This is a genomic window from Vibrio sonorensis, assembly GCF_001854765.1.
Lineage (GTDB): Bacteria > Pseudomonadota > Gammaproteobacteria > Enterobacterales > Vibrionaceae > Vibrio > Vibrio sonorensis.
The window spans coordinates 115,343-173,013 of the sequence record NZ_LJJE01000060.1 but is presented as its reverse complement, the minus strand read 5'-3'; the positions used below and the strand labels follow the sequence as shown (position 1 = coordinate 173,013).

The window sequence follows — 57,671 nt, the reverse complement described above, 5'->3', positions numbered from 1 at the left end:
AATACAAATAATAGAACGATTAGGCCTCTATGATGAAGAGTTTGAACAGGCTCCATTCAATAGCGCGAGTGAACTCTACCAACACCCTGACTGTTACTGCGGGAGAGAACGACTTTTACCGAACAGCGAAAAACAACGCTCATTATTAACGCGATGGCTTCCCAATCCCCAAGTCCCCATTTTCAGCTCCAGAGAAAGTGAAAACCACCTTATCTCACTCGCTGAGTTTATGGCTATGTATCTGCTTACATGGTCACCGGTGGTTTGGAGTTTGGTTGATGTCAAACGAATCCAGTCAAACCGCTTTGAGGTAAATGGACAGACGCTCTCAACAGAGTGGCAAAGTAAATGGGATGAAGACCTTCCGCACTTGCAAGGTTTTATTGATGGGCTTCCTTCGGTAGCCAGATTGTTAAGTCATATTCCAACTTATATGATTTTTGACGATCACGATATAACCGACGACTGGAACCTCACTATAGGTTGGGAGCAAGCCGCCTACTCGAATCTCTTCTCCAAACGGGTCATAGGCAATGGACTGATTGCGTATTGGCTGTTTCAGGGCTGGGGGAACGAACCCGACAACTTTAACAGTGAGTTCCTTGGCGTGGCAAATGCCTACTTTGATCAACCTTCACTCAAACATCAAAATCAGTTTATTGACTATTTGTACCGCTTCGAAAAGTGGCATTTCTGTATTCAAACCACTCCAAAAGTCGTCGTTTTGGACACTCGAACTCGACGATGGCGCTCAGAGTCTAGAATGAACAAACCTTCGGGTTTGATGGACTGGGAAGCACTTATCGAGTTTCAGCAAGAACTGATGCACCAAGACAAAGTTATTGTCGTTTCAGCGGCTCCTATGTTTGGTGTCAAGTTTATCGAGGCCCTGCAAAGAGGCATGACCAACTTGGGCTACCCTCTTCTGATTGACGCGGAAAACTGGATGGCGCATCCGGGAAGTGCGAACACCTTGCTGAGTATCTTTACTCATACTAAAACACCTAGCAGCTTTGTTATCCTTTCTGGTGATGTGCATTACTCGTTCGCTTACGACATAAAACTAAGGTATCGAAAATCGAGCCCAAACATTTATCAAATCACCTGTAGTGGCATTAAAAACGAGTTTCCAGAACCCCTACTGTCTGCTTGTGACTACATGGATCGCCTGCTCTACTCTCCGCGTTCTCCCTTAAACTGGCTAACCAAACGCAAAAGGCTCAAGATTTTTAAACGCAAACCAGACAACAACTCGGCGAAACTTCTCGTCAACTCAAGTGCCATTGGAGAGTTGCATCTCGATCCTCACGGAAAACCTGAAAGTATCACCATTCTTACTGGACGTGGTGACTCCGTTAGTTTTCCGTCAATTGACTCAAGGTGACTTGTTATTTAGGTGATCCAGTGCCATGTATAAAGAGATCTATAAGATAACAAGGTGACGCTAATGCTCAATTCAATCACTTCTCTGTTTAAACAGTTGCTGGAAGGAGAAGACCTCGCCCACCAAGGGGGAACGGATTCCAATCTAGCCATTGCTTGTCTGCTATGTGAAGTAGCAGGGGCAGATTACCAGATCGATGAAAAAGAAAGATTGGCAAAGTTGGATTTACTTCGTCGATTACTTGGCCTAGATGAACAAGAAGCCAAGGCGCTGTTAACACGGTCGGAAAGCCAAGTTAAAAAGTCGGCGTCTCTCTATGACTTTACTTCTCAGCTACGAGCACTGAGTCAAGAAACGCGAATCGAGCTCATTAAAGCCATGTGGGAAGTCGCCCATGCTGACGGTGAGATCGATCCACTGGAAGACGCGGTAATTAGAAAAACAGCCGAGCTTCTCTATGTGGATCACAGTGAATTCATTCGAGCAAAACTGACAGTAACTGGGGATAAAACCTAAAGCATGGTCAAAGCCAGCTTAGCCAAATTGTAAGCATCGACATAACCGGAGTGCTGGCGCCCTTCCCATTCAATATTCTGATTGTCTTGCGCTTCTCGGTGGCCAATGCGCTTATCCTTCAAGCGATGCTGAATGCGGTATAAGGTCGCCAAGTTAATAAACTCTTTAAATGGCATCTCTATACCTTTAGCCTCACACTCGCTTTTCAAAATAAGATCATCACGCCCCCACGAAGCGTATATTTTGTTTGCGCCGCCAAAGTTTTTGACCATAGATTGAAGAACAGACTCTAAAGGCCGGCCCTGTTTTTCAATTTTCCGTGGAGTGATGCCCGTTAGCTCAACACAAAAAGCAGAGATTTCATCGTTTTCCGGTTTTGCATAATATTGAGCGCGCTTAACGATTTCACCTTTGACTAGATCTATTTCAGCCAAGCCGATTTCAATAATTTCGCCTGTTGTACCTACACCATTTTCGTTCCAACAGCACATTTCCAAATCGAAACAGACAACGCGATTGTGATTCATAACTTGCCTTTGTTAGGTGTATTGCAAAAGTGGCAGATTCTACAACAGTGCCCGCTAAATCTCGACCTGTCCAACAACAAAAAATTGCGAAAAACCACCGAGTTCTATTCAAGCATGGACTTGCTGGTGAAATATCACCCTATACTAACGGTATTTCTACCGGCTTCTTTGCTGTAATAAAGCTGAGCATCAGCCGCTTGAAGTAATTGTTCAGCATCTTCATCCAAACGAACCACGGCTCCGACACTCATTGTAACCACCAAGGATTCACCGTGTAAATCGAGTGGTGATACCTCAACCTGATGGCGTATGTTTTCCAGATAGTGGTGCAATTCTATGGGATCGGTTACTGCGCTTAGGATACAGAACTCGTCTCCTCCCATGCGAACAAACACATCGTCTTGTTTGATATTTGCTGTTACCACGGTGGATATATGGCATAAGATGTTATCACCAACCACGTGTCCATAATTATCATTAACGGTTTTAAAGCGGTCGATATCAAAGCCCACTAAGGTGAAATGTTCATTACACCTGATACGGTCTCCCATAAATCGGTTAAACGCCCGCCGGTTGTATAAACCCGTTAGTGCATCGTGGTCGACCAAATACTCTAGCTCTGCTGTTCTTTCAGCTAACATAACGGCCAAATGCTCTCTTTCGCGGGTTTGCAAAAAAACAACATAGGTCAGCAGCAGAGCGATCATAGCGCCAGCTAAAGCGAGCCCTAGAAGCAATAGCTTGTCTTTGGTCGTCAGTACTTGTGGAAGTTTAAACTCTATACGCCAAGTACGGTTGGGAAGGAGGATAACTTTACTCATCTGTAATCCATCCGAGTCAGCCCAATGAGGGCTTTCAAATAGAATAGGAGCGTCTTCCGAGTCATAGCCTTGATCGACGACCCTCACCATTAAATGTTGCTCCGCCGCCGTTTTTACCAATAACTTCTCAAAGTAAGCCGTTGAACGGATAACACCAATTACAATGCCTGCCAATTCGTGATGAGAAGATCGCGTGTAAACGGGATGATAGACTAGCAAACCATCTTTTCGAATGTCCGAGCCCAACCCGTCCTGAATCAAGCGCACTTTATCGGATACGCTGGGCTTGTGTCGCATAGAAAGGTTATCCACTACCCTTTTGAAACGCGATTGAGTCGAATAAAAACCTAGTAGACGCCTGTTTTGCTCTGATAAGGGGTAAATATCAGAGGTCACAAATATGGGCTCTGACCTATCAGCTAGCTGTCCATACAACTTCTGCCCCTGAGAAGCGACGGTATACAAAGCAGCGTCTGGAAAGCGTTTTTTTAACGCCTCTTCGTGTTTTTCGATATCAGAGAGTTCAACTTTAGGTAGCCATTGCAGCGCAATCAAACTATCTGACGCTGCGACTAGCTGCGAGGCAAATATCTGAAAGCCTATCCAATCATCTGAGTCAGTGGAGTGAAAAAAATTGGCACCAGCACCAATATATTCAATATCGCTGTGTAAAAACTCCTGCAGTGTTAAGGCTTCTCTAGCCGCTAAGTTGTCGAACAGGACAAAGCGATACTGTTTCTGTCTATCGTGGACGACAAACAAGAGTAAACAGGTCAGAAGCACTGCTACCAAAAAGGTGACCAGCGGGTAGCGAACTTGATTTTGAGACAGACTCTTCATAGCTATTGATCGCTTTACCATAACCCCTTCATTTTAGCGGAAGTCTCAACGTTAAAAAGTGGACTACAACAAAATATTCTTCAAACAGATTAATTTGCTGTGCCACAATAGCTTCTCTGCATTGCAAAGTGTCTAAATTTAACTCACTTAAGCGCTTCAAAGCCCAATTCTCAATGGTTCAGCACTTGAATGTGATACCATTTGCCCCCAAATTTAAACTCATTGTCTTCAAGAGAAAGTCAGTGTTCTCTTGATTTATTGCAAGATTGATGCGGCCGGCGCACTGCGTTGAACGCTTAATAGTTGAAAAGAGTAAAACTATGACATTTGACCTACAACTGATTCCTCACACTTTCGATATGCTACATGCAGGTTTGACTGCATCTAGTCTGCTATTACTTATCGTAGCGGTCTCTCGAAAATCAAACGTCATTGAAAAAGTAGTAGAAAAACCGGTTGAAAAAATCGTCGAAGTCGAAAAGCCAGTAGAAAAGATCGTCGAAGTTGAAAAAGTAGTCGAAGTGGAAAAAGTGGTAGAGAAAGTTGTTGAAGTAGAATCAAAACTCGCTACTGCTGATACGGATTCTGCCCTACAACTGCTTTCACTTCTGCAACAAGAAGCACGCCTAATTGATTTCCTTAAAGAGGATGTCAGTGCCTTTTCTGATGAAGAAGTCGGCGCTGCAGCTCGTGTCATTCACGCAGGTGGTGAAAAAGTGTTGAATGAGTACTTTGTTCTTAGCGCCGTACGCAGCGAAGAAGAAGAAAGTCGCGTCACACTTGAAGAAGGCTTTAACGCTCAAGAAGTACGTCTAACTGGTCAAGTGACAGGCAGCGCCCCATTTACTGGCACATTAGTCCACAAAGGTTGGAAAGCGTCGGACGTAAAACTGCCGAAGCTGGCAAAAGACTACGATTCCAGTGTGATCGCACCAGCAGAGGTCGAGCTGTAATGGAAAACTCACCTCGCTACAGTGTTGGGATTGACTTAGGCACCACCCATTGTGTGTTGTCCTTTTTAGACACCCACAACGAAGACGCAAAAGTTGAAGTAATGCCTATCGCCCAGCTTACTGCTCCCGGTAAAGTAGAAGAGAAGGCACAACTGGTTCTTTCCTCTACCAACCACACGAACATGAAATGAACCCGACGTCACGTGTTTTACCTTGGTCGCAAGAGCCTAAAGCGCTCGTTGGTGCCATAGCTAGAAATCTAGGGGCAAAAACACCTATCCGTTTGGTGGCCAGTGCCAAATCATGGTTGTGTCACGGTGGCGTCAACCGCCATCAAGCTTTCCTTCCTACCGGAAGTCCGGAGGAAGTAGAAAAAGTTTCACCGGTTCGCGCCACCGAACTCTATCTTGAGCACCTAAGTGCCGCGTGGGACCATACCCACCCCGAAGCACCGCTTAAAGAACAAGAAGTCACCATCACTGTACCGGCTTCCTTTGATCCAGCAGCGAGAGAGCTGACCGCCGAAGCAGCAAAAGCAGTGGGCTTTGAACATCTGACACTACTAGAAGAGCCGCAAGCCGCTCTTTATAACTGGATTGACAACGCAGCGGACACTTGGCGAGAACAGGTCAGCGTTGGGGATATGGTACTCGTGGTCGATATCGGCGGCGGCACAACGGACCTTTCGTTGGTAGAAGTCAACGAAGATCAAGGAAACCTAAGCTTCAACCGTATTGCTGTTGGCGAGCATATTCTGCTGGGCGGTGACAATATGGATTTAGCACTCGCTTACCGACTGAAAGTAAAACTCGCCGAGCAAGGAAAAGAGCTTCAACCATGGCAGATCCAAGCAATGACTCACGCTTGTCGAGATGCAAAAGAAGCCCTTCTCAACAACAGTGAACTGGGCTCAGTTCCCATTGTTGTTCCAAGTAGAACCTCTAAATTATTGGGCGCGACCCTAAAAACCGAACTCACTCAGCAAGAAGTTCAGCAAACCCTTGTTGACGGATTTTTCCCTGCTGTCGGTATTGAAGAGCACCCAGTACAGCGCTCCCGCGGAGCATTGACCCAAATGGGCTTGCCATACGCGCAAGACGCGGGCATAACACGCCACATTGCCGCTTTCTTGACTAAGCAAGCCAATGCCCAGGGGGCGAACTCAGCGCCAAACTCCGCCTCTTTCGATCCGTTTGCCAATATGCCGGGCATGGGAAGAAGCTCTAACGAGTTTATCAAACCTACGGCTCTGCTTTTTAACGGTGGTGTACTCAAATCTTCTTTACTCGCTCAGCGATTGACTCAGACCATCAACCAATGGCTCACGCAGGCTGGTTCGACGGAAGCTAAGGTGCTATCAGGCGCAGATCTCGATCTTGCTGTCGCGAGTGGAGCCGCATATTACGGCAACGTTCGCAAAGGCAACGGGGTACGAATTCGCGGCGGTATTGCATCGAGTTATTACGTGGGTATCGAGAGTGCTATGCCCGCTATTCCCGGTATGCCCGCCCCAATGGAAGCCTTGTGTGTTGCTCCTTTCGGTATGGAAGAAGGCACCTCTTCAGAAGTACCAAGTCAGGAGTTTGGCTTGATTATTGGTCAGCCTGTCCATTTCCAGTTCTTTGGCTCTACCGTAAGGCGAGAAGACACTGCCGGAACGCATCTTGACCATTGGGCTCCAGAACAGTTAGAAGAGCTACCAGAGATTCAAGTGACACTGCCCGTTTCAGAAGGTCGACGAGAGGGGGAAGTCGTTCCAGTAACGTTGGCAACACGCGTCACCGAAGTCGGCACTCTTCAGCTTGAAGCGATAGCGAGTGATAACGGCCAGAAATGGCATGTAGAGTTCGATGTTCGAGAAGAAGCATAAGCGTTTCTTTGCACTTTAATGGGTCTGGCGGCATAAATTGATGCCGCCAGACCTTATCCATTCTGTTTAATCTCAAAGAGGAACATATGTCAGCACCTTGCTTTCTCGTCGGCATAGATTTAGGGACGACCAACACCGTAGTCGCCTTTTGTGAAATCAATGATGATCTTGAAAATTCTCCAGTGCAGCTTTTTGAGATTGACCAGTTAATTGGACCAGGTGAAGTAGTAAGGCGTCCTCTGCTTCCCTCGTTTCGCTATCATGCAGTTCAAGGACAATTTTCTCAAAGTGACCTTGAACTACCATGGGATCAGCACTCAGTTGGCGGTGATATTCCCAGTGTCATTATTGGCGAGTGGGCCAGAGAGCTCGGTGCCAAGGTAGAAGGCCGACAAGTTTCTAGCGCCAAAAGTTGGTTATCTCACCAAGGCGTTGACCGCAGAGCGGAAATCCTACCTTGGGCCAGTAAAGATTGTGAAAAAGTCTCCCCTCTTGTGGCCAGCGCGAGTTATTTAAACCATATACGCCAAGCGTGGAACCACCGACACCCTTCAAATCCTCTAGAGGACCAAGACGTTGTGGTGACAGTACCCGCATCGTTTGATGAAACTGCGCGAGCACTGACGATTGAAGCTGCCCATCTTGCGGGATTAAATCAGATCCTTCTACTAGAGGAGCCGCAAGCCGTTTGCTATGACTGGTACTCACGCCATAAAGACAGTGCTAAAGAAGTTTTGGCTAACCTACCTTTAGTTCTCGTTTGTGACGTGGGTGGGGGCACCACCGACTTAAGCTTAATTCAGGCTAAATATCACCAACAATCGTTGAGCTTAGACCGCATTGGTGTGGGCGAGCACCTTATGCTTGGTGGTGACAACTTAGATTTAGCTTTGGCGCACTTGGCTGAACAGAGATTTAGTCAAAGTAAAAAGCTCAATGCCACTGCACTGACTAAGCTCATTCAGCAAACGAGAAGTGCGAAAGAATCGCTCCTCTCTCCTAACGCTCCAGAATCAACAAAAATTACCATGTTGGGTAGTGGTTCTAAACTCTTGGGTGGAACAAAAAGCGTAACCTTAGCCAAAGACGAAGTTCATCAGATAGCGTTTGATGGCTTTTTTCCTCTCACTGAATTCCATCAATTACCTGACAAGAGGCGAAGTGCCGTTGTCGAGTTTGGATTGCCTTACGTTTCTGATCCAGCAGTCAGTAAACACCTAGCTGAATTCTTAAATCAGCATCAGCAAGTTTCTCGGGATGCGCTTCGCGATCATGAGGGGTACGACGCGAGTCAAGCGGCTATTCCCGTGGCTCTGTTGCTCAATGGCGGTGTGTTTAATAGCCCACTTGTTACTGCTCGCATAGAAAAATTGCTGTCCAACTGGTTGGGACGTTCAATTACCTTGTTAAATAACCCCTCCCCTGACACGTCCGTGGCATTGGGTGCAGTCGCTTTTAGCAAGGCGCGTCGCGGGGTTCAACTAAAAATAGGTGGCGGTAGTGCTCGTTCCTATTTTTTGCACTTGCAAGAGAAAAAACAGAAATCTAAAGCCCTATGCTTGTTGGCGAAAGGCACCGAAGAAGGACAAGAGATCCGTTTAACGGGAAGGCGTTTTTCATTGACCCTTGGCGAACCCGTTAAATTTAATCTGCTGACTTCCACACATGACCAGCTTAGCGAAGAGTCCAAAATCGTTAATGGGCTCATGCTAGACGTCAACCCTGATCTTTTCTCTCCACTTCCACCCTATATTTCTACTCTAGAAGGCAGCGACATCGAATTGTCTGCCAATCAAAAACAACGAGTCGAAGTTCAGCTAGCCTGTCAGTTAACCGAAGTAGGCACGCTAAAAATGGAATGCGTTAGTGTTGAGGACGATAGGCGTTGGTCGCTCGAATTTGAAGTTCGCCATCAGCAAGTTGAAGAAGAGATAGAAACAAGCTCACCTAAGCTATTGGAATGTCAGGACTTAATCGCTAAGGCCTACAGTGGAAACAAAAAGAGCGATGACGGGCTGATCATTAAGACTTTAAACAAGTCGTTAGAAAAACGTCTGGGCAAAAAAGAAGAGTGGGACTTCCATACTCTAAGAACACTCTTCGATAGTCTCAGTAAAGGCCGAAAACGTCGTCGCCGTTCTGAGCAACACGAAAAAAACTGGTTGCGACTGGCGGGTTTTTCTTTGCGACCGGGCTTTGGTGATGCCACAGACAGTTGGCGCATGGAGCAAATATGGGCGTTGTACCAGCAAGGTATTCAATTTAAAAACCACCAAGGCTGGACCGACTGGTGGGTATTTTGGCGACGAATTGCCGGTGGCCTTGACATCGAGCAGCAAGAAACCATATTGGCTGATATCGCGAAATACCTTCACCCTGGCGCGATGAAGAACCCTAAGTCAGCCAAAGCGGCACAGGATATGGGTTACGAAGCAATGGTCCGCCTTGCCGCATCATTAGAACATTTGGATATAGAAGACAAAACCCTCTTAGCTACTTGGTTTATGAGTAAAGCGCTACATCAATCTTCTTACCAATCCGCCCACTGGTGGGCCGTGGGTCGCCTTGCCTCACGCGTTAGCTTATACGGTAGTCAGCACAACATCATCCTCGGGAACAAGCTCAGCAATGGTTACCTTCGCTACTTGAACAAGATTGGCAAAAAGAGCCTATGGTAGCATTTGCCACGGTGATGATTTGTCGAAAAACTGGTGATCGACAAATTGATATAGATGAACAGTATAGAGATCAAGTGGTGGACAAGTTGGTGCATACCAAACAGCCACAATCATGGGTGAAGTTGGTAAGTGAAATTAGTGAGTTAGACCAAGCGGAAAGTAAACGTGCTTTTGGCGACGCTCTGCCAACTGGTCTGCGACTTCTTTAGCTAAAAACTCATGTGATTTCAATCTGGCTTGAGTTATCATGACAACAAAGGAACCAAACACTTAGGTTATGCTGGAACGTACCACTTCATATTTGACTGCACTTTTTACTTTACTGGCTTTTGTTGTCGCCAGTCAGGTTTCTGCATCTCAAATAAGTGACGATATTCTTCCAGCACACCCAGACACCATTCAACTTGTCCAAGTTGCCGAGTGCCCTTCCCACGTCACAACAACAGCAAGTAAAGTACCCCACGATGGCTGCTCTACGGTCTGTTTACTCAAAGTGCCCTGCGGTCAATCGGTAGATCTACTGGAAAACCCGCTCACATCACTGCTTCTTATTTCTGCAGAACCTGCATTTAAAGCAATTGTGCGTGCTCGTTCGTTGTTTCGCCCTCCTATCGCTTAATTCTTCTCTTAACACATTGTTTAGTAAAGCCTGATTACGGCTATTTAGAATTAACGTAGGAATATATTTAAATGCAAAAATTCATTGCTCTATTTGCGGGGCTTATGCTCGCGTTTACGGCTCATGCCGCTCAATTTAAAGAAGGCGAACACTACACGGTCGTCAACAATCCAAAATCATCGACATCGAAAGTTACCGAGTTCTTCTCTTTCTACTGCCCACACTGTTATAAGTTTGAGGCGATCGTTGAAAACTTAAAACCGGCGCTGCCGCAAGAGACGCGATTTGAGAAGGTCCACGTTGGATTTATGGGTGGAAACATGGCTCTACCAATGGCGAAGGCCTACGCAACTATGGTGGCGTTGGAAGTAGAACAGACTATGGTTCCTGTTATGTTTCGTCAAATCCACGATCTTGGGCAAGCGCCTCGCGACGAACAAGATCTGCGCCAAATCTTTATCGATCACGGTGTCGCAGCTGACCAGTATGACTCAGCCTACAACAGTTTTGTCGTCAACTCGATGCAGCGAAAATTTGATAAAGAGTTCAAAAAGAGCACCTTGACCGGAGTACCCGGCGTGCTGGTAAACAATAAATACCTAGTGACGGGCAAAGGGATAAAAACCTACGATGACTACAACCGATTGGTCAACTACCTTTTGACGCTATAGCCCAAACGCAAAAGCCAGCATTTTTTCTATGCTGGCTTTTTTCTTTTGTCAGGGTTATCCAGATACTCGTGCTCTTATTTCGTCAAGTGTCGTTCTTTGCAGGACTTTGCCATTTCGAAATACCGGTTGTAACTGGTTAGTCCTAGAGTCAAGTTCATCTAACCTCACCGTTTGCCACTGTTCACCTTTCACTACCGCTAAACGACCTTTTTTAGACGCTTTATTGGGATCGGTGACTGGGTTCTTGTATACGTCTTGCCACCGCCCTTCAATGCATACCGCGGATGCTTTCATGGCAAACTTCATCGTGTCTCTATTAACCTTCTGCAGCAGTTCCGCTCCCATGCCAAACGCCAGATTATCTGCACTGATTTCCTTCGCTTCTAAGTTAGAAAGTATGGCTTTAATACTATCTAGTGAAATACCATCGCCTTGAATAACGCGAACACACGAGGGCAAGACCTTGTAACCCTTGGTATTAATTTCATAGCCAAACTTGTCCATCAGTCGCTCTATGGTTGTGGAGACGATTTCAACAGGGTCGCCTGAATCCGGCCTGACAACCAAAGTGGCTCCGCTATCCATCACCTTCTGTTTGAGCTCCTCTCCCCACAGTTTATCGATAGCATGATACAAGTCGTAACTGTCACTCACTACGGCAACTAAGCTGCCCGGTTTTGCAAACTGAGTAAGCATGTTTTTATAGGCGTCGACTTCCCCGTCTTTACCCCATGCCGTAATCGTACTGTGCTCTGCGGCCGGTATTGAGAAACCCGCTATATCACAATGATAATAACGTTTACCATAAACCAGTGAAGCGACCGTATCTGTCCCTAGAAAATTAACTAAGTGCGCCAATCCACCAATTCCAGCAGCTTCGTTACTTGCCGCACCACGAGCGCCAAAATCGTGTAGCTTAAATGGTAGGCCTTCCAATGAGTCCGCGGTTTTTTCTAGGTACTGAGCTATCACTTGCTTACAGGCAAAGGATTTACTTGCCACTGTCATCGGGTACCAAATCGCTCTTAGCAGTGCGGTTTCTAAATAGCTGGTTAACCAAGCGCAATTCGGGTCAGTGTTTTTGATTTGAACCAATGCAGTATGAGCTGGCACAACCGTACCTTCAGGCAAGGCTTCAATTTCTACTGGCAGATACCCGTCGCACTTCTCCAAAATATAATCCCACCCTTGTTTGTTAAATGGGACACCATGAGCAGAATAGATTTGGGACGCCTCTTCAATATCTGCTGCGGTTATTGGGTGACAGAGGTAGGCATCTAAAAACATTTGCAAACCAAAAAACACACCATTTTCATAGGCGCCACCACGCGATTCAATGTAACTCGACACATACTCTGTTCCCTGCGGATATTGAAGATAGTGTGAGGTTTTGTATGAATCGGTATTCAAAATGATGTTCATGGATTTACTCCTTCGTCACCTATAGACTGCTTGCGGTTAACTCGTTTTCATTTACATCGCGGGAAGGGTTCAATAATCAAAACAAGATACTAAAAAGAGATACCTACGGCTATTAGACCTTGGTCATTACCCTTCCACAAATGAGATAAGTTCTCATTATGTAAGATCCTCACTCGTTTTGTCATCCGCTTTCAACACATTAGACTCTGAGCCTTGTATGTCTTATCCTCGTCCTGTTACCAACAATGAAAGATTTTAAGGTATTGAAATGGAAAAATTTGATCAGATATATCAACGTGCTTGCCAAAGAAAAGGTGGTATCGACCAGCTAGAGGCGAGATTGTCTGATTCTTTGTCCTATGAGGAGATCGCTTCAATCGATGAAGCCCAATGGCTTTCTGCATTTAGCATGAAAGTCTTTCAGTGTGGTATTTCTTGGTCACTGGTGCGAAAGAAGTGGCCGGATTTTGATGAGCTGTTTTTCAATTTCAACATCGAACCTCTGCTCATGCTCAGTGATGAACACTGGGATAACAAAGCCAGTAACCCTAAAATCATCCGTCACCACGCTAAAGTTATGACCATTAAGCACAATGCTGACATGATCTATCAAGCCCGCTTCGAACACGGTTCTTTTGGCGAGTTAGCTGCAAAACTGGCTTCACAAGACATCACCCAATTGTGGCGTTACCTCAAATCTCATGGCAAACGCTAGGGGGCAATACGGGGGCTTACGCGCTAAGAGAGTTAGGGGTTGATACTTTTATTCTCTCTAGTGATGTCGAAAACTACCTAAGAGCACACGACATTATTACTGGCGGGCGTGACTCGCTAAAATCTCATCAAGCTGCGCTTAAGGCGTTTCAGCACTGGCAAGCTGAATCGGGTCGCTCTTTCACTCACATCAGCCAAATCATCGCATTTAGTCAAGGGGAAAACAGGGTCTAACCTCTCTGTTGCCGTTTCTTTGCATTAATGTCGTGAGACGGCTTTCGTTACGGTGCTAACACATTACATTCGATGCTTTATTGACCATTGTTTTAGATGACATTGTTTACCTAACTATGTTATACCATTGTAAATATGAGGAATTTTGATGGAAAATCCACTATTCCTCTCCGTTTAGGCTCAATCTGGTCCACTGATAAATATTGGCTAGTCAAGTTTGCTCTCTTCCCTGCAAGCTTTAATGTTGAACCTTTACCACAATGACGCAACTTCTAGTAATCACCACAGAGCACACTCTTTGCTTGCTAACTTAGTGTCATTGCCTTGTACAATAAAACGTCATGGAAGGCTTTATGTTTGGTCAGGTAATCGGAATTCTGTTCCCAGTGTTTGCATTGGTGCTGGTAGGCTACAGTGTAGGGCGCTGGTTAAAGCCTGATTTTAAACCTATCAACCGCATTAATATGGAAACCTTCACACCTGCGCTAGTTTTTTCTAGCCTAGTTTCCATGCCTTTGGGCGAGCAACAGTTTCCCCTGCTGATCGCCGCTTTAGTCGCGGTACTGATTCCAGCGCTTGTTATGCTGCCTATTTGCCGTTTAATGAAGTTGAATTACAAGGCTTGGACGCCGCCACACATGTTTAGAAACAGTGGAAATTTGGCCATTCCCTTGTTCACCTACACGTTTGGTGAAACGGCTCTTGGGGCCGCTGTTCTGCTTTTTGTTGTTTCCGCTTGTACTCATATCAGTATCGGTTTGGTTATGTTGAGTAGCGGCAACCCAGTCAAGCAAATCGTAAAAATGCCCGTATTTATAGCGGCGGCATCTGCGCTAGCACTGAACCTTTTAAACGTAGAGGTGTGGAAGCCCTTGTATGACGCTACTGCCCTATTAGGACAAGCCGCTATACCAGTGATGCTATTGTCTCTTGGAGCGCAAATGTGCCATATCAAACTGAGTGGGCTACGCGTTGGCTTGCTTTGTACCCTTCAATCTTTGTTAACGGGCGCCATCGCTTTTTCAATTATCTATTGGTTTATTCCACTCTCAGTGATGCATCTGCAAATGATGGTTCTGTTTTCTATGCTACCACCAGCCGTGATGAACTATCTGTTCGCAGAGCGATTTAGTATAGAGCCCACTAAAGTCGCTTCTATGGTGTTGTTTGCCAACTTCTTTAGTGTCATCACACTGCCTATTTTACTAGGGCTGGCGTTAACTTTGGAGTGAGTGCCCTTACACAAAATCAATGAAGGGCTTGTTACATCTTTAACGTAAAAAGTTTAGATGAACTTCTGCTTATGCTGAGACTTCGCGTCTTTTTCATTGCCGCGCTTATAATTTCCTGTCATTCGAGCCATGACTTGCTGCTGCTCTTCAAAGTTAAGCTCTTGCATATCATTTGCAAATGTCAGAGCTTTAGTCCCCTTTAACACTGTTACCGTTTGACTGTCGCGCAGTATGACGCATCGACCATCTTGAATTCGATAGCTAAAACCTAAATCCGCTTGTTTATTTTTCATAATGACCTAACCCCTGATAATCACATTTGATTCATTACAACTAGTGATTTGTATTGATATCTCTACGAGTCAGGGCTGCACCCTTGCGACTCGTGTATACAGCCGACAACACTCTTATATCACGTTATTCACCAACTTGTAGTCATCGATAAGTGGGATTAACGGCAATTTGTGAACTAGGGGCGAATGCAATGCTATAAACGGGGCATATATATAAAAAGCAGCTGTAAAGCGTGTTTTGTCATTAACGCGCCCTTGGCCTATATCGAGCGCGTATCAAAGCAATCAGAGTTAGGCGCTTCGGGCGACCTTTCTCACCGGAGCCGCTGGTTGACGAACAATAAAACCGATTCCACACAAAAATAATCCACACGCAACCATTTGAACTTGGCTTAAGGTTTCATCGTAGAACCAATATCCACAGATAAGCGCAAATACGGGCACAAGCAAGGTAAGTGGCGCAACGGTGCTCATTGGGTATTCCAACACCAATCGGTTCCATATCCAGTAGCCAAACAGTGTTGTCGGGTAAGCTTGGAACAGAACCGCTACCGTGGTGTTCCAATCCCAATTGGCAACAGAGGATGAGATAACGTCTGTACCGTGAATGGCCATTGCCAGCACCACGAGAGGCAGAGGGGCAAATAACATTCCCCAAACGTTAAAAGCGAATGCTCTCTTTGCTTTGGCCGCTTTGACGATAATTCCCATCAATGTCCATGAGGACGCGGCAATACTGATAAGAAATAGTCCGGGAAACGTCACGTTGCCGTTGGTATACATCACCGAGACAACCAAACCTATCATCGCTAAACACACGCCGATAGTTTTAAACAAGTGAATTTTATCCTTGTATAAAACTAGCCCTGAGACCACGCCAAACAGCACGCTACTTTGCATTAACACAGACGACATGCCGGACGACAGACCCATAGTTATCGACCACGAAGCCATTCCCCAAATTCCAACGCCAAACACTACGCCGTAACTAACCAGATAGCGCCATGCGACCTGAGGTCGTGCAATAAAAAAGATAACGGGAAACACCGCCAATGAGAAACGCGCAGCAGTCATGATAAGAGGGTTAACTTCGGTTACCGCGAGTTTGATCATGGTGAAATTAAACCCCCAAATAAAGGTGACAATTAAAGCCAATAGTAGATCTTTTTTCTTCATTTTCACTTCCTGTATGTTTTTTTATAGTGTGTCTTGCGCGCAAAAAACAGTACAGATACAATTTAAAACAAAGAAACCAGTACAGATTAGTTATGCCTAGATACCAACAGCTCGCAGACATGGTCATCGAGAGTATTCAAGACGGCCGTATCCCAATAAGTGCAAAACTTCCGTCGCTAAGACAGTTTGCCAAACAGCACGATATTAGTGTCGCTACTGCGGTTTCGTGTTATCAAGAGTTGGAATCCCTTGGTTGGTAGAGTCCAAACCCAAAGCTGGTTTTTTTGTTCAAAGACGTCATAAAGCCATTGCCTCACCTACTTTGACGCAATTCAAAAGTCAAATTAGTACACCTAGCTATACCGGCATAGACAACAATGGCATACCGGATGGTCCTCTCGGCATTTCCTCTACACCTTTAGATAACCAAGCGCTTTCTGATATCGATCGCTGTTTTAAGCGTTGTAGCAAACGTATTGGCCAACGCTTAAATCAGTATCCGGATCGACAAGGGGAACTCATGCTGAGACAGGCCCTGTCCGATCACTTTTATCAACAAGGCTTTGGATTTACCCCACAAAATGTTGTTGTCACTCATGGAGGAATGTCTGCGGTAAAAACCGCTTTGGAAAGTTGTACTCAAGCGGGTGATACCGTCGCGATCAGTTCACCTTGTTTTAGTGGTTTGCTTGAAATCATCCATCAAATGAGACTTAGAGTAGTTGAAATACCGTCGACAAAAGAAGGCGTTGACTTAGAACAATTTGAATTTCACTTGCGCAATAACAACATACAAGCGGGATTGTTTTGCACTTCGCATATGAATCCGCAAGGGATTAATATGTCTGCCGATCAAAAGCGAAAACTGGCTTACTTGGCAGCGAAATACCAAACGCCAGTCATCGAAGATGATGTCTATGTAGAACTGTCGCATAACGACGAGTTTCCTCTGCCCGCAAAACACTATGATACTGAAGGCTATATTTTGTGGTGTGGCTCTGTCTCTAAAACGCTATCTCCGGCATATCGTCTTGGCTGGTGTCTGCCGGGGCGGTACTTGCAAAGCTACATCTCAGCGTTTTCCACCGCAAGCTACGGTGTCGCCTTGCCTATTCAAGTGGCCATCGCTGACTTTATAGACAGTGGCCTCTATGGCAAATACGTCAAGCGAAAGCGCACCCAGTTGCTACAACAAAAGCACCAGTACACTGACTTTTTGCGACAGCACTTACCATTAGGCAGTAAGATAAGCAGCCCAAAAGGTGGGCTGGTGCTGTGGGTACAAGTCCCCGGCTTAACGAGCGAAGCATTGTCGAACGCCAGTATCGCGAAGCAACTCGACATCAGAGCAGGAAAAGTCTTTACATCTCTTCCTCTTTACGGGGACTGCTTTCGCGTCAATATGGGTCACCCTTTTAGCCCTGATGTTAAGCAAGAGTTGGAAAAACTAATAACCGTCATTGAACAAGCTCAAACGCACATCATTGAACCTAGTAAGAGTTAGATTCACCTCAATTGTCACTCTCTGTGCCAAACAGGATCGATCTCATAGTGCTGCCTGTGATGCTCAAATCGCGCACCAACCACACCTTATCCCGTGCGCCTTGATGACCCTGAAAATGTAACAATATGTGGCTTTGAGCCCTTGTTGTAACACGCTTCAACCACACTTCTAATACTGTGAATCCAACCCACTTCAAAAAAACAAAAGTTATATTTGCGCTATTTATGTTTTTAACAATAATGCGTGCTGTTACAAATATGTAACGAACACAACATCATAAAAAACAATATTAATATAACTAATTTTCATATTAGACAGGACACAACATGGATAAAAAAACAATGCTGGCGCTAGCTGGTAGCACAGTTGCATTTAATGCATCGGCTTCCAGTTTAGACCAAGCGATTAACGAGGTCGTCGCACCGATCGTCAACCCATTTGTAGGAATGATCTTCTCGACTATTCCTTTCCCCTTTACTGACGTTCAAGTGCCATGGATCGTACTTTGGTTAGTCGTTGCTGCCGTTTTCTTTACGTTTTACTTAGGTTTTATCAACATTCGTGGCTTTAAACACGCCGTTGATTTGGTCTCGGGAAAATACAGTAATCCAAAAGAGAAAGCAGAAGGCGAGGTTTCACACTTCCAAGCACTAACCACTGCCCTATCAGGTACTGTTGGCCTTGGTAACATTGCGGGTGTTGCCGTGGCAATCTCAATCGGTGGTGCAGGTGCAACATTCTGGATGATCCTTGCTGGCGTACTGGGTATGTCCAGTAAGTTTGTCGAGTGTTCATTAGGCGTTAAATACCGAAACACCAACCCCGACGGCTCTTTTTCAGGTGGTCCAATGTACTACCTGAGCAAAGGCCTTGCTGCACGTGGCAAAGCGGCATTTGGTCGCACCCTAGCTGTACTTTTCTCTATCTGCGCGATAGGTGGCGCACTGGGTGGCGGTAACATGTTCCAAGCCAACCAAGCCTACAAGCAAGTTGTTGGAGTCACTGGCGGCGATGCATCCTTCTTAGCGGATAAAGGTTGGTTGTTTGGTTTAGTTCTCGCCATTATCGTAGGTATCGTCATTATCGGTGGTATTAAATCCATCGCGAAAGTGACTGAAAAAGTAGTTCCATTTATGGCGTTAATCTACGTCGGTGCTGCACTGGTGATTATCGGTATCAACTACGATCGCATCGACGATGCCTTCTACGCAATCTTCCACGGCGCATTTACCGGTGAAGGCATTGCTGGTGGTGTCATTGGCGTTTTGATCCAAGGTTTTAAACGAGCAGCATTCTCGAACGAAGCCGGTGTTGGTTCTGCGGCGATCGCTCACGCAGCGGTCAAGACCAAGGAGCCTATGTCTGAGGGCTTCGTTTCTTTGCTAGAGCCTTTTATCGACACTGTTGTCATTTGTACTATGACGGCACTAGTCATCATTATTACGGGTTACCTTGATACCGATACAGGTTTAGCTGGTGTAGAACTGACTTCTGCCGCCTTTGGTAGCGCTATTAGCTGGTTCCCATACATTTTAGCCATTGCCGTAGTACTGTTTGCATTCTCGACAATGATCTCATGGTCATATTACGGTCTAAAAGCTTGGACTTTCCTATTTGGTGAGAGTAAAACCGCTGAGCTGGTATTTAAAGTTAAATTCTGTACCTTCGTTGTCATTGGTGCAGCGATGAATCTTGGGCCTGTAATCGACTTCTCTGATGCCATGATCTTCTCTATGGCTCTGGTTAACATTGTCGGTCTTTATATCTTGGTTCCTGAAATCAAAAAAGATTTGGCAGACTACCTACAGCGTTTAGACGAAGGTAAACTTAAGAAGTACAAACAAGCAACTGCCGAGAGCTAAGGTCGTTGTTAAATCGATATACTATGATAAAGCCCCTAACGGGGCTTTTTTCATAGAGCAACATTCAGCATGCCTCTGGAAAATAGGGCTACAGCGAGTAGCGCAACTAGGCTAAGCGCCCCTGCTCCAAACCTCTCTCGGCCTTTAAACGGATTGACTCCCTGCTCTTTTTTGGCTTGTACGTAGAAGTACAGCCCCGGAACATAAAGCACCGCTGACATAAGTAGATAGTTCAGTCCAGATGCGTAAAGCAACCATACTCCGTACACTGTCGCCCCCAGCCCCACGATTAAAAAGTGGCGATGCTCTTTTTTTGTTATCGATAATTTAAGAACGTACGCACCAACTAGGAAGTAAGGGATCAGAATCATTTCCGAAGCGATAATGAGCAATGTGTCGTAAGTACTGCCAGCAAACATCACCGCAATCAAACTAACTTGAATCCAAACATTAGTGAGTAGCAAGGGACGAACTGGAGTTCCCGCTTGGTTCACCTCGGCATACTTTTTGGGGAACATGCCTTCTTTTGCACATAGGTATGGAGCTTCTGACGCCAGAACCGTCCAGCTCAAGAACGCACCGCACACCGAGATCAAAAGACCGATACTGATAATGTACTGACCAGCTGGGCCAATGATTTCCGTAAGAACCTGCGCCATAGAAGGATTTTGATACTGCGCTAGATCTGTCGCTTAACCACGCCCATAGAAAGCAATGAAACCAGCACGTAAATAGCCAGCGCGGTTAACAACCCTAGTATTGTTGCTCTGCCTATGTCTTTGCGATGACGGGCGTCCTGAAACCACCACCGCTCCTTCAATACCGATAAACACCCAAACCGTTACTAACATGGTGCTTTTCACTTGGGAGAGTAGGTCGTGCTCTAGACCAAAATGCACGCCAGTAAAATCGAGCGTAAATCGTTCCCAGTTAAAGGCGAACAGCGCACAAAGAACAAAAAGTATCAAAGGGAGTAACTTAGCTATGGTTGTCACCATATTAATAAGTGCTGCCGTTTTTACTCCTTTTAACACCAAGGCGTGTACCATCCACAATAATGCTGACGCACCTATCACAGACAAAATGGTGTTACCTTGACCAAACCACTGATTATCAGGTGTATCCGTCATCAAACCCAGTGTGCTAAACACAATGACCAAATAGGAAACATTGGCTAACATAGCGCTCAGCCAATAACCCCAAGCGGAGCAAAATCCGACAAAATCGCCGAAGCCAGCTTTTGCATAACCGAATACGCCACTATCAATATCAGGCCTGCTCATCGCCAGCTTTTGAAAAGATAAAGCTAAAAAAATCATACCGACGCCGGTTATCGACCAACCGATCAACACTGCCGCAGGGCTGGCGACAGAAGCCATATTTTGTGGCAAGCTGAACACTCCCGCTCCTATCATCGAACCTATAACGATAGCGGTAAGCGCACCAAGTCCTAATTTATTATCCATTGTATTTTTACCTTTACAGGCAGCAGCAAAAACCAAATTCTAAGACTTAATAACTAAAATCACAGCGACCTAGTAAGTAAAACGTAAATGGCAAATTCGCTTTCGGTGATTTCTTTGCGGAGGATCAAATGAGGCAAGGATAATTAAGATATAAAATCCAACATAACCAATTTAAACGGAATTTAATTCACTATAAATGCATTTATCTGGATTATACATCCAAATTACCATTTAAATAGCAGTTTAAAATAAATCGGACCTTTCGCGATTATTCTATAGTTTTCAACCGCTAACATTCTGCCCAATTGCCGTCATCAGCACGTCAGTTTCTATGTGCTACATTTAGTCATGTATCTGTAGCACTCCTGTTATGTGGTCGCCTGTTCGGCGGCCTTTTTTTTGCTTTTATTCTAGGTTCAACACGCCCGTTATAAACTCGTGTCCATGACATAAAAAAGCCTCTGATTAACCGAAGTAACATCAGAGGCAGCAGTGTAAGCAGTAACGTTTTAGCGTCACTTTAGTGTCGTGAGCCCGCCGGATTCGATCCAAACTCAACGTGATGATAGATGTCAGCAAGAGATTTAGGCTTGCGAGGCTTTTTACTTCGCTCCGGTCTATCCGGATTTGCACTGCCTTCTTTCAGTGCTTTTTCATGAGCCTGAGCTGATTGAATAAACTCAGGATTAGCCAGCGCTTTTTGGCGCAGTTGGTTAACTCTTTCAAGTGTTTCCCACAGCATAATTTTCTCCTTTGAGTCTAACTGTATATTTAAACAGTATTCAACTTTCCTAAATCTGTCAACAAATAACTGTTATTTTATACAGTATTTATTGTAGATAGGCGTTTAACATCCAAAGCAGTTTTTCTTGTTCGCGAATGTAATCGCCCATTTGAGAAGCGGTACCCTCATCGTCTACCTCTGCTGCTGCAGCAAGAACTGATCTTTGCTGAGTAACGAGTTTGCTAAAGCCGTCCACCAGTCCCTGAACGCATTCAACACCTTGAGTTGCATTCTGATGCTCTTTGATTTCGCTGTTCTTTAAATAGGACGAGAAGCTGTGCTCCGGTGTCGCTCCTAGGGTGAGAACTCGTTCTGCCAACTCATCAATCTTGGTTTGAAGATCCGTGTATATCTCTTCAAACTTAACGTGAAGCTCAAAGAAAGCTTGTCCCTTGATGTTCCAATGGTAGCCACGAGTGTTCATGTACAACACTTGATAATTGGCGAGTAAGGCGTTGAGTTGAACACTCAGTTGGTTAGCGTCTTGTTGGTTTAGCCCGATAAAGTTTGTGCGGTTAGTCATAGTCTCTCTCCAGTTGCTTTTGTTGCGCTATGGAGTCACTTTAAACCCAAACGTTTGATAGGTATATTAGATTAAAACTATAGTATTGATAGCAAATACCTTTTAATAAAAGCCATCTTTGGGGTCGAATTCTGGATATTTAATCAACAGAGCTTCAACATCACTTTGCGCTTCTCTAAGGGCATTGACACATTCCCTGTCCAACTTGCCTTGATTCACCATTTTTTCCATCTCTAACAATGCATGTGGGACATCACAAGCTTGTCGATAAGGCTTGTGCGTTGTCATGGCGTCAAATACGTTGGCGACCGCAACAATACGAGCAGCAATTGGAATCTCTTCACCGCGAAGGTGGTTAGGGTAACCGGAACCATCCATAAACTCGTGATGATGGGCCATGATCTCACTAAGTAGCTGAATACAAGGGTGCTGTGGATGCCCTAGCCTAGCTAACGCTTCATCAATAATATCTAAGCCGTGTCCAATGTGACTTTGCATTGCCACCACTTCTTGAGTCGTTAAGGGCGACTCTTTACAAAGCAAAGTGACTGGAAGACGCGTTTTACCCAAGTCGTGGAACTGCGCAAACATGCTTAAGTGCTCTATGGTTTCATCGTCAAAACCATGCAGATAAGCCACGTGATTAGCAATAATCCGGGTGTAAGCCGACACTCTTTCTTTATGTGCTTGAGACTCTTTGTGATAGCACGGTGCCAACTTTTGAACCTGCTCGGCATAGTGAGAAATAGACCAGACGATTTGACACTCCGAAATGACAGAAAACGCTACCATATCGATATAGGGCTTAAGGTCATGGATGATTTCGATGTCAAAGGCACTTTCTCGATAGGAGTTTAAAAAAACAAATCCGATAAAATCACTATCTCGAAAACACGGGATCGCAGCGCTAGAGCGAAAGCCGCTTTCAATAAGCATGCTGACATGTCGAGAAGGGGGAATGTGTGTAAGACTGGAAAGAATCCTAGGTTGCTTGCTTTCGACACACTTCTTTAGGGTTGGGAGTGAATCCAGCGGTGCTTCGTAATGTGCCTTTTCGAGACTGAGAAAGGTGCTATCAGCATAGGTTCTCAACATGTCTGCGTCGCTGTCGTAAAGCGCAAACGACACCCTGTCTAAGTCGGCGACATGAGCTTGCATTCTCCCTTGAATGGAGTGCATCTGCTCGTTTAGTGACTCCGCGTGATGATAAAAAGTTATCCCTTGCTGATATTGTGTAAATTCCATTTCCCTAACCCCAAAAACGAACAGCGCTTTTATCGCTGCGTATAAGTTTAGGCAACAAAACGAAACTGCACTAAGACAAGGCGCGAATTTTTACAACTTTATTGGCCTTACTTATTCATTGAAGATATCTAAATTCAGTGCAACGGGTTCGCCCAACCAATAGACGTGCTCAGTGTGATCCTTCAGGGCGTTCCCTGTACTGGCATGAATAAAAACCGTTAAACCATTTCGATGTTCATCAAGCCACTCAACGACATTTTCAAAGTGACCTTTATCGACGCTCACCTGAAAGCTCCACTTGGGGTGTGGGCCTACGTTGCGCTCGTGCAATCGGCCCAGCGGTAGCGCCCATTGTTCACCGATAGATTGATAAAGCGCCTTAGCGTGCAAAAGCGTCTCTTTGTCAAAATAGACATGCACGTGATAGTCATCGTAGTCATTGCGAAACATGATTAGTCCACCAAACCATTTTCTACTGCATAAGTCGCAAGTTGAGCGGTACTGTGAAGATCCAGCTTGTGCTTAATGTTCTGTCGGTGGGTTTCCACGGTTCGATAACTGATATCGAGCAAGGAAGCAATTTTTTTACTGCTATGACCTTGTGCCACCATTTTGAGCACCGACTCCTCCCGTCGACTTAACGGGTTTGACTTTGGTGCTGCTGGCGCAATTTCTTGGGTAAACAGAGTCTGAGTAACGGACTCACAAAAATAGGTCGAACCTTGATTCACCGTTTTAATCGCCTGTACCATTTTTTCAGCCGAGATATCTTTAAGCATGTAGCCAACCGCCCCCGCTTGCATCACTTTCATGATGTATTCTCGGTTATCGTGCATGGTTAGCATTAGTACTCGCACTTCGGGGTGCTCTTCTTTGATTAAAGCCGTTGCTTCAATACCGTTCATAATGGGCATACTGACATCCATCAAGACCACATCGGGCTTAAACTTGTTTACCACTTCAACAGCTTCTACACCGTTGCTGGCGGTACCAATCACCTCTATATCGCTTTCTAGCTCCAACCTAGCAATAAAACCGTCCAGCACAACTTGGTGGTCATCTACAATCACTACGCTAATCGGGCTACCATACACCAATCCATCCAATTTCAACAACACGGTTATTTCCGTTCCAAATCCTGGCTCACTCAACAACTCAAAATCACCGCCGATAAACTCGACGCGCTCTCTCATATTGCGCAGCCCTATTCCATTGCGTCTCAGCGCCTCAGATGGGTGAAACCCCACCCCATCATCACGAACCAGCAATTGAAGCATATTGCCCATTTGCTGCACTGATACGGTTACTTTACTTGCACTAGCGTGCTTCTCAATGTTTGTAATCGACTCCTGTACCACTCGATACAGTGTGGTAGCTACTTCTGATTTTAGTTTACCCGGTTGGGTACTGAGAAGAATTTCTAATTCGACGCCAGAATGAGAACGGTAGTCTTGCAACAAAGAGTTTAATGCCGCTTCAAGACCAATATCATCTAGGGCGCTTGGCCTTAACTTGTGTGAGATATGGCGCACTTCATTTATTGCCGTGGTCAACGAGTTGAGCGATTTATCTACGTGAACTTTTAACCCGTCTTCTTGGATTTTATGGCCAAGCAGATCGAGATGGCATTTACTGGAAACAAGAAGCTGGTTAATGCCATCGTGTAATTCTCTAGCGAGATACTTTTTCTCATCTTCTTGGAACATAACGGTTTTGTGGGCCAACTCTTTTAAACTTCTATCGGCAATTTTATGTTCGTGTAGATTTATCGCCAACGTAATCACCAAGATCACCGCTACGGTAACAATCAATATCACGATTAAACTAAAAAACGTTGTTTCAATATTGTCGTTAATGGCCGTTTGCATGGTCGCAATTTCAGTGTGCACATCTTCAATGTAAAGTCCCGTGCCAATCATCCAGCCCCATTTGTCCAACCAAGCGGCATAACTCAATTTTAATACCGTTTCACCACTGGATGGTTTTTGCCATAGATACTGGTGATAACCGCCTCCTGACTGGGCTGCATGGAGCAGTTCTTGAATGAGGTAGTCACCGTTGCTGTCTTGAAGCTCGTGCAAATTCTGCCCGACGAGTTCAGGCAAGATGGGGTGCACAAGGTTAAGTCCATTGGTGTCATACGCAAAGAAATAGCCATCTTTGCCATAACGCAATTTTGTTAATATTGATTTGACTTCCTGTTGGGCGGTTTCCGTATCGAGATCGGGGTCGTTGTATACGTGAGAGATAGCGTCAAATGCCAAGTCGACACTGTCTTTAAGCGCGGTCTCTTTAGATTTGATCAATGAGCTGTGAAAAATGGCTACCTCGCGATCCCCCAAAGTCTTGGCCTGATAAATCGCGATCCAGCTAATGCTAACGGTCACCAACAGCAACGGGACCAAACTCAGCAAAATAAGTTTTGCTTTAAGAGGCATTCCTTCTCCTCAAACGTAAAAAACTGCCCTTTGTTATTACAAAGAGCAGTTCACTTTATCACTAGTTGTCTCATTTATGTTGCAAAATGATCACATTCCGTAAAATTGAGGGAAGATCAACAACGACGCGAGTACCAATATTTGAATCGCGATAAAGGGCATCACACCCCGATAAATGTCACTTGTCTTCACACCAGCTGGAGCGACACCCTTGAGATAGAAAAGACTAAAGCCAAACGGTGGCGTCAAAAACGAGGTTTGTAAGTTCATTGCTACCAAAATGGCAAACCAAGTCATATTGATACCCATAAGCTCAGCAACGGGTGCAAGTATTGGCACTATGATGAAACAGATTTCTACGAAGTCGATAAAGAAACCCAGCACCAAAATAACCAACATAGTGATAATTAAGAAGCCCCACTTTTCACCCGGAATTTGCAGCATCCATTGTTCGACAAGGTGATCGCCACCTGTATAGGTAAAGGCCATAGAGAACGCGGTTGCGCCGAGAAGAATAGCGAAAACCATTGCTGTTACTTTTACGGTCTCTTTGGCTGAGTCGTAAACCATACCCCAACTAAACTGCTTGTAGAGAACTGCCAGTACAATGGCTCCCGCACCGCCTAATGCCGCAGATTCAGTCGGCGTCGCGACACCGGCAAAGATAGAACCGAGTACAACAACAATCAGTGCCAAAGGTGGCACGATAGCTTTCATCGCCGCAATGACTTCTTGTTTACGGCTAACCGATTCGTCTCTCTCAATCGGAGCAGCCGCTTCAGGGTTAAGCTTGGCATATATCAGTATGTAAACGACATAAGCGCCAACCAATACCAAACCTGGCCAAATAGCCGCTTGGAATAGGTCGCCGACAGGTACACCTAAAACATCACCGAGTAGAATCAGAACTATCGAAGGAGGAATAATCTGGCCCAATGTGCCTGAGGCACAAATGGTTCCGCAGGCAAGCCCCTTGTCGTAGTTATATTTCAGCATCACTGGCAAAGAGATAAGCCCCATAGCCACTACTGATGCCCCAACAACACCCGTCGACGCAGCAAGTAACGCGCCCACTAGTACAGTCGAGATAGCAATACCACCTCGAACACCACCAAACAGTCGACCCATAGATTCAAGCAGTTGTTCTGCTAATCGAGTCTTTTGAAGTACCAACCCCATAAATACAAATAGCGGTACCGCCATCAAAACTGTATTTTCCATAATGGATTGGATTCGATATGGCATAAAGGCAAACATATCCATGCCTTCAGCCCAAACGCCAAAGATAAGTGCGATACCACCAAAGGTAAACGCTACAGGAAAGCCCAGCAGCAGTGCAAACAGGGCGACAAAAAACATCACAATACCGATCATTGCAAACTACCTCTTAATGATTGCTTTCACTGCGTATATGAAGCAGGTGTGGATTGAAAATTTTGTTTAGTGAATGAAGAATTAAGCCAACACCACTGATCGCCATAAATAAGAAAGAGAGTGGGATCATCGATTTAATAATCCAGCGATATGGCAAACCGCCCGGGTCGCCCGACGTCTCTCCTAAGGCGTAGCTCTCTTTGGCAAAGTCGATACCATACCAAGTCACTAGCAAACAAAAAGGAAGTAGGAAAAATAGCGTACCGAGCAAGTCGATGATCGCTTGAGCTTTGTGCGACAAACGCTCGTAAAAAAGGTCAACTCGAACGTGCCCCCCCGCCTTAATGGCATAAGGAACACCCAGTAAGAAGACAGCGGAAAAAAGGTGCCACTCCATCTCTTGGAATGCAATTGACACATCATTAAACGCATAACGCATAATCACGTCATACGTTACGTTTGCTAAAAGAAGAACAAACAGAATACTCGATAGCCAACCCAACAGGTCGCCAAATCGGTTAAAAAGTCGTTCGATGTAAATAAGACTTCTCATTCCCTACTCCATGGAATTCAAAATATGGCTCCGCTAGGCGTACCTGCGGAGCTCGTTTTTAGTTGTGTTTTTCTCGGGCTTCCAGTGACGTTGTCACTAGACTATTGCGCTTGGCTATTCAGATACGCTCTATGAGAGATATCTGTCCAAGAGCGAACTTGTTTTAGGTAATCCGCTTGAGACTTCTGGATTTGCTTGGCAAGTTCATCAGACTCAGCATGCTTTGCGAGCAGGCGTTTGTTCGCGTCACGCATGGCTTGCATTACCGCTGGTGGGAAGTCTTTTACTTCTACATCAGGGTACTCAGATTTGATAGATACCCAGTTTTTACCACTTTCATGAGTCGCTTGAGTGTACATGTCGTACGCAGCGGTTCTCATTGCTACACGCAAGATTTCACGAAGGTCTTCTGGAAGGTCTTGCCAGACTTTTTTATTCACTAAGAACTGAAGCTCGGAACCTGGCTCATGCCAACCGGTGTAGTAGTAAGGGGCAATTTTGTGGAAGCCCATACGTAGGTCTAAAGAAGGACCAACCCATTCAAGCGCGTCAATTGTGCGACGTTCAAGAGAGGTATATAGCTCACCCGGAGCGATGTTCGTTGGTTTCGCGCCAAGCTCAGCAAGGATTTCACCAGCAAAACCTGGGATACGCATTTTTAGGCCTTGCAGGTCATCTAGTGTATTAATCTCTTTCTGGAACCAACCACCCATCTGGATATCCGTGTTACCGCCAGGGAAAGAAAGCAGGTTATGAGGAGAGTAAACTTGCTCCATCAACTCCATACCACCACCGTGATAGAACCAAGCGTATTGCTCTGCTGGTGTCATACCAAAAGGCATAGAGGTGAAATAAAGTGTATTTGGTACTTTGCCCTTCCAGTAATACGAACCAGAGTGGCCCAAATCGTACTGGCCAGATTTGACCATATCGAAAATGCCTAATGGCGCTTTGTGTTTGTTGGCTGAATCAATCGTGATCACTAGGCGACCGTTAGACATCTTGTTCGCCATTTCTGCCATGTTCTTCGTCGCATCACCAAAAACTGGGAAGTTAGGACCCCAAGTTTCAGCGAGCTTTAACTTGTAGATTTTTTCCGGTTTGGCAGCCGCTTGAGTATCTTGCGCTTTCTCTTCGCCACAACCAGTAAGAAGTAGCGTTGCCGCAATCGCAGCTAAACCACCTTTGAACACATTTTTCAGTGAACGATCGATCAGACTCATAGTTATTCCTTTCTCTTATTCGGTACCTTTCAGGGTACTTTTGTATTTAGAGACAGCCTAGCTTGACTATCCATACGTATAGAGTGATCTATCCATAAGGCAAATTCATCAGCGAGAACACTGAGTCAAAATCGCTAAATTTTAATGCAACAGACGTTAGCAGTACGTATTTGTACGTAATCTATTTAGTCAAAACTTTTAATTACTATTATTTTCAGAGAGTTAGACAAGATTGAAAATGAAAGAGAAAAGAGGAATACGTAGTGGCACTTTAGAGAAATAATTAACAGAGTATTGTAGAATTGTGACAAATGAACAATCGACAAGTACTAAAAAGCCCCGCTTTATATGGCGAGGCTTAAGATTGAGTACAGTGGCGAATTAAAGAGCTTTATAGATAACTTTGTTGCCGGACTGTTGCTCTTTAGCTACTAGGTTTTCTTCTAGTAGTTTCTTAAGTGCGCCTGTCGCCCAAGAAGCCGCTTTTGCTTCTTCTTGGCCAGCCGCTAGGCCGATACCTTTTGGATTGATACCTTCAGCATTTGCAGCAACGATATCTAACACTTGTTGTTGTTTTGGTGTTAGTGAAACAGCAGATGTTTTTGCCGCTGGTTTCTCTGCTACTGGCTTAGCTGCCGCTTTCTTTTCTACAACTGGCTTAGCTACAGCTTTTTTCTCAACACTGGCTACAGTTGCTTTAATGCGTTTTTGCAACTTTGACTGCACTTTGCGTTTATGAGCAAGTCTCATCGAATAGGTCTCCATTTCACTGCATACGGCGCAGTGCTCAAAATGTGAAGCGCGATTTATACCAAAAAATGGCACCAATTTGTAGACTTCGACGCGGATTAAGAGCTAAAAATGCGCGATATAACCAAAATGGACTACAAATTAGCCACATGTGACGCTATTTTAAAAAGATGGTCGGAACAAATACATGGTACTAGAACATTTAAAAAGTGATCTTTTTACCCAGTTACCAGTATTTAATATCAATGGCTTGCAGTTAAAACGTGGTACAAAAATGGAAACAACGCATCTTGTTCATCAACCACTCAACTTTGGTTCGACTTTTGGGCGAGTCGTGCTTGCGTTTTCTTTTGTTGGTGCCATCTTCCTACTTAGCCTCGCTCCGGGACTACCCCAGTTACTTTTTACATTGGCGGCAATTCTCTGCGCAGGTTTGTTTGGCTATTATCTGATTCGAAAAGGGACTGTGCAGTACACTTTGACCCCGACGCACTTTCAACAGCATCTGTTCAAAGGGGGATGGGTAGTTAAGTGGAACAACATTAGTAAAATCGGCGTCTGTCATTACCAGCAAGATGGATGGCAAGAGCCACTGCCTTGGATTGGGATAAAACTCAAGTCCTACTCCCCCTACATAGAGAGCATCTGCCCTAGGATCACAACAGAGATTCTTTTGAGTCAAAGAGCCCTGCTCTACCTCGGGGCCAAACAAAGTAATGACGAAACTAAATTCGAAGATATGGTGCTAGACTCATCTCACTTCACCAGTGAAACGGGGAAAAAATACAAAGGCCTACAGGCCATGTTGGCAAACCGCATGAGGTATCAGAGAGCCTATTTTGACTACGACATCTTTATTGCGGCTGGTGATTTGGATAGAACACCGGATGATTTTGTTGGCTTTGCAAGACGCTACCTAGCAGCGGCTGATCCAGAAGAGCCAAAAGTCTAATAGATAAAAAAGCCAGTGCTGAATCACTGGCTATTTCTTGATTAGTAAAGTGGCATTTCGTCGGCAACGTATGGGTTGGTTTGTCTTTCGTAGCCGAACGTGGACTCCGGCCCATGGCCCGGTACAAATCGAACATCATTACCCATTGGCCATAATTTGGTTTTTACTGAGTTAATCAGCGTGTCGAAATCGCCTTTCGGGAAGTCCGTTCGACCGATACTGCCGTTGAACAGTACGTCACCCACAAATGCGACCTTACTTTCGCGGTTAAACAAGCTGACGTGTCCAGGCGTATGACCTGGTGTGTGATAAACCTCCATCACTTGATTACCGAAAGTGACCGTATCACCCTCTTCTAACCACTCATCGGGTTCGAACGCTTCACAAAGTGGAAAACCAAACATTTGACTCTGCCCTTCGAGCCCTTGTAGCCAAAAGTTATCGTCTTTATGTGGGCCAATCACTGGAACGCCATCCAACGCACGCGCAAGAGGTTGAGTACCACCAACATGGTCAAGATGGCCGTGAGTCAACACCAACTTAACCACTTTTACACCCAGCTCTTCAATCAGCATGTTTAGTTGCTTAACATCACCACCAGGATCGACAACAATCCCTTCCATGGTCTCATCGCACCACACAATGGAGCAGTTTTGCGAAAATGAAGTAACGGGTACAACTTTATATTCAAGTGACATACTGAATTATCCTGCAAAAAAAACTGCGAGCACTATGACACTGACTGCGCCATTTGACAACTATCAAGCCCAGTATCTAACAGGGCCGGTATCAATGTGGATAAAGTTGCTTCTGGGGTAATAACCAACGCCACCCGCTTTTAAGCTCCTCGCAGCGTCGCGTACGCGTTTGAGGTCAACCCCTTGCAAACGAAAATCGAGAGCTTGACCCAACATGTGGTAGCTCTTTTTAGCGACTTTAGATGATTTATTGCGAAGGGCCTGATTGGTGGCAGGTGAGCGATAACCTGAAATGATCTGTACCTCTGCTTGAGTGCCCAACACGGATTGGATTTGAGCCACTTGGTCAAACAGGCGTTTGTCCATAGGGTGAACTTCGTTGCGTCTGAAATCTCGACAGATTTGATCGATACGAGCCAGTTCACCGGAGAGGTATTGCCGTCCATCAAAGTAACAAGTTTCGAGTGCTTCACCGGTATGAAGGTTGTTTAAAGCCAAAGATCTTGGCTGGTCTGGATAAAACGCTAGCGCGGTGCTCGGCATGCAAGCCGCTACCACTAGGCCACTTCCGGTTACTTTTAAAAAATCTCGTCTTGATAACTGCACGTCTACTTACCTACTACTCAATTATGCGTCGGGGACACTACCCGACTCTCGTAGTAAGTGCAAATGCATAAAACATGCTAGAAACGATAAATTCGCCTACGCTTTTTGCTTAATTATTGAACAGAAAGGAAATTTAACTTACAAAAGTCATCCGTAAAATTTGCGTAAAACTTATCCTTTTATGTAACTGGATCTGTCGTAGCGATAGATATCATCACGATAGTGAATCAAACCATCTTCAAACCAAGCCGTTTGATAAATGATATGAACTGGGATCCTGCGTTTAAATGGGATGGCCTGATTTGACTCTTCGATAGGTTCACTTGTTTCCTTCGCAAAACTCATACCTTGATTCGCCAGTAACAACGAGGCGAATTGGTCTGCATTTTCTACTCGAATGCAACCAGAACTGTATGCGCGAGTCGTTTTGTTGAACAAATGCTTACTCGGAGTATCGTGTAAGTAAATGGCTCTTCTGTTAGGGGTGTTAAACTTGTATAAGCCTAGGGCATTACCATTGCCTGATAATTGACGCATTTTATATGGGAACGCTCTGGGGTTGAGTGTTTGCCAATCAATTACACTTGGGTCCACCACTTCGCCATTGCGCCACGCCGTGACTATCTGAATGTGATTTTTAACCAAGTACTCAGGATCTTTTTGCACCAGAGGAATAATATCTTCAACCATGATTTTCCACGGCACATTCCACGTTGGATTTAAAATGAGAGAGTCTAACTTAGTTGTCATCACTGGCGTTTGTCTTGTTTTTCGCCCCACCACCACTTTAGTACTGAACTGCTGTTCACCAGAGTACCAGTAACGCATTTCAAAGCTAGGAACATTAACCAAAATCAGTGCTTCTCGCTGAGATGGCCAAATTCGAGCGCGCTCTGCGTTCAGCGCTAACGTCACCAGTCGTTTTTCCGGTGATAGGTTCAGCCACTTAAGCGTACTAGGACCAATCACACCATCGACTTTAAGCCCGTGAATTCGTTGAAACTCTTTTACCGCCCCCGCCAATGTGACGTCGTACCAATTGATATCTGGTGTCACCTCTGAAGTATCGACATCGACAATGGCTAGGCGTTGAATCAAGGTTTCCCTTTCTCGCATTCGCTGCCCCACTCTAAGCGTCTTACCCGGTAAGAACATCGGCAAATCAAGCTTTTGATACTTAAGCAAATGCAAATAGGTGTTCACCAAATGCTGGTAATCGGCACTGGTAGGAGTAAAGTCTTCAATGAGTTCACCGAGATACTGCGTATCTATCGCCACCATAGTGTCGAGTAGTACCCCTTTTGGTGGTTTTGGCAACGCTTGAGTAAGTTTGTCGGAGAAGAACCAGTCTTTGCCATCTCGCGCAGCGTGATAAGAGTAACTCAGGTAAAGCAATAAGGTATCTGTTGCTAACACATCATACTCTAACCAGCGATTACTCTTTCTGTAGAACTGAAGATAACTCAGTTGACGAGAGAACAGCGGACTAAATCCGGCGGTCTGAATGATTTCTAACTGGAACTCCAATTTGCTGCTTTGTTGTAAATCCAACCAGATCATCTGATTGTCATTCTCTATATAAAGCTGCTTTACCATTGAAGGATATTGAACAAGTTCGTGAACCTGACTCTCTGGTGCTATCCAACCTAACTTAACAAAATGCTCAAGTGCCATGCGGGTGTAGAGAAAGTAATAATAAGTAGAAATTGTACGACGCGTTTTTGAGTCATTGGCCACTCCGTTGTCCTATATCACTATGACAATGCCATAGAGTTATGACATAGAGTATGGCAAAAAAATTATCGTTGCGTTGCAACTTGCCTCAATATTTTAAATAACCGCAGACCAATGGTTATCCCACTGTACGTTTGTGTTAATTGATTGTTTTATCGACAAATCTTGTACTTTCGTCACGGTACCACTTCCCGAACTTAGTCTGAACTCGTCTCGGTTATACACCACGCCAGATGCATCTGGTAGTACGTTCAGCTCAACCAACCTACCGTTACTTTTACTCCAAATACCGTAACAGTTTCCCCGCGGCGAAGTTGCTAATATCCATTCATCACTTGCGGCGATACTGGCAATGTAATGTTTAAACCTCGCCCATTGTTCAGGTTCTGCTTGCAATAACTTAAGCGTTGAGCCTTTGGTATGCATAGCCAGTAATGACGGGTAATCATCGGGTTCTCCGCGATATTGCTGCCCACATAAAACCGTGTTACCCCCGTCGTGCGCAAGGTGTCGGATACTTAATTTTTTATCTGCAAGAGTGACTTGATCTACCAGCTCACCGCTATCATTGAGATAAGACAAACTGGGTTTCATAGCATCGATATTAAGTGGTTTTCGTCCATCGGTATGTACGCCTCCTACTCCTATCGCCAGTGTGTTATCTGGCATAACAATGACTTCATGTGGCCCCAAGCCAAAGCCAGAAAACTCAGTGACTTTTTGATAGCCCTTCGAAACGTCATAGACCCCTATAATACCGCGGCTCGTACCTACTTCACCCTCGGTCGCATAAAGCCAGTTGCCGTCATTTGAATACGCTCCATGTCCGTAGTAGTGACGCCCATGAGAAGCGGGCGATAATCGTATAGTTTTTCCAGTGTGGTAGTTGAACACCAACATAAAGCGGCCGGGACGACGTGCAAAAGCGACAGCGTGTCCCAAAACGGAATTAATCGCAACGCCGTGGCCGCGCTCTGGAAGGACAACATGTCTTAACGGCATTCCCAAGCGGTCTGCCACGACAACGCTAAAGCGGTCTCGTCCTTGAATACTGCACCCAATTAGACCTGCAGATGCTTGCTCACTAGAGTGTTTTTTAGAAGCACTCACCGCAAAGCTTGTTGGGGCAGAAAGGCTAAAAAGCGCCGCCTTTAACAGGCGGCGACGGGTTTGATCAGTCACCATCGGTTGCATTAAATCCTATAATTACGCCTAACTCGATTGCCACTTCTTCGTGTATTAAATACTTGAGTTGCTCAAGTTTATTGTACTGAGCCAAGATATCGACATATCCATCTTTAGATTGCAGTGCAGTAAAAAGGCTAGGTTCGGTCGGCCAAGTATCAATGGTAAAGCGAAACTGCTTCTTGATACTGTCCGCTAGCGCGACTTTGTTCCGGTCGCGGAGCAACTTATCTAAACCGTTCCCGTTCGCGAAATACAAAAGCTCCATGGCTTCAATATTGGCCTTGAGGTTATGCATAGAGCGTTCCGACCGCCAAGATTCCGAAAAATAAGCCCTAGGTTTACCTGTTTTCGCAAGAGGACGGCTTAACTTTTTCATGCTGTAGTCTAACTGGTTTGAAAGCAAGGCGATGTATTCGGTGTTCCACCCTTTCTCATCCAGTGCTAACCAAGGGTTCGATTTCCACGCGGTGTTGATATGGGTGGCATTCGTGCTCAAATTCTTGGCTATGTTCGCACCTGTTTTACACACTGACGAACCCGTTTCTAACGTAGAAGCCTTGTCATACAAGAGCCACTCCATCGCACCTAGTCCTTGAACGGTAACGCTTTGCACTGAGATTTCTTCTTCTGTCCACACTTTATCTTGAGCGATTAATGAAGACATTTTACGGCCAGTCGTATTCTTTTTGTCTGGCCAAAACTGTACATTCCAGCTCTGCTCAAGTGCTTTTGCAGGGCCCCTTTCTTGACCCTGTAAAGCCATCCAACTGAGCATTGTCTGCTGCCAAGCTTCTTCTAGTTCATCTCTAGTCCCGCCACGACAAAACCGAATAAACGCGTTTTCTAGCTTTTCTGCACGAGATTCAAATACTTTGGCGGCGCTGCGCTCTACCTGATAAACACCATGACTGGCGTGTTCCGACGCTTCTGCCATAACTGGCATAACCATCAAAGCCAGCAAAGAGAATGACCAGTTGATAGATTTAATCTTCATATCCGTTCCCTATAGAGAGTTAAGGAAAGCAATAAGGGCATCGCGCTCAGTTTTACTCAGCTTCAATACTCGTTGCTTGGCCGCTTCGGCTTCACCGCCGTGCCACAAAACCGCTTCCATTAAGTTTCGAGCACGACCGTCGTGGAGAAATTGGGTGTGTTCATTCACTTCTTCCGTATAGCCAATACCCCAAAGCGCTGGTGTTCGCCACTCTCTACCATTCGCCAAATATTCGGGTCGATTATCAGCTAAGCCTTCACCCATATCGTGCAACATTAAGTCGGTATAGGGGTGTATTAGTTGCTCGGACAAGGCGGGCAGCTCAGGTCTTTTTGCCGTTTTAACGTTCGTTTTATGACAGCTTTCGCAACCGACGTTTTTAAATATCTTCTGCCCAAGTTGAACTTCCGGTGCGTCTATATTTCTTCGCGAAGGGACAGCCAAGTGCTGAGAGTAAAACTCGACAAAATCTAATATGTTATCGCTAACCTCTGGACTGCCTCCGTTGGGTAGCCTAGCGCAAATATCTTGATTACTGGTGCAGTTCTCTTTTGGAAATAAGTTGCTTGTCAGGCCTAAATCACCATTAAATGCGGCGGCATTTTGCTGCATCAAATTCGGTTGGCCTGACTTCCACCCAAAGCGACCGATGGCGTAGTCATTCTTAACGACATCCCATACGCGGTTCACTTTCCCTGAAATACCATCACCGTTTTCATCGTTTTCATCCGCCCATTCAAGCAGTGTTTTATCCGGTATGCTCTCTAATAGACCCAGCCCAATCATTGGTGGAGCGATACGAGCAGACATCTGAGTATCTGGGTGCAAAGGTCCATATCCGGGATCGCGGATTTCGATATGTGGTTTCCTAAGAGTCACAACCGTGCCATCTGCGAAGGTGACAGGCACATCACTATAGGTTAAGTGGATCTTGCCTTCTGGCGCGTGGTCTTGAATGGCAAAATCTTGCAGTTGCCCGCCATAAGTCGGTTCTGGAAGCACTCCATTTTTTATAAAGTCGGCTTTTTGTTCTGGCGTCATGGCTGGAATACTCAACCTCACCAACATGGAAACCGAATGAATGTCACCCTCTTCCGGTGGATGACCCCTGCCGTCTTTGATATGGCAGTTTTGACAACCGTTAGTATTAAACAGCGGTCCCAATCCATCTCTCGCGTCCGTTGACGCTGGCGCTTGGACCCAAGGGTTTCTGAAAAAACTGTTTCCGACACTAAAATCGAGGCGTTTGCTCATCGGAAGGTTAGCCGCTGGTAAAGAGAAAGCGTTAGGGCCTTCTTTCTTTACGGTTGTATTTCCGCCGGTTTTGGCTTCGTTAGCGATTGAAGGAGAACTCAAGGCCAGCAGTGTTATAGCGACTAAGTATTTTGAGAACAACGTCATACTCATACACTCACATTTATTATGGTTTTTATAAACACCAAAAGGGCTCTACCGAGCCCTTGTTGAATTGTCTAGAAATTAGACAGCGACAGCTAAAAATTAAAACTCGTGATCAGCTGTGTCTGGGTTTAGGCTGTCAACACCTACGATACCGGCAGCTCGCTCGATGGAAGCTGTTTGAGCAACAAGTGATAGGATAGTTTCGTTAACAATCGCGTTACCCTGTGCGTTGCCCGCGGCAATCAGCTGATCGAAGTGCTGGTTGTTCTTTTCAGCAGATACGACTAGTTGACCGACTTGAGCACGAGTCAGGTCAAACTGCTTTTGGATTTCTTGTGCAGCTTGTTGGTCTTTTTGAGACACTAGATCGTGGATGCTAGGGCCAGATAGAAGCGTGCCGTCTTCGCGCTTGTACAGACCAGTGTAGACGTTGTAGATACCCTGCTCGTTGTAGTAGTGCGAGTTGTGAGTGTTGTCAGAAAAACAGTCGTGCTCGTCTTCGGTAGAGTTAGCTTCTAAAGCAACCTTCATACGCTCACCAGCCAGTTCTCCTAGAGAAAGTGAGCCCATACCGAACAGCATTTTACGCAAACCGTTGTCAGCAGAACCATTGAGTAGCTCTTCGCGATAGTTACCTTTCTCTTCGCTAGACCACTGTTTCTCCATCCAAGCCAGATCTTGAATCAATAGATCCGCAGCGGCGCGTAAAAACTCACCACGTCGATCACAGTTGCCGTTTGTACAGCCAGAGCCAACCACGAAGTCAGTGTAAGCACGTTCACCAGCACCCGCATTAGTGCCGTTTAAGTCTTGGCCCCAAAGTAGGAATTCAATAGCGTGATAGCCAGACGCAACGTTGGCTTCTGAACCACCGATTTCATTTAGGTCAGCGATAAGCTCAGGTGTAATTTTTGATGTGTCTACCGTAGAAGCACCAATAGTCAAAGAAGTGTTAGCTACGATGTTTGCGATAGCGCCTTCGTTACCAAGTTCGTATTGGTAGTCAGCGGATACGTAATCAATTAGGCCTTCGTCTAGTGGCCAAGCGTTTAACTGACCTTCCCAGTCATCAACGATCGCATTACCAAAGCGGAAAACTTCCGATTGCTGATAAGGAACGCGAGAGTCAATCCAAGCTTGCTTAACATCAGCAAGAGAAGACTCAGAAGGAGAAGCTAGAAACGCTTCAATCTTGTCTTCTAGCACTTTAGCTGTAGTCAAAGAGTCAGAAAATACCGCATGAGCAATATCTGCGTAATGCTCGACCACCTGATCTTTAGTTACTTTTGCGGCAAAAGCTGAGCTACTCGCAAGAAGCAGAGAAGCAGCGACAGATTGAGCCAGAAGTGATTTTACATTCATTTTGAAAGTATCCTTGTTGAGCTTATTTTAGTTAGAGTTATATCAAGTGCTAATCATTCTCATTCGCACTTACTTTGAAGATAATACAAATTTACAATTAATTTTCAACTCTTAAACGAAAAAAGCCACACAAATGTGAGGCTTTTATCAATTAGGATACAATTTGTTAAACAATAGCTTATAGGTTCAGGTTGTGCTTACCGTGGCTTTTCTTAGCCTTTAAATAGCTTTCGTTGCCATCTTTAACGTGTGCTGATGTATTGACAACTTCATCAATATTGATTCCGTGTTCGGTAAGTTCACGAATCTTTTTCGGGTTGTTTGTTACCAAACGGATAGTATCAATCTCAAGGGCCTTGAGCATTTGAGCCGCTTCGGTAAAGTCGCGTAAGTCATCCCCAAAGCCCAAGTGATTGTTCGCCTCATAGGTGTTCATTCCTTCGCTCTGAAGTTTGTAGGCATCAATCTTGTTGTAAAGGCCAATTCCCCTTCCTTCTTGTCGAAGGTAGAGAATGATACCGCCCTTCTCACCCATCAGGTTTATGGTCTCTTCCAACTGCTCTCCACAGTCACATCGAGAAGAGTGGAACACGTCTCCGGTTAAGCATTCGGAGTGCATTCTAACTAAAGGAGGCTCAGCACCTTGGTCAGCTTTCTTAAAGACAACTGCCACATGTTCTTTTTCTGTTTTAAGTCCATGAAAAGAAAGAAGCTCTGCTTGTATTTTGCTTCCAATACCGACTTTAAAATCTACTCTGGCTCTTACTTCCGCCATCAATCTACTCACTTGAATCGCTTTATCTGTAATTGGCTGGTACATCAGTAGCACCCCTTTATGTCCCTAATATGGGGGTACTTACTCCATTTATCAACATTTGGATCACAAATGTTATAATATAACATTTTCCATCACAGACAATAAAAAACCTCAGTGAACAAGAATTCATCTGAGGTCTGTAGAACCAGAGTAACTGTTAATGTGTTTGATTACGCTTCCAAACCGATAACTCAACCCACACATGCTCTAGTTCCTGCAACTCTTCTTCTGTCAGTAAAGACAAAGTCGGTTGAGATTGTGGAAGTGTGCAGGACTGGAGCGAGCTGATTTGCGCATAAAAGTCTTTTTTTAATTGCGTTAGTAATGAATCCACTGCCTAATCCTAGAAAATTTAAATCCGTCTTAATTCTTAAACATAATATCATTTTGATTAAAACTTGCACTTCAAAATCAATATTATGGAATATTAGTCACAGTTATTTTAAGGAATTAAATATTGTTTAGCAATGGTTTTTTTATAACGAATAATAAAAGTCGCTATTTAGAATAATTCTACACCGTCATCACCGAAGTCATCTTCTACTAATTTCCCTGCTTCTAGTAACTCCTCATATACACTCACCTTATTTCGACCGTGCTCTTTTGCATAGTAAAGCGCCTTGTCCGCCTTATCGAGAATAGTGGTTAATAAGTCGTGTCGGTGGAATGAGCATACACCCGCACTGAAGGTAAGGCCGTCAATCTGCGGAAACTGAGTATTAGAAATATAAGATCGAAATCCTTCGACTTCTTTAATTACCGGATCTTTTTTACTCGGAGGGAAAATGATCAAAAACTCTTCCCCTCCAAATCTGAATAATTGCTTGGGAGAAGAAAAGTTACACTGCATATATTGAGAAAATAGCAGTAATATTTCATCTCCAATCATGTGCCCATGTTGATCATTTATCCGCTTAAAATGATCAATATCTAAAATAACGATCCAAGCCCCATCTTCATCGGTTTCATTTGCCGAACTAAAATCAAAACAAAATTCCATCCGCTCTTCGAGGGTTTTCCGATTTAGTAGACCGGTTAATTTATCCCTCTCATTTTCGTCCAATAACAATAAATAATTGCGATATATTTTTGTAAAACCATCGATCAACATTTCATATTTATAAGGGGAGGTTTTAAGTGTTAAAGACAATCTTGCCGACTGATTTTCTCTAATTGGAATTGGAAACTCACATTGATAACAACTTTGTTCAACCCTTGTCACTCTTACACTCGTCTCTTGATGATTATGCCTGGGCAGGGGGTAGAAAACTTTTGATTTACCCAAGCGATATCTTGTTTATCGGCACCCACTTCTATCTTCGCTGCCAACTGAGCACCAGAGCCTAAATAGTGGTACATACTCGCACTTGTCACCGGCAACATTTCCACTAGTGTCGCGAGCACACTGTGAGCAAGTGATACCGAATTTCGTTGCTCTGTTAACGCCACCACCGAGTTAAGGATCTTTTTACTGCTCATCACGCTTTCTCTCACATACATGGATCGATAAGTATAGTGCAGCTAGATCCTTCTATAAGCATTGAAAGGCATAACATCTCAACTATAGTTTGAAGAGGTTAGAGAAAAGTGAATCAACGGTAAGGCAAAGCAACAACGTGAGTTTAGGGGGCTCCCATGTATTTAGTCAGACTTATCTATGCAAGTCGTATTAGCGATGGCATGTCAAATCAAGATATCGAAAATATTTTAGAAAGTGCCAGAAAAAACAATCGAAAAGAAAATGTTACTGGCGTTTTGCTTTTTAATCGAAACTACTTTCTACAATGCATAGAAGGCTCTAGAAGCAAGGTAAACCAGATCTACCACAAGATCCTTAATGACCAACGTCATCAAGAAATTGTGATTCTCAGCTATGATGAAATCAACAAACGCGATTTTTCCGATTGGCACATGGGCTATATCCCTGAAACAGCAGTCACTATGCCGATAACCCAGCAGTTTTCTTCTAGTGAAATCTTTAACCCCTATGAGATTTCAGGCGCTAGTGCACATGGCTTATTACTCACCTTAAAAGAGGCGATTAAAACCATCTGATCTATATGCGTACGCTTTGGGTTAACCATTCCCACCAGCTTTATCAAATTCATACTTAAGATTGAAGAGTTCACCATAAGCAACAAAGCAATGTCACAACTAGAAGTAGAAAGCAAAGCACCCCAATAGTGAATTCCAACTATTGGGGTGCTTTTATAACAGAGGTGATCTTCTATTAAACCTTAGCTACGTGTTCCTAGCTTTACTTGCCCTTTGTCATTAAACCAGAGAGCTTGCTTACGTCTTCTAGCAATCAAAATCGGTCCGTCGTCATAGAACAGAAAGTTCTTCCAGTGTTTTTTGAAAGTCGACCATTTGGTTTCGATGACGTTATACTTTTCATAACAGAAGTAAACGGTCACATCATCTTGCCAATCAATGTGTGCCAGCACTGCTTCTGGCAGACTATCCGTTTGTTCACTTTCCCAATTTGCCATCCAATCGACAGCTTCTATCCAGTTGTTTTCGACACTAGGCCAGTCCGTGCTGCTCAATCTCTCACTGTCTGGACTATGAGCACTGATGTTTTCTTTCCACAATTGGGCACTTCTCGCTTGGGTCATTGGCTTAATTTCAGCTAACGACCCTTCGGGAAGTGGCATTGATTGATGAGTAAAAATCCATTTTCTTTGGTATTCGTCCAAAGTGAGATAGGACATCGGTTTTCCTCTTTAATCTCAGGTAATAGACGGCTATTTAAGCCAGCCTTTTTTCGAAGCTTGTGAAATTATACTTTGGGCTTTTTGCCAAAGTATGGTTGAACCTAATTCAATTTTATTATTAACCGTTAAGGCTTGTTGCGCTGTCACTCCGTGCTCTTGCCAGCTTTGCCCGTCATTGTGGAAATTCAGCAGCATAGGGATCAGACGGTCTAAAGCTTTGGCAAACTTCGCATCCGCCGTTTTTGCGTTTTCAAACTCTAGCCACAGCTCCAGCAACGGTTTTCCTTGATCTTCTGGCAAAAGAGAGAAGAGTCTTTGAGCCGCTTTCAGCTCTTTTTCCGCCTGAGCAGCAATCGCTTTTTGATCATACACAAACGTGTCTCCCGCATCGATTTCCACGATATCGTGCAGAAGGAGCATTTTGATCACTCTCGTTATATCAACGGGTTCATTGGCGTGTTCTTCTAATAGCAACGCCATAAGTGCAACATGCCAACTGTGCTCAGCACTGTTTTCCAAACGCCCTTCAACGGACTTAACTTTGGTACGTCGCAGTACGCCTTTCAACTTGTCCAGCTCAATCAATAGAGCGAGTTGTTTTTCTAGGCGTTCATTCATTGTTTTTCCTTCCATTTACTGTTCACCAAAGACGTTAAAACATGGTCTTCCCACTTGCCATTGATCAGCAAATAGTCTTCAGCTAAGCCTTCTTCTTTAAAGCCCAACCGCTGCAAAACTGCCCCACTTTTCACATTTCTCGGAAGGTAACCAGCCATAATTCGATGCAAATTTTGATGTTCAAACATGTAGGCCACTGCGAGCTTAATCGCCCTAGTCATGATCCCTTTACCCTGAGCCGTTTCTGCAAGGGAATAGCCCATATTGCACGCGTGAAATGGGTAGCGTGTAATATTGCTAAAAGAGACCGTACCTAACATTTGACCACATTGCTTGTCGACAATAATCAGATAGTAGGCCAACCCCATTCTGTGCAATTCATGAAGTTTAACTAGCTTCTGTTGCCAGTCTTCAAGAGTGTAGAAAGTGGCGGGCCTTTTAGGCTCCCACGGCATGAGATGATCTCGGTTGTCAATAAAATAGTCCAGAATCATCTCTGCATCTGAAGGCTCCGCGGTGCGAAGAACAAAGCTTTTATCTTCTTCGTACACTTGAGTGGTGTTACTTAAACTCATCAGTTTTTTCTAATACCGTATTCGCGCAATTTATTGGCAATAGAGGTATGAGAAACATTGAGGCGCTTTGCCAATTTTCGACTCGATGGGAATGACTGATAGAGGCGTTCGAGAATTTGCGACTCGTAATCTTTCATAATTTCATCTAATGAACCATCAAGATTTAGCGTTGGAGTGTTACCATTCGACGCTTCTAACTGAGGTAAATGGAAGTGTTCAATGACCAAAGCTTCTTCTTCTAACTCAGTAAGTGCTCGAAGCACCATATTCTCTAACTGCCTCATGTTACCCGGCCATTGATAGCCAGCCAATTGATCAATCAGCTCTTCATCCCAGCTCGGTTTAACCATGCCCAACTGTTTAACGTACTTATTGACGAACAGATCCAACAGCGGAGCTAGGTCATTTGAACGCTCTCTAAGGGCAGGGATACCAAGCGTTAAAACATTTAGGCGGTAGAATAGGTCTTCGCGAAACGACCCTGATTCAGCTAGCACTGCAAGATTGTGTCTTGTCGAGGCGATAACACGTACATCGACGTGCATTTCGTGCTCTTCACCAACACGACGGAATGTACCGTCTTGCAACAAGCGCAAAAGCTTAATTTGAAGATGGGGGCTCATTTCGCCAATTTCATCGAGAAAAACCGTACCACCATTGGCTTGTTCAAAAATACCTTTATGCCCTTGCTCGTGGTTGAATGAACCCGGAGCGTGACCAAAGAGCTCTGTTTCTGCCACATCGTCAGGCATTGACGCACAGCTGAGGACTAAAAATGGCTCAGAACCTCGCTCAGAGCGATTGTGGCAAGCGCGAGCCAGCATTTCTTTACCTGTTCCCGTCTCACCTTGAATCAGTAGCGGCTGGTCGAGCATAGCAAGCTTCTTAGCCTGATTGATTAAAGTCTTATGTTTGTTAGACACACCGACAAAATGCTCGAAGCCCAACTCGTTTTGCTGAGGTAAAAATTGTTGAATCACCGGGCTTTCTTGTTGCGAACGTATGATCATTACCGCGCTGGCCAAATTCGATTCGCCAGATTCATCCGTGATGTGAACAGGCATCAATTCGTACACGTAATCCAGGCCGTTAATCACTACGTTTTCACGGTGACGAGAAATGCTTTCTTCAAGCCATTGCGCTGTATTAAAGCCGGGAATAAGATGCGCCACTGGCAGGTTGAGGATCTGCTCTTGTGTCGTATTAAACAAGGAAAGTGCCGAATGGTTAGCCATATCGACATTGCCTTTTAAATCAACGGCAAGTACGGGTTCTGGAAGATTGTTAAGCAGAGAAATCAACTCGGTATTATGCCTTTCCATTGGCATAAACGGAATTTTTCTCACATCGCGAACACCGGATATACGACGGATTTCCGCCATAAGTTCGCTAAAGGTTTCAAAATCTATATCTGGGCAGTTGAGATAAATAATGCCTGTAACATCGATTTCAATACCGCGTAAATCGATAGTTTTTGAGGCCAGAATGTCCAACAGTTCTCGGGTCAAACCCAGTCTGTCTTCACAAAATACTTCTAGACGCACTGAAATAATCCTAATTCTAGGTGTCACGAAAAGTTGACAGTAGTTTGAATCATGCCTCGCAGTGCGTCAAGTTAGCGATGCGCTCTCACTTCACTATTTGATGGTTATCTCCGCTATTTTGCTCACAATCTGCTTTCTGATAGCACCTAGTTTAACTTTTCTGTCTTGGTGCCAAGGGATTGGGCGTAGCAAGGTCATCGCTTTTAATCCCAACCGCGCAGTGAGGATACCCACCCCTAAGCCCTGACCAGCTCTGGCTGATACTTTACCAGCTAAATCCATCGACATTAAATCCATACTGGCATCGATGGCAAGTTCACTCGCCCCTGCGGCCGCCATATTCACTAACGTCGCTTTCAGCAGTTTTACTCGGGACCAATAACCCAATTCGACCCCATAAACCTCAGACAGATTATCGATCATTTTGAAGTTGCGCCATGCCACCAACAACATATCAGCGATGGCTAAGGGGCTTATTGCCACCAGAGCAGCAGACTCTGTTGCGTGCTGAGTTATCAGTTTGGTTGCCAACTTATCTTGCTCGGCGACGACCATAGCGTCATACATATCTAATATTTCAGCATCGCTGTGCGCTTGTGTCACCGCATCTTGCCAACGCACAAAAGCAGACGCTTCTTTTGGTAAACCTGCCGCTTTGGCAAGTGAGTAGCAAAAATCTTTGCCTTTCCCAAAGCTGTCTGCGTTGATTAAAGCTTCACTCTCTTGCTGTTTATCAAAGTGATTTTTCAGCCTTTTCAGTTTCCAAAGCTCTTTACCTATCGCGCCAATACCAAGAGCAGCTAACACGGCGACAAAGCCTGTCCAACCTATGGCCAGCATGTCACCGCTTAACAGTGCTTGATAAGCACTGTCTCCGGTTTGCCAAATCGTCAATCCAGTGAACGTAGCTAGCAGCCCTGTGGCCAACCTTCTCCTGCCAACTTTGGGGCGAATTACTTGTTCCAGTTTAACTTCTTCAACAGGCGTTTCTTGTTCCACTTTTACTGGTACAAATGTCTGTGTCTCTTCGAAAAGCTTAGATTCGGTTATCGATGCATCGAGCGACTCGTTAAGAGACTCAGTGAACACTTTTTTCTGTTTAAATTCACTCATTTCAGTTTGTCTCCAATCAAAAATTCTAGCGCTTTATCGATTCGAATGTGTTTTACCGGTTCTCCCTCGCTTTGCGGCTGTGGACGAAACTGCACAAAATCAAAACCGCTCTGTTGCCAAAATTTGCTCTCGGGCAACTTACTTGGTACTTCGCCGGGAAATAAGGTCAATGCGTCGCCTTCAATCGTCGTACCTTGTACAGCGGGATAATTGCTATCCGATGAAGAAATATAACCGGCTTGTGTCGCTTGAATAGAAGCAATGCTCATGCAACTCATCTCGATATTCTCGTACGCCGCCATTTGCCATGCACCTTGGGTCATCTGCTGTAAAAGCGACACAACATTTGTATGCTGCTCAGGCGTGATATGGTCTGCCTTGGTCGCCGCAAATAACAGCTTGTCGATGCGTGGAGAAAAAAGTCGTTTGATCAGATTGCTTTTGCCGTAGCGAAAACTTTGCGTCAATTGCTCAATCGCCATTTTCATATCTTGAAAAGAGTCGTGACCAGCATTGAGTGGAGACAAGCAATCTACCAAAATAATTTGACGGTCAAAGCTTGAAAAGTGGTGTCGATAGAAGTGTTTCACCACTTTTTGTTGATACTCTTTATAGCGCGCTTCCAACATCGCATAGTTGCTAGTTTTGCTTGCTTTTCCTTGGTACAGGTATGGGAAAAATTGTAAAACTGGTGCTCCTTCTAACTCCCCCGGAAGAACAAATCGACCCGGTTGCACCCAATGTAACCCCTCGTCTTTACAACGATGGAGATACTGAGTAAAAGACGCCGCAATCTCGGCTAACTGATTCTCGCAAGCTTCGGCTTCGGGTGCGAATGTTTCCAGCGCTAATAGCCACTGTTTGGCAAACTCCTTTCGCTTCCCCTGTAGAGCGTTGAGCTGAGTCTCACTCCACTCATGAAAACTCATATTAAGCAGGGGTAAGTCCAGCAGCCACTCTCCCGGATAGTCCACGATGTCCAAGTTCAGTGTTGCGGTTTGGCCCAACAATTTTTTTGCTCTTTTAGTCGGCTTGAACTTTAACGCTAAGCGGATTTCACTGACGTCACGCGTGGGAAGTGGCCATGTAGGGGGTTCACTCAGCACCTGTTCTATCGCTGACTCGTATGGGAATCTAGGAACCAACATGTTGCTTTGAGGCGTACGCTTTGCACCTAGTAAGCGTTTGTCGCGTGCAGAAGCGAGCAATGGTAACTGATCGTGAGTCGACGTGTGTAACAACTGATTGACCACTGAAGTGATAAACGCAGTTTTCCCCGCTCGGGAGAGTCCTGTTACCGCCAGTCGAACATGGGAGTCTAGGCTGCGGGAAACTAAATCGTTCACTTCTTGTTTAATGCTGATCATTCAGGCTCCATTGAATCTTGGGTTTTGAGCATCTTATGTTTGCCAATCTTAATAAAAGATGAACAAAAAAGCCCCTCTGCGGGGCTTTAAGTTCAAAATTTGCGAAATCAGCGAACCAATCAATCGTCTTCTATCAGCTTGTAAATGACAAACAGCGCAACTTCCAGCAGTAGCAATAACACGCAAACCATGGTCACATACTTTTGGTCAAATATGCTGATGCCGTGCAATACAAGATCATAACCGACGAAACTACCCACTACGACAGCGAGCAGAACTTGCAAAATCTGTATAAAACGCGTCATGGCTATCTCCTAGTTTAATGAAAAAAAATTCTTAGCCTTATGGCCTTTGATACTTCGCTATGGTTAACGAGTATACATAGAAAAGGTGCAGCCTAAGCTGCACCAATGTCAATTGTTTGCTAATTAAGTCAGTGGTTTGTCACACACTTTCACGCCAATCATTCCATCTCTGCAATTTTCACTTTCCAAGTATCTGGTCCGATTTGGTGAGCGTTAGCCCCTCTAGAGTCTACCGCTACCGTAACTGGCATATCTTCCACTTCAAACTCGTATATTGCTTCCATACCAAGGTCTTCAAACGCGACCACTTTGGCCTTCTTAATCGCTTTTGCAACTAAGTAAGCCGCACCACCTACTGCCATCAGATAGACAGCTTTGTGTTGCTTGATAGACTCAACGGTCGCTGGGCCCCGTTCAGCTTTACCAATCATTCCCATGATGCCTGTTTCATCCAGCATCATATCGGTGAACTTGTCCATACGAGTTGAAGTTGTCGGGCCAGCGGGGCCTACAACTTCATCTCCAACGGCGTCCACTGGACCGACGTAATAGATAAACTTCCCTTTCAGGTCAACACCCTCTGGAAGCCCTTCTCCATTTTGCATCATGGTCTGCAAACGTTTATGGGCCGCATCTCTACCAGTTAAAATCTTACCCGATAGCAATAAAGTCTCACCCGTTTTCCACTCTTGGGCTTCTTCTTTCGTCACCGTATCTAGGTTTACGCGGCGAGTGCTCTCTCCGGCTTCCCAAGTGATATCTGGCCAATCTTCTAATTTTGGTGGTTGAAGATCAGCAGGGCCAGAACCATCCAAAGTGAAGTGTACATGACGAGTTGCTGCGCAGTTAGGGATCAAACAGACAGGCTTAGACGCGGCGTGAGTTGGCGCCGTTTTGACCTTCACATCGACAACCGTAGTTAAACCACCTAACCCTTGGGCGCCAATGCCTAATTTGTTAACACGGTTAAAGATGTCCAAGCGCAGCTCTTCTTCGGCATTTTGCGGGCCGCGCTCTAGAAGCTCGTGAATATCGATGTGTTCCATCAAAGACTCTTTCGCCAGTACAGCAGCTTTTTCTGCCGTGCCACCAATACCTATGCCCAACATGCCGGGAGGGCACCAACCCGCTCCCATGGTTGGCAGTGTTTTCTCTACCCACTCAGCAATATCGTCAGATGGATTTAACATTACCATTTTGGTTTTGTTCTCAGAGCCGCCGCCTTTTGCCGCGATCTGGATTTCTACTTTGTCACCGGGAACCATGTTGATATGAACCACGGCAGGTGTATTGTCTTTAGTGTTAATGCGCTTACCCGCAGGATCCATCAATACCGAAGCGCGAAGCGGATTATCAGGGTTTGTGTATGCCTGACGAACACCTTCGTCTATCATCTGTTGAACCGTCAAATCAGTAGAATCCCACTGAACAGCCATACCAATATTGACAAAACACGTCACGATCCCGGTATCTTGACAGATAGGTCGATGACCTTCCGCTGACATGCGCGAATTTATAAGGATCTGTGCAATTGCGTCTTTAGCCGCTTGGCTTGCTTCTTCGTGATAGGCTTTTTCTAGGGCTTGAACAAAATCGAGCGGGTGATAATAAGAGATGTACTGGAGTGCATCAGCCACGCTGCTGATCACGTCCTGCGTGCGAATTACCGTCATTGCTGGCCTCGTTATATTTATGCTTCCGTATACTTGCAGTTTAATCCAGCTTTGTTGTTTTCGCTGACCAAAAGGTCAGGTCATTGCTACGGATTAAATGCCAGTGTTAGTTTTGGTTATTTGAGCTATATGTTACTCTTGCTTCCCTTGATGCGCCACGTAAGCAACACTCTCTTTGTCACAAATTAAACAAATGAATAACAACCCTGTGAATCTGTTAGAAATCAAAACCCTTAGTTACTCCCCTTCACTTGCGTCACAACAATTTTTGCCGTTGGAATCACTACCTTGGTCAATGTTGTTAAAGTCTGCATCGACAACCCACGTCGATAGTCGATTCGATATCTTGGTTGCACAACCTATTGCAACGTTAACGACAAGCGCAATGGAGACGAAGGTAACTACCCCTGATGGGGAGTTTCACAGCAGCGATGACCCATTTGCACTTATCAAGAGAACCGCTGACAAATACCTACCAAATATGGATTACCAAGGCGAACTTCCTTTTATTGGGGGAGCACTGGGTTACTTTGGCTACGACTTAGGGCGTCGAGTTGAAAAAATGCCTCAACTGGCACTACACGATCTAGCCACACCCGACATGATGGTTGGCATTTATGATTGGGCAATAATTGTCGATCACAAGCTAGAGCAAGCCTTTATGGTTGGTGTGAATCTCGATGAAAAGCAAAGTTGGTTAAGCTATCTTTCACTCCCGAATCAGCAGCCTTTCTCTCTCACTGGGCAATGGCAATCAAACATGACGCCAAATGAGTACAAAACAAAGTTTGATAGTGTCCAAGAGTACTTAAAAGGTGGTGACTGTTACCAAATCAATCTAGCTCAACGTTTTACAGCGGGCTATCAAGGCAGCGAATGGCAAGCTTATCAAGAGTTAGAGCAAGGAAACAAAGCGCCATTTTCCGCTTTTATCCGCACCGAAAAAGGCGCAATACTCAGTGTTTCACCAGAGCGTTTTTTACAAGTAAAAGGGAAGCAAGTAGAAACTAAGCCCATCAAAGGCACTCGTCCCCGATCTTCTGACCCGCAACTCGACCGAGAAAACGCCATGGCTTTGGCAAACGCGGAGAAAGATCAGGCGGAAAACTTGATGATAGTCGACCTACTCCGCAATGATATTGGCCGAGTGGCTAAGCCGGGTTCGGTCCACGTACCTAAATTGTTCGACATTGAAAGCTTTCCCGCAGTACACCACTTAGTCAGCACAATTCGAGCTGAACTCGATAAGCAGTTTCACTGCGTTGATCTACTTCGCGCGAGTTTTCCCGGGGGGTCAATCACTGGCGCGCCTAAGGTGCGCGCAATGGAAATCATCGAAGAGCTAGAGCCGCACCGACGAAACGCGTATTGTGGTTCCATCGGTTATATCAGTGCACACGGCCAAATGGATACCAGTATTACAATTCGCACCTTAGTGGCTGAAGCTGGAAAATTACATGCTTGGGCTGGTGGTGGCGTGGTAGCTGATAGCGAAAGTGATAGTGAATACCAAGAAACTTTAGATAAGTTAAGTCGAATACTGCCACTACTTAGCCGAGATTAAGCTTTTTACACCACTTCTCCATCGTCACTATGAGATCTGCTGCGGTATAGGGCTTGGTAAGAATGTCATTCATACCACTTTGGATACAGCGTTCACGCTCTTCCAAAGTGGTTCCCGCCGTAAGGGCGACAATCGGGCTTTCATACCCTTGTTTGCGCAAGTAGTCTGTCGCTTCAAAGCCATCCATTTCCGGCATACGACAGTCCATAAAAACCACGTCATAAGGTTTGCTCTGAGCCAGTTTTACCGCTTCCAAGCCGTTGTTGGCAAAATCTGGGGTGATAGACATTTTTTTAAGCATTTGGTGAATAATCACCTGATTCATTTTTATATCGTCGACAACCAAAACCGATAGACTTTGTAATTCGCTCTCGCTGTAAGTCTTGCCTTTTTTCCTACCCGCTTGAACATCTTGTTTGCCTAGCTTGAGCGGTACAAAACAAGTAAATGTCGTTCCTTCTCCTACTTCGCTTTCAAACTCTATATGCCCATTCATCAGTTCTAGTAACTTGCTACAGATCGACAACCCGAGGCCAGTTCCCTCAAACATGCGCTTGGTCGTTCTGTCAGCTTGAACAAACGGGTTAAATAAAGTCTCACGCGCCGATTCAGGAATGCCAATACCCGTATCGGTGACTTGGCATATCATCTTCTCATCTTTCCAATCTATTTCTAATGTTACGCTGCCCTCAAGCGTATATTTGATGGCATTGCCCACCACGTTAACCAAGATCTGGCAAATTCGGTCAAAGTCTCCAATTAACTGTTCGGGTAGTTTTGAGGAAACCTCGATATTGAAGGCGAGCCTTTTTTCCGCCGCTTTCGGCTTAAAAATGCCCTCAATGGTCTCTCGAAGAGCATTTTTGCTAAATTGTCTCGGCGTTAGCTCCAACATACCAGCGTTGATCTTACTGAAATCGAGCAGGTCATTGATGATATGGCGAAGTAGTTCCCCTGACTGAGTCATATTGTTCAACATTTCCATCTGTGACTCAGATAAACCGCTATCACCAAGCAGCTCCGCGCTTCCCAACAAGCCATTTAGCGGGGTTCTTAACTCGTGATTTATCATGCGACAAACTCGCGTGTCGCCTTTTCCGACTCTTCTGCTCGGTACTTATCGGCTTTTGCGTTAGCCAAAATTACTTCGCGACTTATCGCGTTGCAAAGCAGCTCCGAAACGATCGTTAAGCGGCTTTGAATAAAGGCTCTCTCTATGCCTTGTAAGTCAACCACTAGCTCCAATTGTCCAATGCTGCGATAGTCAATCTCTATCGGCAACACTAACCGATTGTCATACCACTTGGCATAAACCAGAGGTTCTGCTCTGGCATCGACTAGAGTTCCAATTTCTTGAGCAAGGTTTGTAGGTTGTGGTATTTCAAAAAACCACAGTCCGGCAGATGCCACTACCCTATTTTCTTGAATACGGCTTAGGTAACTGCCAATTAAGCCGTCATCGAGCGAACGACTTAAGAAAACGCGCCCAAAGTGAATTAAGGTATCGTTAATTTGGTCATCGAACTCAAACTTCTGCACGTCATGCATGTTTTGACGCTTTAATTGCACGAACGCGTGCTTGAGCTGCTGGTTGGCTTGATGCAACTCTAGGCTCTTCTCTTCAAGTAGCTTCTCAGCCGCTTTTCGTGAAGCTATTTCTCTAGCGAGTTTTCGTTCGTTAGCAATATCAGACATCTGGGTTGGCTAGGCCTCATTTAACGTCACTACAAATCGTACTGTATCACCAGACCCGTCTTTGGGATCCATCTCAACTCGCAAAGATTGATCAAAAAAGTCTGCACAACCTTCGATTAGCCCCAAACAAACGTGAGCCATGCATCTTGCGCTTAAGTAATCGAACTCCAAAACCGTTTCCGTCTCAGAAATAAAAACAAACTTGGGCGGGTTGGCATCTCCGTAGAGTTTCTTTACTTCTAAGTGGATGTGCTCTTCTACCAAACGAATAAATTGAAAGCAGTTTTTGCAAGACTTTAAGTTAGCGGATTCAGGAACACTTTTATACAAGTTCATAAACGTCGCTTTTCCAAATACGGTTTGCAACGCTTCTGGGGCTATTCCTGTTTCTTTGGATAAACTAACGATCAGCTTGACCAAATCTTTGTGGTCATAACTGCCAACGGAAGTATAGATACCTTGGTCATCCGCGTCGGCAAGCACTCGGTCCAAAAGTTCTAATCCGAACTCTCTTTCAACCAGTTCCATAAACTCGGTAAAGATTATTCCCTTCATAGATTGCGCTATCCTTTACTTGATACCTAACCAAAAGCATGATGTATAAAATGATGTTTTTCAAATTGGAATGTGGAGCTAAGGTGTTGTGGAAGTTAGATAAAAACAAACTGATCCAAAATTTTCAGATGCGTCAAACCGTGGACTACCACCGAGACGCGCTGAAAAGAGTTGATCACTTACCCGCTGACAGATTGCGAAAAGCCTCAGTCTTGGTCGGTTTTGTCGAGCGAGAAGAAGGGTTGCATATCATTTTTACTAAACGCGCAGCACACCTTAAACACCACCCGGGTCAAGTCAGTTTTCCGGGGGGAAAGTTTGAACCACTAGATAGCGATCTAATTCACACCGCGTTGCGAGAAACAGAAGAAGAGATAGGAATTAGTCACAATCACGTCAAAGTTTTTGGTCAAATGCCTGAACTCCCTACTATCAGCCGCTTTTCAGTGACTCCCATTTTGGCCATGATCTCTCCTGAGTATTCACCCAACATAGATAAAAACGAAGTAGAGCAGGTTTTTGAGGTACCCGCCCGTGTAGTACTCGACCCTAATCAGTTGCACAGTGCGACATTTAGCGTTAACTCAAATCGCCATCGAGTGTTTGCAGTAAATTACCAAGGGCACTTTATCTGGGGTATGACGGCGCAGATTATTCAAGCCATGCAGCGACACCTCCGTTGAACAATTTTACATACCTATTATCGGTTCCAAATTTGGAGCTATTCGCCCTATTTTGATGTTAATAAGCGGTCAACAAACTTTTCATTTTCTACACATGATTCAATTCAATTTGCATAAGCTTTAAAACTTACAAACATTCTTCTGACATTCCTCATATGCAAACGTGCATACGCATTAGTTTTACTAATCAATAAAATCAGTAAAAATCATGCGTAGCACGATGTTTTCGTGATTAAAAACAGGTTTTTGTCCTATTGGACTATCACTCGTATCAATTTATGACCTAGATCTAATTTTTCTGCAAAAGGTTTATGCAAAATACACTCAACTTGTTTCCTGTTCCCAAATAATGAGTAATCCAATATGAATACAACTACAACTACGGTCTCTTCCGTACACAATTCGAGTAAGTTTACTTACAAAGACTTCACTTGGTGCCTATCTTTATTTGGTACTGCCGTTGGTGCTGGCGTGTTATTTTTGCCTATCAAAGCGGGTGCTGGAGGATTTTGGCCATTAGTTATACTAGCCCTAATCGCCGCACCAATGACTTGGTTTGCACATAAATCTCTAGCACGTTTTGTTCTATCTGCAAAAAATCCACAATCGGACATTACTGACACTGTTGAAGAACATTTTGGTAAAACTGGCGCAAATCTAATCACTTTTGCCTACTTCTTCGCCATTTACCCTATTGTTCTAATCTATGGTGTTGGTATTACCAATACTGTTGATTCTTTCTTGGTTAACCAAGTCGGCATGGAATCTATCCCTCGCTGGCTGCTATCTGGTGCTTTAATTGCTGCAATGACTGCGGGCGTTGTGTTTGGTAAAGAGCTGATGCTAAAAGCCACTTCGATCATGGTTTATCCACTGGTGTTTATCCTTTTAGCGCTCTCTTTTTACTTAATTCCCGATTGGAACACGTCGATGATGAACGTTTCTCCAGAATGGTCCTCAGTACCGTCTATTATCTGGTTAGCGATCCCTATCATTGTGTTCTCGTTTAACCACAGTCCAATCATAAGTCAGTTCACTAAAGAACAGCGCATGCAACACGGTGAAAACGCGGTTAAGAAAACTGACGCAATTACCGGCGGCGCAGCAATGATGCTAATGGGCTTCGTTATGTTCTTCGTATTCTCCGTTGTACTCTCGCTTTCTCCACAGCAACTTGCTATGGCACAAGAGCAAAACATCTCTGTTCTGTCGTATCTTGCAAACGTACACGAGTCTCCGCTGATCTCTATCTTAGGTCCTGTCGTTGCCTTTGCTGCAATTACATCTAGCTACTTTGGTCACTTCCTCGGTGCTCATGAAGGTCTGGTAGGTTTGGTGAAATCTCGTTCACAAAGTCCAGTTAATAAGATTGAAAAGATGTCGCTTATCTTTATCGTAGTGACCACTTGGATCGTCGCAATTATTAACCCAAGTATTCTGGGTATGATTGAAACGATGGGCGCACCAATGATTGCCGCTATCCTGTTCCTAATGCCTGTATTTGCAATGCACAAGGTACCTGCAATGGCGAAGTACAAAACTTCTGCGCCAGTACAGATTTTTACAGTAATTTGTGGTGTTGCAGCGATTAGTTCTGTAATCTACGGCGCACTTTAATGACAAATCACTCAGTGATTAATCAAACGAAATAATGATAATAAAGAACCTCCCTTGCTCGGGGGGTTCACTTTTGAGGTAATCGATATGATTAGTGTATTTGATATCTATAAAATCGGCGTTGGCCCTTCCAGTTCACACACGGTTGGTCCAATGAAAGCGGGTAAGGAATTTATTGATGACTTGCGCTCAATGGGTAAATTGCGCGACATCACTAAAGTAACCGTCGATGTTTATGGTTCACTATCACTGACAGGGAAAGGTCACCACACGGATATCGCCATTATTATGGGTTTAGCTGGAAACTCCCCAGAAAAAGTCGATATCGATTCAATCCCGAGTTTTATTGCTCGCGTTGAAGAAACTGAACGTTTACCTGTCGGCATGCACTGTCATACTGTCGACTTTCCTAAAGATGGTGGAATGAACTTCCACACGTCAAATCTCGATCTTCATGAAAATGGTATGCAGATCCACGCTTGGGTTGGCGAAGAAAAAATCTATTCCAAAACCTACTACTCCATAGGCGGTGGTTTCATCGTTGATGAGGAAAACTTTGGAAAAGAGCAACAAAACCCAATAAAAGTTCCGCACGAGTTTACTTCCGCTGAAGAACTTGTAAACCAGTGCAAAGAGCACGGTCTCTCTATTAGTGCTTTGGTTATGAAAAACGAAAATGCGCTACATTCAGACGAAGAGATACGCACCTACTACGCGAACATTTGGAAAACCATGCGCGAGTGTATGGAACGCGGTATGAATACAGAAGGTATTTTACCGGGTCCACTACGCGTACCTCGCCGTGCCGCAGCGCTTCGTCAACAGTTGATGACGTCGGAAAAAATCACCAATGACCCTATGTCTGTGGTTGACTGGGTAAACATGTTTGCCTTTGCTGTTAACGAAGAGAACGCCGCTGGTGGTCGAGTGGTCACTGCGCCAACCAATGGTGCCTGTGGCATTATTCCAGCCGTTTTAGCCTACTACGACAAATTTATCCAAACGGTCACCGAGCGTGACTATACCCGCTACTTTGCCGCATCCGGTGCTATTGGTGGACTATACAAGCGCAATGCTTCAATTTCTGGTGCAGAAGTTGGCTGTCAGGGTGAAGTAGGCGTGGCCTGTTCAATGGCGGCAGCTGGTCTTGCTGAACTAATGGGCGGTAGCCCAGAGCAAGTGTGCATGGCTGCAGAAATCGCAATGGAACACAACCTAGGCTTAACCTGTGACCCTGTTGCTGGTCAAGTTCAGGTCCCTTGTATTGAGCGCAATGGTATCGCCGCGGTTAAATCGATTAACTCATCGCGTATGGCACTGCGTCGTTCTTCGGACCCTCGCGTGTCTCTAGATAAAGTGATTGAGACCATGCTTGAAACTGGAAAAGATATGAATGCTAAGTATCGCGAAACTTCTCAAGGCGGCTTGGCGATAAAAGTCGTATGTTAAGAGTTTGCTTATGCAATGTAAAAGCCCAGACAAATGTCTGGGCTTTTTGTTATTCTTCGCCGGTGTAAATACAACCCGCTGTACAAGTCTCTTTTATCTCGACTTTACTCAGTAGCGGAAGGTTGGGTTTAAGCTGTAACCAGATCCACCTAGCTAACACTTCACTCGTTGGATTTTCCAATCCTTCGATATCGTTTAGGTAGTAGTGATCAAGCCGATCATAAATTGGTTTAAACGCTGCCTTAATCTCCGCAAAGTCAACAACCCAACCTGTATGCGGGTCAACTTCACCCTCCACGTAGAGACGAACTAAAAAAGAGTGGCCATGTAAACGACCACACTTATGTCCTTTCGGTACATGAGGAAGGTGGTGCGCCGCTTCAAACATAAACTCTTTGTATAATTCTGTTTTCATTTTGGATCTCAAGCTAAAAATGACACGACATACTAAGGATTATTGTAGCGTGACACAAGTCTCATTCACCTTTGTTTGCCCTAACTGGACATTTTCAATTTGCGCAACTTTGTAGCACGACGTTTTTCTGTCGGCGCGTCAAACATTTGGTTACATATCGCTTACGTCACAATTACATTACCCACACATTGTCTATGGTCACAAACTTGAGAATTACCACTTTAGAACTAATACTCTTTTATTAGAAAATAAGCGATGCCTATTCCAATAATTACAAATATTTATTCTAATGAGCTCAACAATAACAACGAAACTGTTGGTAACCTTAGTTACTGTTTTTGCACTGGTTCTTGCTGG

Annotated in this window: 50 protein-coding genes and 7 pseudogenes (2 of these 57 running past the window's edge); 18 read left to right on the top strand and 39 right to left on the bottom strand. The window is 44.8% G+C overall.

The window, feature by feature from the left end; translation table 11 throughout:
• Together BLO31_RS10050 and BLO31_RS10045 are read left to right on the top strand one after the other, a co-directional pair.
• A protein-coding gene (locus BLO31_RS10050; RefSeq protein WP_070965454.1) for an alkaline phosphatase D family protein crosses the window boundary here: on the top strand, positions 1-1,384 show its 3' portion. 512 nt of this gene lie to the left of the window's left edge; only the last 1,384 of its 1,896 coding nucleotides appear in the window; its start codon lies off the left edge, out of view; the stop codon is at positions 1,382-1,384.
• A 63-nt stretch (positions 1,385-1,447) separates the two neighbouring features.
• Complete coding sequence (locus tag BLO31_RS10045) at positions 1,448-1,900, top strand: tellurite resistance TerB family protein (protein ID WP_070965448.1); 453 nt, start codon at positions 1,448-1,450, stop codon at positions 1,898-1,900.
• On the opposite strand, the gene BLO31_RS10040 is transcribed toward BLO31_RS10045, so the two are convergent.
• A complete protein-coding gene (locus BLO31_RS10040; protein WP_070965445.1) occupies positions 1,897-2,427 on the bottom strand; it encodes a 3'-5' exonuclease in 531 nt (176 codons plus the stop codon). The genes BLO31_RS10045 and BLO31_RS10040 overlap by 4 nt on opposite strands.
• A gap of 134 nt (positions 2,428-2,561) precedes the next feature.
• Positions 2,562-4,088 (bottom strand): sensor domain-containing diguanylate cyclase, encoded by a 1,527-nt coding sequence (locus BLO31_RS10035; RefSeq protein ID WP_070965530.1) that lies wholly within the window; start codon positions 4,086-4,088, stop codon positions 2,562-2,564.
• 320 nt (positions 4,089-4,408) lie between these two features.
• On the opposite strand from BLO31_RS10035, the gene BLO31_RS10030 reads away from it, so the two are divergent.
• The 5 genes and pseudogenes from BLO31_RS10030 to BLO31_RS10005 all read left to right on the top strand — a co-directional run bounded on the left by BLO31_RS10030 (position 4,409) and on the right by BLO31_RS10005 (position 10,879).
• Complete coding sequence (locus BLO31_RS10030) at positions 4,409-5,041, top strand: DUF2760 domain-containing protein (RefSeq protein WP_070965442.1); 633 nt, start codon at positions 4,409-4,411, stop codon at positions 5,039-5,041.
• A pseudogene (locus BLO31_RS10025) lies at positions 5,041-6,911 on the top strand (Hsp70 family protein). The gene BLO31_RS10030 and the pseudogene BLO31_RS10025 overlap by 1 nt, the downstream one beginning before the upstream one ends.
• Before the next feature lie 86 nt (positions 6,912-6,997).
• Positions 6,998-9,798 (top strand): annotated as a pseudogene (locus BLO31_RS10020) (Hsp70 family protein).
• 68 nt (positions 9,799-9,866) lie between these two features.
• Positions 9,867-10,208: a hypothetical protein gene (locus BLO31_RS10010; RefSeq protein ID WP_070965431.1), complete on the top strand. Its 342-nt coding sequence runs from the start codon at positions 9,867-9,869 to the stop codon at positions 10,206-10,208.
• A 71-nt stretch (positions 10,209-10,279) separates the two neighbouring features.
• On the top strand, positions 10,280-10,879 hold the full coding sequence (locus BLO31_RS10005; RefSeq protein ID WP_070965428.1) for a thiol:disulfide interchange protein DsbA/DsbL: 600 nt from the start codon (positions 10,280-10,282) through the stop codon (positions 10,877-10,879).
• A 54-nt stretch (positions 10,880-10,933) separates the two neighbouring features.
• On the opposite strand, the gene BLO31_RS10000 is transcribed toward BLO31_RS10005, so the two are convergent.
• Entirely contained in the window at positions 10,934-12,301 is a 1,368-nt protein-coding gene (locus tag BLO31_RS10000; RefSeq protein ID WP_070965424.1) for a nicotinate phosphoribosyltransferase, read from the bottom strand.
• 262 nt (positions 12,302-12,563) lie between these two features.
• On the opposite strand from BLO31_RS10000, the pseudogene BLO31_RS09995 reads away from it, so the two are divergent.
• Positions 12,564-13,249, top strand: a pseudogene (locus BLO31_RS09995) (DNA-3-methyladenine glycosylase I).
• A 353-nt stretch (positions 13,250-13,602) separates the two neighbouring features.
• Positions 13,603-14,481, top strand: a complete 879-nt coding sequence (locus BLO31_RS09990) for an AEC family transporter (RefSeq protein WP_070965421.1) — start codon at positions 13,603-13,605, stop codon at positions 14,479-14,481.
• 53 nt (positions 14,482-14,534) lie between these two features.
• Here the strand turns inward: BLO31_RS09990 and BLO31_RS09985 are convergent, their stop codons facing one another.
• The gene (locus BLO31_RS09985) at positions 14,535-14,774 is read right to left on the bottom strand and encodes a hypothetical protein (RefSeq protein WP_070965418.1); all 240 of its coding nucleotides are present in this window, start codon (positions 14,772-14,774) and stop codon (positions 14,535-14,537) included.
• A gap of 291 nt (positions 14,775-15,065) precedes the next feature.
• Positions 15,066-15,950 carry an EamA family transporter gene (locus tag BLO31_RS09980; protein ID WP_070965415.1) on the bottom strand — a complete coding sequence of 295 codons (885 nt, stop codon included), beginning with the start codon at positions 15,948-15,950 and terminating at the stop codon, positions 15,066-15,068.
• A 92-nt stretch (positions 15,951-16,042) separates the two neighbouring features.
• Here BLO31_RS09980 and BLO31_RS09975 point away from each other — a divergent pair.
• Positions 16,043-17,454, top strand: a pseudogene (locus BLO31_RS09975) (aminotransferase-like domain-containing protein).
• 326 nt (positions 17,455-17,780) lie between these two features.
• Positions 17,781-19,316, top strand: a complete 1,536-nt coding sequence (locus tag BLO31_RS09970; protein WP_070965412.1) for an alanine/glycine:cation symporter family protein — start codon at positions 17,781-17,783, stop codon at positions 19,314-19,316.
• A 50-nt stretch (positions 19,317-19,366) separates the two neighbouring features.
• Here the strand turns inward: BLO31_RS09970 and BLO31_RS09965 are convergent.
• The 11 genes and pseudogenes from BLO31_RS09965 to BLO31_RS09920 all read right to left on the bottom strand — a co-directional run bounded on the left by BLO31_RS09965 (position 19,367) and on the right by BLO31_RS09920 (position 29,672).
• A pseudogene (locus BLO31_RS09965) lies at positions 19,367-20,782 on the bottom strand (basic amino acid/polyamine antiporter).
• 520 nt (positions 20,783-21,302) lie between these two features.
• A complete protein-coding gene (locus BLO31_RS09960) occupies positions 21,303-21,524 on the bottom strand; it encodes a hypothetical protein (protein WP_070965408.1) in 222 nt (73 codons plus the stop codon).
• A gap of 88 nt (positions 21,525-21,612) precedes the next feature.
• Positions 21,613-22,089, bottom strand: coding sequence for a Dps family protein (locus tag BLO31_RS09955; RefSeq protein WP_070965405.1), 477 nt, complete (start codon positions 22,087-22,089; stop codon positions 21,613-21,615).
• A gap of 102 nt (positions 22,090-22,191) precedes the next feature.
• Positions 22,192-23,334, bottom strand: a complete 1,143-nt coding sequence (locus BLO31_RS09950) for an HD-GYP domain-containing protein (RefSeq protein WP_070965402.1) — start codon at positions 23,332-23,334, stop codon at positions 22,192-22,194.
• A 111-nt stretch (positions 23,335-23,445) separates the two neighbouring features.
• Positions 23,446-23,784 (bottom strand): DOPA 4,5-dioxygenase family protein, encoded by a 339-nt coding sequence (locus BLO31_RS09945; RefSeq protein ID WP_070965398.1) that lies wholly within the window; start codon positions 23,782-23,784, stop codon positions 23,446-23,448.
• Positions 23,785-23,786: 2 nt separating this feature from the next.
• Positions 23,787-24,428: a response regulator transcription factor gene (locus BLO31_RS24435; protein WP_245688460.1), complete on the bottom strand. Its 642-nt coding sequence runs from the start codon at positions 24,426-24,428 to the stop codon at positions 23,787-23,789.
• Positions 24,426-25,772 (bottom strand): annotated as a pseudogene (locus tag BLO31_RS09940) (cache domain-containing protein); the annotation flags it as partial. The pseudogene BLO31_RS09940 and the gene BLO31_RS24435, both read right to left, overlap by 3 nt.
• Before the next feature lie 90 nt (positions 25,773-25,862).
• Entirely contained in the window at positions 25,863-27,146 is a 1,284-nt protein-coding gene (locus tag BLO31_RS09935) for a TRAP transporter large permease (RefSeq protein WP_070965396.1), read from the bottom strand.
• Between the two features lie 13 nt (positions 27,147-27,159).
• Positions 27,160-27,699 (bottom strand): TRAP transporter small permease subunit, encoded by a 540-nt coding sequence (locus BLO31_RS09930; RefSeq protein ID WP_070965392.1) that lies wholly within the window; start codon positions 27,697-27,699, stop codon positions 27,160-27,162.
• A 101-nt stretch (positions 27,700-27,800) separates the two neighbouring features.
• A complete protein-coding gene (locus BLO31_RS09925; RefSeq protein ID WP_070965389.1) occupies positions 27,801-28,922 on the bottom strand; it encodes a TRAP transporter substrate-binding protein in 1,122 nt (373 codons plus the stop codon).
• A gap of 381 nt (positions 28,923-29,303) precedes the next feature.
• Positions 29,304-29,672: a MarR family transcriptional regulator gene (locus BLO31_RS09920; RefSeq protein WP_070965385.1), complete on the bottom strand. Its 369-nt coding sequence runs from the start codon at positions 29,670-29,672 to the stop codon at positions 29,304-29,306.
• 274 nt (positions 29,673-29,946) lie between these two features.
• Here BLO31_RS09920 and BLO31_RS09915 point away from each other — a divergent pair, with 274 nt between their 5' ends.
• A complete protein-coding gene (locus BLO31_RS09915) occupies positions 29,947-30,624 on the top strand; it encodes a DUF2982 domain-containing protein (RefSeq protein ID WP_070965527.1) in 678 nt (225 codons plus the stop codon).
• 41 nt (positions 30,625-30,665) lie between these two features.
• Here the strand turns inward: BLO31_RS09915 and BLO31_RS09910 are convergent, their stop codons facing one another.
• The 11 genes from BLO31_RS09910 to BLO31_RS24430 all read right to left on the bottom strand — a co-directional run bounded on the left by BLO31_RS09910 (position 30,666) and on the right by BLO31_RS24430 (position 40,903).
• Positions 30,666-31,322: an MBL fold metallo-hydrolase gene (locus tag BLO31_RS09910; protein ID WP_070965381.1), complete on the bottom strand. Its 657-nt coding sequence runs from the start codon at positions 31,320-31,322 to the stop codon at positions 30,666-30,668.
• Positions 31,323-31,385: 63 nt separating this feature from the next.
• Complete coding sequence (gene mepK, locus BLO31_RS09905; protein WP_070965377.1) at positions 31,386-31,928, bottom strand: peptidoglycan L,D-endopeptidase MepK; 543 nt, start codon at positions 31,926-31,928, stop codon at positions 31,386-31,388.
• A gap of 171 nt (positions 31,929-32,099) precedes the next feature.
• Positions 32,100-33,602, bottom strand: coding sequence for a L,D-transpeptidase family protein (locus tag BLO31_RS09900; protein WP_070965523.1), 1,503 nt, complete (start codon positions 33,600-33,602; stop codon positions 32,100-32,102).
• A gap of 156 nt (positions 33,603-33,758) precedes the next feature.
• A complete protein-coding gene (locus BLO31_RS09895; protein WP_175443203.1) occupies positions 33,759-34,856 on the bottom strand; it encodes a DUF1513 domain-containing protein in 1,098 nt (365 codons plus the stop codon).
• A complete protein-coding gene (locus BLO31_RS09890; RefSeq protein WP_245688459.1) occupies positions 34,837-35,799 on the bottom strand; it encodes an imelysin family protein in 963 nt (320 codons plus the stop codon). The genes BLO31_RS09895 and BLO31_RS09890 overlap by 20 nt, the downstream gene beginning before the upstream one ends.
• Positions 35,800-35,853: 54 nt before the next feature.
• Complete coding sequence (locus tag BLO31_RS09885; protein ID WP_070965517.1) at positions 35,854-37,245, bottom strand: di-heme oxidoreductase family protein; 1,392 nt, start codon at positions 37,243-37,245, stop codon at positions 35,854-35,856.
• Between the two features lie 99 nt (positions 37,246-37,344).
• Positions 37,345-38,607, bottom strand: coding sequence for an imelysin family protein (locus BLO31_RS09880; RefSeq protein ID WP_070965371.1), 1,263 nt, complete (start codon positions 38,605-38,607; stop codon positions 37,345-37,347).
• Between the two features lie 178 nt (positions 38,608-38,785).
• Positions 38,786-39,427 carry a GTP cyclohydrolase II gene (locus tag BLO31_RS09875; protein WP_070965367.1) on the bottom strand — a complete coding sequence of 214 codons (642 nt, stop codon included), beginning with the start codon at positions 39,425-39,427 and terminating at the stop codon, positions 38,786-38,788.
• Between the two features lie 154 nt (positions 39,428-39,581).
• Positions 39,582-39,758 carry a hypothetical protein gene (locus tag BLO31_RS23815; RefSeq protein WP_175443202.1) on the bottom strand — a complete coding sequence of 59 codons (177 nt, stop codon included), beginning with the start codon at positions 39,756-39,758 and terminating at the stop codon, positions 39,582-39,584.
• A 168-nt stretch (positions 39,759-39,926) separates the two neighbouring features.
• Positions 39,927-40,646, bottom strand: a complete 720-nt coding sequence (locus BLO31_RS09870) for a GGDEF domain-containing protein (RefSeq protein ID WP_245688456.1) — start codon at positions 40,644-40,646, stop codon at positions 39,927-39,929.
• A gap of 2 nt (positions 40,647-40,648) precedes the next feature.
• On the bottom strand, positions 40,649-40,903 hold the full coding sequence (locus BLO31_RS24430) for a hypothetical protein (protein ID WP_245688455.1): 255 nt from the start codon (positions 40,901-40,903) through the stop codon (positions 40,649-40,651).
• A 156-nt stretch (positions 40,904-41,059) separates the two neighbouring features.
• Between BLO31_RS24430 and BLO31_RS09865 the strand changes: the two genes are divergently transcribed.
• Positions 41,060-41,479 carry a BLUF domain-containing protein gene (locus BLO31_RS09865; RefSeq protein WP_070965364.1) on the top strand — a complete coding sequence of 140 codons (420 nt, stop codon included), beginning with the start codon at positions 41,060-41,062 and terminating at the stop codon, positions 41,477-41,479.
• Between the two features lie 182 nt (positions 41,480-41,661).
• Here BLO31_RS09865 and BLO31_RS09860 read toward each other — a convergent pair whose 3' ends face one another.
• From BLO31_RS09860 to BLO31_RS09825, 8 genes are all read right to left on the bottom strand, one after another.
• Positions 41,662-42,138: a DUF2947 domain-containing protein gene (locus tag BLO31_RS09860; RefSeq protein ID WP_070965361.1), complete on the bottom strand. Its 477-nt coding sequence runs from the start codon at positions 42,136-42,138 to the stop codon at positions 41,662-41,664.
• A 33-nt stretch (positions 42,139-42,171) separates the two neighbouring features.
• A complete protein-coding gene (locus tag BLO31_RS09855) occupies positions 42,172-42,759 on the bottom strand; it encodes an HD domain-containing protein (RefSeq protein ID WP_070965357.1) in 588 nt (195 codons plus the stop codon).
• Positions 42,756-43,334: a ribosomal protein S5-alanine N-acetyltransferase gene (rimJ, locus tag BLO31_RS09850; RefSeq protein WP_070965354.1), complete on the bottom strand. Its 579-nt coding sequence runs from the start codon at positions 43,332-43,334 to the stop codon at positions 42,756-42,758. The genes BLO31_RS09855 and rimJ overlap by 4 nt, the downstream gene beginning before the upstream one ends.
• Positions 43,334-44,878 (bottom strand): transcriptional regulator TyrR, encoded by a 1,545-nt coding sequence (gene tyrR / locus BLO31_RS09845; RefSeq protein WP_070965351.1) that lies wholly within the window; start codon positions 44,876-44,878, stop codon positions 43,334-43,336. The genes rimJ and tyrR overlap by 1 nt, the downstream gene beginning before the upstream one ends.
• A 93-nt stretch (positions 44,879-44,971) precedes the next feature.
• Positions 44,972-45,991: a YcjF family protein gene (locus tag BLO31_RS09840; RefSeq protein ID WP_070965348.1), complete on the bottom strand. Its 1,020-nt coding sequence runs from the start codon at positions 45,989-45,991 to the stop codon at positions 44,972-44,974.
• Positions 45,988-47,358 (bottom strand): YcjX family GTP-binding protein, encoded by a 1,371-nt coding sequence (locus BLO31_RS09835; protein WP_070965344.1) that lies wholly within the window; start codon positions 47,356-47,358, stop codon positions 45,988-45,990. The genes BLO31_RS09840 and BLO31_RS09835 overlap by 4 nt, the downstream gene beginning before the upstream one ends.
• A 119-nt stretch (positions 47,359-47,477) precedes the next feature.
• Positions 47,478-47,663: a hypothetical protein gene (locus BLO31_RS09830; RefSeq protein WP_070965340.1), complete on the bottom strand. Its 186-nt coding sequence runs from the start codon at positions 47,661-47,663 to the stop codon at positions 47,478-47,480.
• A 158-nt stretch (positions 47,664-47,821) separates the two neighbouring features.
• A complete protein-coding gene (locus BLO31_RS09825) occupies positions 47,822-49,336 on the bottom strand; it encodes a fumarate hydratase (RefSeq protein ID WP_070965335.1) in 1,515 nt (504 codons plus the stop codon).
• A gap of 193 nt (positions 49,337-49,529) precedes the next feature.
• Between BLO31_RS09825 and pabB the strand changes: the two genes are divergently transcribed.
• Complete coding sequence (pabB, locus tag BLO31_RS09820) at positions 49,530-50,900, top strand: aminodeoxychorismate synthase component 1 (protein WP_070965332.1); 1,371 nt, start codon at positions 49,530-49,532, stop codon at positions 50,898-50,900.
• Here pabB and BLO31_RS25035 read toward each other — a convergent pair.
• Genes BLO31_RS25035 through BLO31_RS09810 form a run of 3 tightly spaced genes read right to left on the bottom strand, consistent with a single transcriptional unit; the run spans position 50,887 to position 53,150 of the window.
• The gene (locus BLO31_RS25035; protein WP_342668979.1) at positions 50,887-51,972 is read right to left on the bottom strand and encodes an ATP-binding protein; all 1,086 of its coding nucleotides are present in this window, start codon (positions 51,970-51,972) and stop codon (positions 50,887-50,889) included. The two genes, pabB and BLO31_RS25035, sit on opposite strands and share 14 nt — an antisense overlap.
• Entirely contained in the window at positions 51,969-52,595 is a 627-nt protein-coding gene (locus tag BLO31_RS25030) for a hypothetical protein (RefSeq protein WP_342668978.1), read from the bottom strand. The genes BLO31_RS25035 and BLO31_RS25030 overlap by 4 nt, the downstream gene beginning before the upstream one ends.
• A 9-nt stretch (positions 52,596-52,604) precedes the next feature.
• Positions 52,605-53,150 (bottom strand): heme NO-binding domain-containing protein, encoded by a 546-nt coding sequence (locus BLO31_RS09810; protein ID WP_070965329.1) that lies wholly within the window; start codon positions 53,148-53,150, stop codon positions 52,605-52,607.
• An 83-nt stretch (positions 53,151-53,233) separates the two neighbouring features.
• On the opposite strand from BLO31_RS09810, the gene BLO31_RS09805 reads away from it, so the two are divergent.
• From BLO31_RS09805 to BLO31_RS09795, 3 genes are all read left to right on the top strand, one after another.
• Positions 53,234-53,833, top strand: coding sequence for a CoA pyrophosphatase (locus BLO31_RS09805; RefSeq protein ID WP_070965512.1), 600 nt, complete (start codon positions 53,234-53,236; stop codon positions 53,831-53,833).
• Between the two features lie 363 nt (positions 53,834-54,196).
• Positions 54,197-55,450, top strand: a complete 1,254-nt coding sequence (locus tag BLO31_RS09800) for an aromatic amino acid transport family protein (protein ID WP_070965326.1) — start codon at positions 54,197-54,199, stop codon at positions 55,448-55,450.
• Positions 55,451-55,537: 87 nt separating this feature from the next.
• The gene (locus tag BLO31_RS09795) at positions 55,538-56,899 is read left to right on the top strand and encodes an L-serine ammonia-lyase (protein ID WP_070965508.1); all 1,362 of its coding nucleotides are present in this window, start codon (positions 55,538-55,540) and stop codon (positions 56,897-56,899) included.
• Between the two features lie 49 nt (positions 56,900-56,948).
• Here the strand turns inward: BLO31_RS09795 and queD are convergent, their stop codons facing one another.
• Positions 56,949-57,314, bottom strand: coding sequence for a 6-carboxytetrahydropterin synthase QueD (queD, locus tag BLO31_RS09790; RefSeq protein WP_070965322.1), 366 nt, complete (start codon positions 57,312-57,314; stop codon positions 56,949-56,951).
• 289 nt (positions 57,315-57,603) lie between these two features.
• On the opposite strand from queD, the pseudogene BLO31_RS09785 reads away from it, so the two are divergent.
• Positions 57,604-57,671: pseudogene (locus tag BLO31_RS09785) on the top strand (methyl-accepting chemotaxis protein) (it continues 1,545 nt past the right edge of the window).

Coding starts and splice junctions, on each gene's coding strand:
- BLO31_RS25030 (WP_342668978.1), bottom strand. CDS start 52,595: ATGTCTGATATTGCTAACGAACGAAAACTCGCTAGAGAAATAGCTTCA.
- BLO31_RS09920 (WP_070965385.1), bottom strand. CDS start 29,672: ATGAGACTTGCTCATAAACGCAAAGTGCAGTCAAAGTTGCAAAAACGC.
- BLO31_RS09830 (WP_070965340.1), bottom strand. CDS start 47,663: ATGACGCGTTTTATACAGATTTTGCAAGTTCTGCTCGCTGTCGTAGTG.
- BLO31_RS09945 (WP_070965398.1), bottom strand. CDS start 23,784: ATGTTTCGCAATGACTACGATGACTATCACGTGCATGTCTATTTTGAC.
- queD (WP_070965322.1), bottom strand. CDS start 57,314: ATGAAAACAGAATTATACAAAGAGTTTATGTTTGAAGCGGCGCACCAC.
- BLO31_RS09880 (WP_070965371.1), bottom strand. CDS start 38,607: ATGAATGTAAAATCACTTCTGGCTCAATCTGTCGCTGCTTCTCTGCTT.
- BLO31_RS09930 (WP_070965392.1), bottom strand. CDS start 27,699: ATGAGAAGTCTTATTTACATCGAACGACTTTTTAACCGATTTGGCGAC.
- BLO31_RS10005 (WP_070965428.1), top strand. CDS start 10,280: ATGCAAAAATTCATTGCTCTATTTGCGGGGCTTATGCTCGCGTTTACG.
- pabB (WP_070965332.1), top strand. CDS start 49,530: ATGAATAACAACCCTGTGAATCTGTTAGAAATCAAAACCCTTAGTTAC.
- rimJ (WP_070965354.1), bottom strand. CDS start 43,334: ATGAGTTTAAGTAACACCACTCAAGTGTACGAAGAAGATAAAAGCTTT.
- BLO31_RS09980 (WP_070965415.1), bottom strand. CDS start 15,950: ATGAAGAAAAAAGATCTACTATTGGCTTTAATTGTCACCTTTATTTGG.
- BLO31_RS24430 (WP_245688455.1), bottom strand. CDS start 40,903: ATGAGCAGTAAAAAGATCCTTAACTCGGTGGTGGCGTTAACAGAGCAA.
- BLO31_RS09810 (WP_070965329.1), bottom strand. CDS start 53,150: ATGAAGGGAATAATCTTTACCGAGTTTATGGAACTGGTTGAAAGAGAG.
- BLO31_RS09960 (WP_070965408.1), bottom strand. CDS start 21,524: ATGCTGTGGGAAACACTTGAAAGAGTTAACCAACTGCGCCAAAAAGCG.
- BLO31_RS09800 (WP_070965326.1), top strand. CDS start 54,197: ATGAATACAACTACAACTACGGTCTCTTCCGTACACAATTCGAGTAAG.
- BLO31_RS25035 (WP_342668979.1), bottom strand. CDS start 51,972: ATGATAAATCACGAGTTAAGAACCCCGCTAAATGGCTTGTTGGGAAGC.
- BLO31_RS09925 (WP_070965389.1), bottom strand. CDS start 28,922: ATGAGTCTGATCGATCGTTCACTGAAAAATGTGTTCAAAGGTGGTTTA.
- BLO31_RS09795 (WP_070965508.1), top strand. CDS start 55,538: ATGATTAGTGTATTTGATATCTATAAAATCGGCGTTGGCCCTTCCAGT.
- BLO31_RS09875 (WP_070965367.1), bottom strand. CDS start 39,427: ATGTACCAGCCAATTACAGATAAAGCGATTCAAGTGAGTAGATTGATG.
- BLO31_RS10030 (WP_070965442.1), top strand. CDS start 4,409: ATGACATTTGACCTACAACTGATTCCTCACACTTTCGATATGCTACAT.
- BLO31_RS09825 (WP_070965335.1), bottom strand. CDS start 49,336: ATGACGGTAATTCGCACGCAGGACGTGATCAGCAGCGTGGCTGATGCA.
- BLO31_RS09890 (WP_245688459.1), bottom strand. CDS start 35,799: ATGGTTATGCCAGTTATGGCAGAAGCGTCGGAACACGCCAGTCATGGT.
- BLO31_RS09950 (WP_070965402.1), bottom strand. CDS start 23,334: ATGGAATTTACACAATATCAGCAAGGGATAACTTTTTATCATCACGCG.
- BLO31_RS09970 (WP_070965412.1), top strand. CDS start 17,781: ATGGATAAAAAAACAATGCTGGCGCTAGCTGGTAGCACAGTTGCATTT.
- BLO31_RS10010 (WP_070965431.1), top strand. CDS start 9,867: ATGCTGGAACGTACCACTTCATATTTGACTGCACTTTTTACTTTACTG.
- BLO31_RS09985 (WP_070965418.1), bottom strand. CDS start 14,774: ATGAAAAATAAACAAGCGGATTTAGGTTTTAGCTATCGAATTCAAGAT.
- BLO31_RS09900 (WP_070965523.1), bottom strand. CDS start 33,602: ATGGCACTTGAGCATTTTGTTAAGTTAGGTTGGATAGCACCAGAGAGT.
- BLO31_RS10000 (WP_070965424.1), bottom strand. CDS start 12,301: ATGAACATCATTTTGAATACCGATTCATACAAAACCTCACACTATCTT.
- BLO31_RS09840 (WP_070965348.1), bottom strand. CDS start 45,991: ATGAGTGAATTTAAACAGAAAAAAGTGTTCACTGAGTCTCTTAACGAG.
- BLO31_RS09915 (WP_070965527.1), top strand. CDS start 29,947: ATGGAAACAACGCATCTTGTTCATCAACCACTCAACTTTGGTTCGACT.
- BLO31_RS09935 (WP_070965396.1), bottom strand. CDS start 27,146: ATGATCGGTATTGTGATGTTTTTTGTCGCCCTGTTTGCACTGCTGCTG.
- BLO31_RS09865 (WP_070965364.1), top strand. CDS start 41,060: ATGTATTTAGTCAGACTTATCTATGCAAGTCGTATTAGCGATGGCATG.
- BLO31_RS10035 (WP_070965530.1), bottom strand. CDS start 4,088: ATGAAGAGTCTGTCTCAAAATCAAGTTCGCTACCCGCTGGTCACCTTT.
- BLO31_RS09895 (WP_175443203.1), bottom strand. CDS start 34,856: ATGCAACCGATGGTGACTGATCAAACCCGTCGCCGCCTGTTAAAGGCG.
- BLO31_RS10040 (WP_070965445.1), bottom strand. CDS start 2,427: ATGAATCACAATCGCGTTGTCTGTTTCGATTTGGAAATGTGCTGTTGG.
- BLO31_RS09855 (WP_070965357.1), bottom strand. CDS start 42,759: ATGAATGAACGCCTAGAAAAACAACTCGCTCTATTGATTGAGCTGGAC.
- BLO31_RS09990 (WP_070965421.1), top strand. CDS start 13,603: ATGTTTGGTCAGGTAATCGGAATTCTGTTCCCAGTGTTTGCATTGGTG.
- BLO31_RS09910 (WP_070965381.1), bottom strand. CDS start 31,322: ATGTCACTTGAATATAAAGTTGTACCCGTTACTTCATTTTCGCAAAAC.
- BLO31_RS09885 (WP_070965517.1), bottom strand. CDS start 37,245: ATGACGTTGTTCTCAAAATACTTAGTCGCTATAACACTGCTGGCCTTG.
- BLO31_RS10045 (WP_070965448.1), top strand. CDS start 1,448: ATGCTCAATTCAATCACTTCTCTGTTTAAACAGTTGCTGGAAGGAGAA.
- BLO31_RS09860 (WP_070965361.1), bottom strand. CDS start 42,138: ATGTCCTATCTCACTTTGGACGAATACCAAAGAAAATGGATTTTTACT.
- BLO31_RS09955 (WP_070965405.1), bottom strand. CDS start 22,089: ATGACTAACCGCACAAACTTTATCGGGCTAAACCAACAAGACGCTAAC.
- BLO31_RS09835 (WP_070965344.1), bottom strand. CDS start 47,358: ATGATCAGCATTAAACAAGAAGTGAACGATTTAGTTTCCCGCAGCCTA.